Below are 57,069 nucleotides of genomic sequence, written 5' to 3' on the forward strand. Positions count from 1 at the left end.
GTGCCGACAGGATCCCGTCGGTATCGCGTGTGCTCGGCAGCAGGTTCACGAGCACCTTCGCGCCGTCGATGCACGCGTCGAACGCGTCGTCGCCCGCGAAGGTCTCGACACCGTCGAGCCGTTTCGGGCTGCGGCTGTAGCCGCGCACCGGCAGGCCGAGCGCCGCGAGCGCCTGCGCGACCTGCGCGCCGAGCACGCCGAGACCGAGTACCGCGACGGTGAAACTCGCGCGCGGATGCGGTTCGAGCGGCTGCCAGCGGCGCTCGCGCTGCAGCGCGTCGTATTCGTCGAAGCGGCGCAGGTAGCGCAGCACCGCGTGCGTCACGTATTCGATCATCTGCCGCGCCATGCCCGAATCCTCGAGGCGCACCAGCGGCACGTCGCGCGGCAGCGTGCCGGGATGCGCGCGGTCGAGCGCGAGCAGCGCGTCGACGCCCGCGCCCAGATTGAAGATCGCGCGCAGGCCGTCGCGCGGCGCGAACAGCTCGCGCGGCGCGCGCCATACGAGCGCGTAGTCGGCCGCGCCCGTGTCGCCCGGCTGCCAGGCGCGCAGCTCGGCCTCGGGCAGCGCCCGTGCGATCGCGCCGCGCCATGCGTCGGCTTCCTGATGCGGCGAGTAGAACAGGATCTTCATGCGCCTACTTCGCGAACAGCTGGCCGATGTCGGCGAACGCCTTGAATTCCAGCGCGTTGCCGCATGGATCGAGGAAGAACATCGTCGCCTGCTCGCCGACCTCGCCCTTGAAGCGGATGTGCGGCTCGATCACGAAGCGCGTATGCGCGGCCTTGAGCTTGTCGGCGAGCGCATGCCATTCATCCATCGACAGCACGACGCCGAAATGGCGGACGGGCACGTCGTCGCCGTCGACCGGGTTTACCGCGCTCTTGCCGGTTTCGTCCGGCGCGAGGTGCGCGACGAGCTGGTGCCCGAAGAAATCGAAGTCGACCCAGTGTTCCGAGCTGCGGCCCTCGGGGCAGCCGAGCAGGCCGCCGTAGAACGCGCGCGCGCCGGCGAGGCTCGACACGGGAAAGGCGAGATGGAACGGGCGCAGCGCGCCGGCGGGCGTAGCGGACATCGGGCGTCTCCTGTCGATCGGAACCGGCGCGGCGGCGCCCGGTTCGATCCGATGCAAGGCAAGCGGGAAGCCCACATTCTACGGTTTCGCGGCGCGTTGCGCCGCCGCGAGGCGGCCAGCCCATACCGCGCGGCCCGAGCCGGCGGCCGTCCCGCGCAAAAGCAAAGCACAAAATATTGGTTCGGCCGCCGTGCGCGGCACGCCACAATTGAATCTCGTCTCCAAGCAAAGCAAGCGAGGGCAATCATGCGCGCATGCAGCAAATCGGCGTGGCCGCCGCGGCTCGTGACCGTTCCGGGCCTGCACGGCAGCGAAGGCGCCCACTGGCAGACCTGGCTGGAGCGGCAGTTCTCGCGTTCGCTGCGGGTCGAACAGGCCGACTGGGATGCCCCCGATCTCGCGCGCTGGGCGCAGTCCGTGCGCGCGCTGCTCGAGCGCGAGCGCGGCCCGTTCGTGCTGGCCGCGCACAGCTTCGGCTGCCTCGCGGCCGCGCATGCGCTCGCGCAATGGCCGCTGGCGGCCGACGTCGCGGGCGTGCTGCTTGTCGCACCGGCCAGTCCGAAGAAATTCACGTTCGCCGGGCCGTTCGACGCGCGCCGGCTCGCGGTGCCGTCGATCGTGATCGGCAGCGAGACCGATCCGTGGATGCCGCTCGCCGATGCGCGCACGCTCGCGCAGCGGCTCGGCAGCGCATTCGTCAATCTCGGCGACGCCGGGCACATCAACACCGCGGCCGGCTTCGGGCCGTGGCCGCGCGCGAAGCATTTCATCGACACGCTGGTGCACTGCGCGGCGCCGCTGCGCTTTCGCGACGCGGACGACGGCTTCGACGCCGCGCTCGTCGACCGCGCGCTCGCGCACGCGATCTGACACTCACGCGCACGCGCTGCGCGGCGCGGGCCGTGCAGCGTCGTGCTGCGGGACTTACGACGCGGAAACGGGCCGCACCGCGGCCGGATCCGAGTAGCTCGGCCGGCCGTTCTCGACGTGGCCCGCGAAGCGGCGCGAGAACGTGCCGTTCGCGCCGTCGCTCACCGTCACGTCATACCAGTGATGGCTCGACGCGAGCGCCCATTGCTCGACGTGTTCGTCGCCGCCGTGCAGCGTCACCTGGCGCGCGGGCGTGCCGTATGCGTTGTCGGCCAGCGTGAGCGTCACGTGGCCGGCGCCATGGTTGCGCAGCTTCAGGTACAGGTTGCCGTTCGCGATGTCGTAGCCGGCCTTCACTTCCGGCTGCGCATGGTTGCGGCGGCGCGCCGTTGCGGCCGACACGTTGCCCGCGAACATCCGCACGAAGCCGTTCGGGCCGTACACCGAGAACGCATACGCGCCGTTCGTCTCCGTCAGGTCGAAGTCCGCGTGCAGCACGCGGCGCGCGCCGACCGTGTAGCGCCACGGGCCGTCGGTGCGGTTCGTCGCGTACACCTGGAAGTGCGCGCCCTGGTTGCCGCGGTTCGCGAACTCGATGCGCAGCGTGTTGCCGCCGTAGATGCTCGCGTTCACGTGCAGTTCGTACGGCAGCGCGCGGGCCGGCCGCACGCCGGGCTCCTGCGGATCGATCGGCGACGGCATCGCGGGCACGGTCGGCGCGGGTTGCGACGTGCATTGCTGGTCGGCGATCGAGCGGTACTGGCTCGTGTCGGGCAGCGTCGGAAACGACGCGTCGGACGAGCGGAAGTCGAACGCGGCGGTGAGGTCGCCACAGACGGTCCGGCGCCACGGCGTGATGTTCGGCTCGTCGACACCGAAGCGTTCGCCGATGAAGCGGATCACCGAGGTATGGTCGAACACCTGCGAGCACACGAAGCCGCCTTTCGACCACGGCGACACGACCGTCATCGGCACGCGCGGCCCGAGGCCGTACGGCAGGCCGTCGGCCGTGTAGCTGCCACCGCGGCCGGGATTCACGACCGTGTGCAGTTCGCCGTCGGTGGTCACGGTCGATGCGCCCTGCGCGGCCGACGTCGGCGGCTGCGGCGGCACGACGTGATCGAAGAAGCCGTCGTTCTCGTCGTACATGATGAACAGCACGGTCTTCGCCCACACGTCCGGATTCGCCGTGAGCGCGTCGAGGATCTGCGACGTGTAGTTCGCGCCGTATGCCGGCGTGTATTTCGGATGTTCGGAGAACACGGCGGGCGGCAGCAGCCACGACACCTGCGGCAGCCGGTCGTTGATCACGTCGTCCTTCAGGTTGTCGAGCGTGCGTACCGTCTGCGCGCGCTGGTACAGCGACGAGCCCGGCTTCGCGTTGATGAAGTTCGTGAAGTTCTGCAGGATGTTCGTGCCGTAGTTGCCGTTGTACGGATCGGCCCACGTGAGCCCCTGCTGGTAGATCTGCCACGACACGCCGCGCGCCTCGAGCCGTTCGGGGAAGGTCGTCCACGACAGCAGCTGGTACGCGGGCGGCAGGTCGCCGTCGACGTAGTCGGCGTTGTCGAGCAGCGGGCCGCCGAACTTGCCGGTCGGGTCGACCGTGCCCGTCATCAGGTACGAGCGGTTCGGGTGCGTCGGCCCCGGCAGCGAGCAGAAGTAGTTGTCGCATACGGTGAACGCATCGGCGAGCGCGTAGTGGAACGGGATGTCCTCGCGCACGTGATAGCCCATCGTCATGTCGGTCTTGTTCGCGGGCCACTGGTCGTAGCGGCCGCCGTCGATCGCCGCGTGGGTCTTCGCCCACGAGTGATCGAGCGCGCCGAGGCACTGCGCGCTGGTCGTCTTCGTGTCGAGCCGGAACGGCAGCACGGGCTTCGCCGGGTCTTCCTTCGACGGCTGGTACCACACCGGCTTGCCGTTCGGCAGCGGAATCGGGAAGCGGTCGTTGTAGCCGCGCACACCGCGCAGGTGTCCGAAGTAATGGTCGAACGAACGGTTCTCCTGCATGAACACGACGATGTGCTCGACATCGCGGATCGTGCCGGTGCCGCGCGCGGCCGGAATCGCGAGCGCGCGGCGGATCGATTCGGGGAACGCGTTGAGCGCGACGGCGGCGCCCGCGGATTGTGCGACGGTATGCAGGAAACGGCGGCGGCTCGATGACGTCATGTTATTTCACCTCGGTTCTGCGATCGGGGGGCAGGGACAGGAACGGCGGAATCAATGCGCCGACGATGCGGCGACGCCGGACGCGCCCGGGTTCATCGCGGGCTTCGTGTCGTCGTCATCGTCGGGCGGGTAGTGGACGACGGGCGGCGCGAGCGGTGCGGCATCGGACGCGGCGGCGCTCGCGCCCGCGGCGCTGTTGAACGCGCTCGCGGAGCCGGACGATGCGCCGGCCTGTTGGGAGGCGTCGGCCGCGTGCGCGTCGTGCGGCGCGTCGTCGCTGCAGGCGGCGACGAGGGTGGCGGCACATAGAACGACGACGAGGGCAGCGCGACGCATGACTTCTCTCCTGGCAGGCGGATCGGGAAACGTTTTCGAGTATGCCGGTAGGATGCGACGATTCGGTGAATCGTTTGCGACCGGAGCATGATCGCGAAATGCTTTCGCAAACCTGACCGAACGCTTTCGCGGAAAGTCGCATCCACGGATGGCGGAATTTTCCAGCGGATGCAGATGCTGCACGCATTAGCATGCGCGCGGCGCGACGACCGGGGGCTCGCGGTGATGCACGAAGGTGCGCGGATCACGACCGTCGAAGGGCTCGCGCGCGGCGGCGTGTCGAGCCCGGTGCAGCATCATTCATCGAACACGATGCATTTCAGTACGGCTATTCCACGTCCGGCCAGCCCTGCTGCGCGGCCGCGCTGCGCGACGCGTTCGCGGCGGGTGCCGCGAGCGCTGCCACCGGCGACGTGCGGCATCGTCCCGTGCAACTGTCGGACGACAAGATTCGCGAGCGCATGAGCGGCAACCTGTGTCGCTGCGGCGCGTCCCCGAACATCGCCGCCGCCGTGCGCGCCGCGCACGCAACCACCACGTTTGCACGGGGGGCAACGCGGTGGAAGCGATCACATGCGAACGCGCAACGGATGTCGCACGGTGGCCGTGCGGGCGACGCAGCCGCCGCTCGGCGCGCGCTGGCCCGCGAGGTGGGACGACGGCGTGCTTGCGTCGCGGTATGGACCGCGCGGCGTCCGCGTGTTCCGCGCGACGGCTCGCTATCGGGCAAACAGCGGCCAGGTCGCGCCCGCGATCAGCGCGGCCGCGAGCCAGACCACGCTCCACGAACTGACGGCGAGCAGCGGCGGAATCGCGAGCGGCGTCGCGAACAGCCCGAGATAGACGATCGTGTTCGCCATCCCGAGCGCGGTGCCTGCGTGGTTCGCGCCCGCGAGCGTCGCGAGTTCGGTATACGCGACGCCGTGCCAGGCCGACACGCAGATGCCGGCGAACACGAGGATCGCGACGATCGCGGCGAGCGGTACGTGTGGGCTGCCGGCGGTCGCGGCCGCGAGCAGCGCGAACGATCCGGCCGCGACGCAGACCGACCCGCGCAGGTACGCGCGCCGGTTGCCGTGCCGGTCGGTATGGCGGCCGCTCCACACGCGCATCACCATTGCGCCGAGCTGCAGCGCCACCATCGCCGCGCTGATGCCGGCGAGGCCGAGCCGGCCGAAATCGTGCAAGAACACGGTCGCGAACGTGAGCACCGCGAACTGCGGCGCACACAGCGCGCCGATGCCGAGCACGATGCGCCACACGCGGCCGCTCGCAAGCGGACTGCGCACGGGCGCGACCGGCTGCTGCTGCGCGACAGGGCGGTGCGTGCCGGCCGGCACGTCGGGCGGTTCGTGCAGCCAGCGCCACGTCAGTGCGGCCGATCCGGCGCACAGCAGCATCAACGCGCCGTACACCGCGGCGAAGCCCGCATGCGACGCGAGCGACGGCAGCAGCGCCGCGCCGACGCCGCCGCCGAGCGGCACGGCCGTCTGGCGGATGCTCATCGCGAGCCCGCGTTCGCGTTCGCCGAACCAGCGCATCACCGCGCGTCCGCTCGATCCGTTCACGCTGCCGCCGAGCAGGCCGACGCAGCACATCGCCGCGACGACGCGCATGAGCGGCGGCACCGCGTGCGCGGTCGGGACGATCGTGGCCACCATCAGCGCGAGCATCGCGGCCGTCGCGACGAGGCCGGTGAGCAGCACGCGGCGATCGCCGAAACGGTCGGCGGCGATTCCCCACGGCAACTCCGAGAGCGCGACGCCGAAGCCGAGCGCGCCGAGCACGAGGCCGAGCGCGCCGTTGTCGAGGTGATAGGCCGAGCGCATCCACACGGCGGTGGTCGGAATGCCGGCCGCGGCCGCGGAAAAGCTCATGTTCGCGGCGACGCCGGCCGCGAGCACGCGCCAGCGGTGGGCCGGGCCGCGCGCGGCGTGCGCGGGCGAGGGCGGGGAAGCAAGGCAGGAGGTATCCATGGCGACGGGGCCCGTTCTGGAAATTGACATCGTCAGTGTGGCGATCTACATTCATCCCGAAAATCGGAAAGTTTTTGATGAATCGTTCGATAAAACGGGATGATTGAGATGTCCGGACAAGACAATGCCCACGGCGCGGTGGCGCTCGCACCCGACGCCGCACTGGCCCGGCCGAACTTCGACGTCGCGGCGTTGCGCAGCCTGGTGGCGGGCGTGGATCTCGGCAGCTTCGCGAAGGCCGCCGATCGCGTCGCGCGTTCGTCGTCGGCGGTGAGCGCGCAGATCCGCAAGCTCGAGGAACAGGCCGGCACGCCGTTGTTCGTGAAGGCCGGGCGCGGGCTCGCCCTGACCGACGCCGGCGACGCGATGCTGCGCTATGCGCGGCGGATGATCGAGTTGAACGATGAAGCGGCCGCGGCGGTGCGCGGCGTGAATCTCGACGGCTGGGTGCGGGTCGGCCTGCAGGAGGACTTCGGCGAAGCGATCTTGCCCGACGTGCTCGGGCGTTTCGCGCGGGCGCATCCGAAGGTGAGGATCGAAGCGCGCGTCGCGCGCAATGCCGAGTTACTCGAGCGGCTGGACGCCAACCAGCTCGATCTCGCGCTCGTGTGGGGCGACCCGGCGTCGGCGACGCTGGTGTCGCGCGCGGGCATCGACAGCGACGCGATCGCGCAGGTGCCGATGCAGTGGATCGCGGCGGTCGGCGCGAGCGGCTTCGGGATGCCGGACGGCGACGGGCCGGCGGAGGCCGATGACGACGGCGGCGCGCGTCTTCGTGCGATGCGCGCGTCGGGCGAGCCGCTGCCGCTCGTCGTGTTCGACCGGCCGTGCCGCTTCTTCGGCGCGGCGACCGATGCGCTCGATCGCGCGGACGTGCCGTGGCGCGTCGCGTTCACGACGCCGAGCCTGGCCGGGCTGTGGGCCGCGGCGGCGGCCGGCCTCGGGCTGACGGTGCGCTCGCACTACGGGCTGCCCGCGTCGGTGCGCGTGCTCGACGCGGCGTCGTCCGGGCTGCCGGCGCTGCCGAGCCTGCCGCTGATGCTGCTGCGGCGTACGTCGTCGGCGACGCCGACCGTCGAGCGGCTCGCGCGGATCGTCACGCAGGCGGTGCGGGACGCGACGGCGGGGGAGGGGGCGGCGCTGGCGGCGTGACTCGGCGTCCCGCAAGGCGAACTGCCGGTTCGCGCCGTGCACGGGGCCGCAGTGCATGATCTGCCGCACCATCGTCGCGACCCGTTCGATCGCTTGCTCGTCGCGCAAGCTCGGCATGAACCGCAGAAACGCGTGACGGCCGACGCCCGGCTTGCACGCTACGGCCTGTCTCAGGTTCCGACTGCTTGAAACACGCCGGACGCAGAACGCGCTGGTTGCCGAGTCGAGCCGAGTCGAGCAGCGAGCCGTTGCCTATGCAACGGCCATGTCCGGCTCGATCTCGTCGAGTGCCGCAAGCGTCGCTGCCAGCCGCTCCCGCAACCCCTCGCTCGCCGGCACGAACGGCAACCTCAACCCGTCTTCGCACCACCCTTGCGCGGCCAGCACCGCCTTCACCGGTGCCGGATTCGGCTCCGCGAACAGTGCCGCGACGAGCGGTTGCAGCGCGACCGACAGCCGCCGCGCGTCGGCGAGCCGGCCGTCGCGCAGCAGCGCATGAATGCGCACGTGCCATTCGGGCAGCACATGCGCGCTGCTGGCGATCGCGCCGTGCGCACCGGCACACAGCGCGGCGAAGTTCTGGTTGTCGTCGCCGGAGAGGATCGCGAGCGGCGTGTCGTGCACGAGCCGGCTCATCCGGTCGAGCGTCCCGCCGCACTCCTTGATGCCCGCGACGCGCGGATCGCGCGCGAGCGCCTGCAGCGTTTCCAGTTCGACGTTCACGCCGGTGCGGTACGGGATGTTGTAGACGAGCACCGGCAGGTCGGCCGCATCGACGATCGCTTCGACGTGGCGGCGGATTCCGTCCTGCGTCGGCCGAACGTAGACGGGCGGCGTGACGAGTAGCCCGTCGGGGCGCAGCGCGGCGAGTTCGCGTGCGCGGGCGGCTGCGAAGTGCGTCGCGCTCGCGGTGAGCCCGACGACGATCGGCAGGCCGGGTACGGCATCGCGCAGCGTCGCGAACACGGCGTCCTGTTCGCGCGCGTCGAGCAGCACGCCTTCACCGGTCGTCGCGCCCGCGACGAAACCCGCGATGCCCGCCGTCGCATAGTGACGCGCGAGCCGCGCGAGCGCGCCGTGGTCGACCTCGCCGTCGTGGAACGGCGTGATGAGCGGCAGCCAGATACCTTCGAAACGTGCTTGCATGAAAAACCTCATGGTGGAAACGGAGTGGAAAGGAACCGTTCCGCCGGCGGTGCGCCGGAGCGAGGCGTGCAAGCAAGAAGATGAAAACGGCCTGCGCGCATCCCGTCCGGCATTCGCCTGACGGGACGCGACGTCCCCGTCAGTCGAGGAGTCGTTTTTTCAGTTTCAGCCCGGCCGCGCGCGCACCCGCCGCGATGGCGGCAAGGATCGAGGGCGAGCGCAGGGCAGCGGACATGGATGAACCGTGAAAAGGGCTGAGCGGCGATCTTAACATCGGATCCGGCGCGTACGCGAGCGACGCGCGCCGTTTAGCAGGATTCGAGATTTGCTTTGCACGACAGATTGGAAAGCGCGCGGCGTCCGGCCGCTAGAATGCCCGCTTACGTTTGGATGACAGCGCGTACGCGTGCCGTCACGCACATTCACCACCACTGGAAACGGGGCATATCACGATGGCAAGCATCAACGGGATCGGCCGCTGGCTGCACACGGGCGCCGCGGCGGCGCTGGTCGTGGCGGCAACGGCCGCGCACGCGGACACGTCGATCCTGAACGTGTCGTACGACGTGACGCGCGAGCTGTACAAGGACATCAACACGAGCTTCGCGGCCGCGTACAAGCAGCAGACAGGCGAAACCGTGACGATCAAGCAGTCGCACGGCGCGTCGAGCGCGCAGGCGCTGTCGGTGCTGCAGGGGCTGCAGGCCGACGTCGTGACGATGAACCAGCCGAACGACATCGACCTGCTCGCCGAGCGCGGCCAGCTGCTGCCGAAGGACTGGCGCGCGCGCTTCCCGGACAACAGCTCGCCGTACTCGACGACGATGGTGTTCCTCGTGCGCAAGGGCAATCCGAAGGCGATCAAGGACTGGAGCGATCTCGCGAAGCCGGGCGTGCAGGTGATCATCGCGAACCCGAAGACGTCGGGCAACGGCCGCTACGCGTACCTCGCCGCGTGGGGCTACCAGAAGCAGAAGGGCGCGACCGATCAGCAGGCGCTCGACTTCGAGAAGGCGGTGTTCCGCAACGTGCCGGTGCTGGACTCGGGCGGCCGCGGCGCGACGACGACCTTCACGCAGCGCGGCATCGGCGACGTGCTCGTCACGTTCGAGAACGAGGTCGCGCTGATGGACACGGGCGCGTCGGGGGCGGAATTCGACGCCGTGTACCCGTCGGCGAGCATCCTCGCGGAGCCGCCCGTCGCCGTCGTCGACAAGGTCGTCGACAAGAAGGGCACGCGCAAGGTCGCGCAGGCGTATCTCGACTACCTGTACACGCCGCAGGCGCAGGAGATCATCGCGCGGCACCATCTGCGCCCGCGCGACGCGGCCGTGCTGAAGAAGCATGCGGCCGAGTTCAAGCCGCTGAAGACGTTCAGCGTCGAGCAGGTTTTCGGCAGCTGGGCGAACGCGCAGAAGACCCACTTCGCCGACGGCGGCACGTTCGACCGCGTGATCGTCGACCGCAAGTAAGCACGCCGCACGCCGCGCGCGTGCGGTCAAGCTGACCGCGAAACCGGCCGCTCATGCGGCCGTTTTTTTGCGGGTCACGCGGAAAGCCCGCTCCGCATTCCCGGCCGCCGCCTTCGCGTGCTACGCTCATCGCCTCCCTGCTTCAGGCCTCGCGCGATGAACGTCGATCCGTCCTCTCCAGCTTCCCGCGGCCGTGGCCGCAAGCTCTGGTCGGGCACTCGCCCCGTGATTGCTTACGGGATGCCGCCGCTCGGCTGGCGCGACCTCTATCACCGTGCGCTGACGGTGAGCTGGCCCGTATTCTTCCTGTCGCTCGCGGTGCTGTTCCTGCTGCTCAACGGCGGCTTCGCGACGCTTTACCTGCTCGGCGACGCGCCGATCGCGAACCAGTCGCCGGCCGGGTTCGTCGGCGCATTCTTCTTCAGCGTCGAGACGCTCGCCACGGTCGGCTACGGCGACATGCATCCGCAGACCGTCTATGCGCATCTTGTCTCAACCTTCGAAATCTTCATCGGGATGTCGGGCATCGCGCTGGCGACCGGCCTCGTGTTCGCGCGGTTCTCGCGGCCGCAGGCGAAGATCCTGTTCGCGCGTTACGCGATCGTGCGCCCGCTGAACGGCAAGATGACGCTGATGGTGCGTGCCGCGAATGCGCGCCAGAACGTGATCGCCGAAGCGCAGGCGAAACTGCGGCTGATGCGCGTCGAAGGCACGCACGAGGGTTATACGCTGCGCAAGATCCACGACCTGCCGCTCGTGCGCAGCGAGCATCCGATCTTCCTGCTCGGCTGGAACCTGATGCACGTGATCGACGAAACGAGCCCGCTGTTCGGCGAGACCGCCGAGTCGCTCGCCGCGCGCGACGCGTCGCTGTTGATCACGATCGAAGGTTCCGACGAGACGACCGCGCAAGTCATGCAGGCGCGCTACTCATGGGCGCATGCGGAGATCCGCTGGCGTCATCGCTATGTCGACCTGATGCACGACGAAGGCGGCATCACGCACATCGATTACACGCATTTTCACGAAGTCGTGCCGGTCGATGCCGATACCGACGAGCGTGGCTCTCCGGGCGTGGTGGTCGGGGGCGACGCGGCGACGCAGGCGCCCGGGTCGGCTGCATGACGTCGGCGACCGGCGCGGACGGTCGCCGGCATTCGGTCGCGGCTGTCGCGACCGAATGCCGTGCCGTTCATGCGTCACGCATGCAGCAGACGCGCCGCTTCCCGCTGTTCGACCACGACCGCGCGGCGATGGCCGTCGCGATCCTCGGCGCGCGCGACATAGTCGCCGAGCACGCCTTCGTGCGGAAGCAGGTGCGCGTCGAACGCGGTCTTCAGCGTGCTGGCGAGCAACAGGTCGGCCGCGGTGAAATGACCGCCGACGAGCCAGCGATTGTGGGCGAGCGTTTGCGCGAGTGCACGCTGCACGCGCGTGATGTTGCCCCAGCCGAAGGCGACCGGATTACCCGACGCGCCGGTGAATTTCTCGGCCATCGCGGGTTCGAGGCAGGTGGACGTGAAGAACATCCACTGCAGGAAGCGGCCACGCAGCGGATCGTCCGGCGCGATGCCGAGCCCGGCGCCCGGGCAGCGATCGGCGAGATAGAGCAGCACGGCACCGGATTCGGCGAATGGTTCGCTGCCGTCGTCGAGCGCGGGCAGCTTGGCCATCGGATTGACCTGGACGAACGCGTCGCTGCCCTGTTCGTGCGAACGCAGGTCGATGGGCACGAGCTCGTAGACGGCGCCGATTTCCTCCAGCATCCACAGCGCCCGGAATGCCCGGGTCTTCGGCCAGTAGTAGAGCTTCATCGCGCCTCCGCGTATCGGTGTGCGTGTCGTTCGGTGGATGCTCAAGCGTACCCGAGCGGGAGAGGTTCGGACAGGGGCGGAAGGTGGAAGCTGGAATCCGGTAACGAATTCCGCGCAAAGCCAGGTGCTGCCGAAGTTCATGAAATAACTAGTTATTAATGAACTAGTCGTGAATCGACGGATGAATGCCCGGCCGACGCGGCCGCGACCACGCGGGTCCGACGGCAGCGTCGGCGGCTGGTCGCGCGAGCCCGGACGATGGTCGTCGACGGGACGCGAAACACGAAAGTCGGCCACCCAGCGGGTCGAACGAGTAGATTGAATTCAAGGCCAGGCGATCGCATTCGGCGAGTCAGGCGCTGCGTGATGCGCAGCGTGCCGGTTCGATCGCATACGGATATCATCAACGAATGGCGAACGACGATCGCACCACGATCATTCCCCGGCGCACGCCGCAATCGGCCGCGATGCGCACGGAGCTCCAGCGGACGATGGCGATCACGACGCGGCTCAACCGTCTGACGTTCGACGATGCGAACGAAGTCCGGGCATTGTTCGGGGAACTGATCGGCAAGCCGATGGACGACGGCTTCCTGCTGATCCCGCCGTTCTACGCGACGGGCGGCGCCGATACGCGGATCGGCCGCAATGTATTCGTCAACCAGAACTGCACGTTCTACGACCTCGGCGGCCTCGACATCGGCGACGACGTGATGATCGGCCCGAACGTCAGCCTCATCACGTCGGGCCATCCGCTCGAGCCATCCCGCCGACGCGACGCCGTCGTCGCCCGGCCGATCGCGATCGGGCGCAACGTGTGGATCGGCGCGGGCGCGACGATCATCGGCGGCGTGACGGTTGGCGAGAATTCGGTTGTCGGCGCGGGTTCCGTCGTGACGCGCGACGTTCCACCGAATACGCTGGTCGGCGGAAACCCGGCGCGGATCATCCGTTCGATTGCCGAGTGAGGGCGCTTGCGGGCGCCGCCCGCTGCGGAGCGAATGTGGACAACCGGCCGCGCGGTTCACTCGAAATGCTGTGGATTCGAACGGTGAGCGTACCGCCGGAGGCCGAATTTGCGGGGTTTTCCGGCATTTGACGCCGATCGCCGGCAGGGCCGTGAACCGACGTTGCCGATGCGCCGACGGCAAATCTTCGCGCCGGGGCGGTTGTGGATATCCGGGCCCCGGAACCACTCGGCACGCTGTGCATTTCACCGGTGAGTGCGACCTCGTGCGGCCCGATGCGCGAGGCGGGGTGTGGACAACCGGGTTCCCGACGACGAAAAAAGCTGTGCGCTGGAACGGTGAGCGCCGTCGCCCGATTGCACGTGAGACTTGCCTGGTGCGGACTTTTAGGGCGTCGCGCGAAATCCGGAACGCCGCGCATTCTAACGGCGTGCGCGGATCGTCGACAGGTCCGCACCCGCATCATGGTGTGGATATCCTGCCGCAGGCCTCACTCGAATCGCTGTGTATTTCAATGGTGAGCGTCGGCTCGTGCGCCGGTTTCTGATCGTCGATTGCGGTTTCGAGGGTCGCGCATTCTAACCGCACTCGCGATCGCGCGTTTCATTCGAGTGTGTGCCGCGATGTGGATATCCGGTCGCCGGAACCAGTCGACGTGCTGTGTATTTCAGCGGTGAGGGCGGGCGCGTGCTGTTCGGCCGCGTCGGTGTGAGGCCGGATCTAGCGGCCTCGGCGGGGTTGCGGGCGCTGCTGTTCATGCCTGAATCGGCGACTGCGTGCGGCGACTGCGTGCGATAGCGTGCCGACGCTCACCGTTGAATTTCACAGCGTTTAGAGTGGTCGTGGGTCGGGCTGTCCGCACCCGGGGCGGCGTCCTCGTTCGATCGCCGTGCCACCGCTCACCGTCGGAATTCACAGCGTTTCGAGTCGTCGTGGATCGCGCTGTTCACACCGGAATCGGCGCTCTCGTTTGATCGACGATTGCCGCTCACCGTCGAATTTCACAGCGTTTCGAGTCATCGCGGGTTGGGTTGTCCACACCTGAATCGACATCCTCGTTCGATCGCGTGCCGGTGCTCACCATCGAAATTCACAGGGTTTTTAGTGTCTGGCGGTGGCGATGTCCACACGCGGACCTGCGCCTCGTTCGGCCGCGCGACGGCATGTATCGATGAACCCCAAAGCCTTGTCAGGGCTCGCGCACGGACGCCCCATCCGCGCCGAAGCCGGCCGCGGTACCCGACACGCGCTCGCCGCGCCCACGCTTGTATTGCCGCGACGACCGGACCGCGCTCCGGAGCAACGCACGGGCGGACAGCGGTGTGGATATCGCACCGCCGAACCGAGTCGCAAATTTGTGCATCCGACAGGTGAGAGCAAGCGTCGCCGCGGCCGGACAGGGATCGGGCGGTGTGGATATCTCCCGCCGACATCGACTCGCCTTGCTGTGGATTTCAACGGTGAGCGCCGGCATCCGCTCGAACCGCGGGCCGATCGAGGTGTGGACATCCGGCCTCCGACGCGACTCGAAACCCTGTGCAATCGACCGGTGAGCGCGCCCGCCCGTTTCGCCCGCAGTCCCCGGCATTGTGGACATCCCGCATCTGCGACCAATCGGAACGCTGTGCATCCGATGGGTGAGGACGCGCCTGTTTTGCCGCGCGAACCCTTGCCGCACGGCCCGCGAGCGCCCACCGCCGCGCCCGCGGACGGCCTCCCGCCTATCCCCGCGTTTTCGAGGCAACCACATCGCCCACGCCGAGATGCCTGCAGAAGCCGTCCGCCGCCCCGCGCGAAAACTCTCTCAATTCCCGGCCAAAAACTGCGCAGTTTTTCTCGCTCCGGCGCCGTTCGAGCAAGATGAGAAAAAACTTTCTCGCCCTCCCGCGAAAAAATAGAGCCATCCAGTTGGCCCCGGCCGGCGTCGCCCGACGCCCCCGATGCGCAGCCCAGAACACACAATCAGGAGACATCCCCCATGACCGCCCGACTGCCCGTTGACGGCACGCCCGCGCTATCCGACTACCGCCTGACCGACAACCTGACCGCCACGCGCGGCCGGATCTTCCTGACCGGCACGCAGGCGCTGGTACGCCTGCTGCTGATGCAGCGCGCGTCCGATACCGCGCAGGGCCTGAACACGGCCGGCTTCGTCAGCGGCTACCGCGGCTCGCCGCTCGGGATGGTCGACCAGCAGCTATGGAAGGCGAAGAAACTGCTCGACGGCAGCGGCGTGCGCTTCCTGCCCGCGATCAACGAGGAACTCGGCGGCACCGCGGTGCTCGGCACGCAGCGCGTCGAGGCCGACCCGGAGCGCACCGTCGATGGCGTGTATGCGATGTGGTACGGCAAGGGCCCCGGCGTCGACCGCGCCGGCGACGCGCTGAAGCACGGCAACGCATATGGCTCGTCGCCCCACGGCGGCGTGCTGGTGGTGGCGGGCGATGACCATGGCTGCGTGTCGTCGTCGATGCCGCACCAGAGCGACTTCGCGATGATCGCGTGGCATATGCCGGTCGTGAACCCGTCGAACATCGCGGACATGCTCGAGTTCGGGCTGTACGGCTGGGCGCTGTCGCGCTTCTCGGGCGCGTGGGTCGGCTTCAAGGCGATCTCGGAGACCGTCGAGTCGGGCTCGACCGTCGATCTCGACGCGCTGCAGACGCAATGGCCGGCGCCGGCGGGCTTTACGCCGCCGTCGGGCGGTCTGCACAACCGCTGGCCCGACCTGCCGAGCCTCACGATCGAGGCGCGCCTCGCGGCGAAGCTCGACGCGGCGCGCCATTTCGCGCGCACCAACAGCATCGACAAGTGGATCGCGCCGAGCGCGCACGCGAACGTCGGCATCGTCACGTGCGGCAAGGCGCACCTCGACCTGATGGAAGCGCTGCGCCGGCTCGACCTCACCGTCGCCGACCTGGAAGCGGCCGGCGTGCGGATCTACAAGGTCGGCTTGTCGTATCCGCTCGAGATGACGCGGATCGAAACCTTCGTCGACGGCCTGTCGGAAGTGCTCGTCATCGAAGAGAAGGGCCCGGTGATCGAGCAGCAGATCAAGGACTACCTGTACAACCGCGCGGACGGTGCGCGCCCGCGCGTGCTCGGCAAGCACGATGCCGAAGGCGCGTGCCTGCTGTCCGAGCTCGGCGAGCTGCGCCCGTCGCGCATTCTGCCGGTGTTCGCCACCTGGCTCGCGCGCCACAAGCCGGCGCTCGATCGCCGCGAGCGCGTCGTCGATCTCGTCGCGCCGCAGATCCTGTCGAACGAGGCGGACGCGGTGAAGCGCACGCCGTACTTCTGCTCCGGCTGCCCGCACAACACGTCGACGAAGGTGCCCGAAGGATCGATCGCGCAGGCCGGCATCGGCTGCCACTTCATGGCGTCGTGGATGGAGCGCGACACGACGGGCCTGATCCAGATGGGCGGCGAGGGCGTCGACTGGGCCGCGCACGCGATGTTCACCAACACGAAGCACGTGTTCCAGAACCTCGGCGACGGCACCTACTTCCACTCGGGCATCCTCGCGATTCGCCAGGCCGTCGCCGCGAAAGCGAACATCACGTACAAGATCCTCTACAACGATGCGGTCGCGATGACGGGCGGCCAGCCGGTCGACGGCAGCATCTCGGTGCCGCAGATCGCACGGCAGGTCGAGGCGGAAGGCGTGTCGCGCTTCGTCGTGGTGTCCGACGAACCGGAGAAATACGACGGCCATCATGGCCTGTTCCCGAAGGGCACGACGTTCCATCACCGCAGCGAACTCGACGCGGTGCAGCGCGAGCTGCGCGAGACGCCGGGCGTCACCGTGCTGATCTACGACCAGACCTGCGCGGCCGAGAAGCGCCGCCGCCGCAAGAAGGGCGAGTTCCCCGACCCGGACAAGCGCCTGTTCATCAACGACGCAGTATGCGAAGGCTGCGGCGACTGCGGCGTGCAGTCGAACTGCCTGTCGGTCGAGCCGCTCGAGACGCCGCTCGGCCGCAAGCGCCGCATCGATCAGTCGTCGTGCAACAAGGATTACTCGTGCGTGAACGGTTTCTGCCCGAGCTTCGTGACGGTCGAAGGCGCGGCGTTGAAGAAGGCCGCGGGCGCGGCGTTCGACGAGGCGGCGCTCGCCGTGCGCGTCGACGCGCTGCCGGTGCCCGCGACGCATCTCGACGCGGCGCCGTACGACATGCTCGTCACGGGCGTGGGCGGCACCGGCGTCGTGACGGTCGGCGCGCTGATCAGCATGGCCGCGCACCTCGAAGGCAAGAGCGCGTCGGTGCTCGACTTCATGGGCTTCGCGCAGAAGGGCGGTTCGGTGCTGTCGTTCGTGCGGATCGCGTCGAGCGACCGGTGGCTCAACCAGGTGCGCATCGACACGCAGCAGGCCGACGTGCTGCTCGCGTGCGACATGGTCGTCGGCGCGAGCGCCGAGGCGCTGCAGACGGTGCGCCATGAGCGCACGCGGATCGTCGTCAACACGCACCGGATTCCGAACGCGTCGTTCGTGCAGAACCCCGACGCGAACCTGCACGCGGATGCGCTGCTCGAAAAAATGCACCATGCGGCCGGTGAAGGCTACCTGTCGAGCTGCGACGCTCAGGCGCTCGCCGCGAAATTCCTCGGCGATTCGATCGGCGCGAACATCCTGATGCTCGGCTACGCATGGCAGCTCGGCCTCGTGCCGGTGTCGCTCGCCGCGATGATGCGCGCGATCGAGCTGAACAACGTCGCGGTGCCGATGAACAAGCTCGCGTTCGCGATCGGCCGAATGGCGGCCGGCGATGCGGCGGGCCTCGATGCGTTGTGGAACGCGCGTCACGCGGTGGCCGCGCACGCCGCGCCGGAAACGCTTGCCGAACTGATCGCCGATCGCGAAGCGCGTCTCGAGGCATATGGCGGCGCGCGTTACGTCGAGCGGTACCGTGCGCTCGTGAACGCGGCGGCCGCGAAGGGCGACGACGCGCTGACACGCGCGGTCGCCACGACGTTCTACCGGCTGCTCGCGGTGAAGGACGAATACGAGGTTGCGCGGCTTTTCACGGACGACGCGTTCCGCACGGCGCTCGAGGCGCAGTTCGAAGGCGTGCCGGGGCAGGCGTATCGCGTGAAGTTCAACCTGGCGCCGCCGACGGTCGCGAAGGCCGGGCGTGACGGCAGCGTGCCGAAGAAGCGCGTGTTCGGCCAGTGGATGTGGCCGGTGTTCGGCATGCTGGCGCGTGTGCGCAGCCTGCGCGGCACGTGGCTCGATCCGTTCGGCCGCACGGTCGAGCGCAGGATGGAGCGCGCGCTCGCGGACGACTACGAGACGACGCTCACGCGCGCGCTCGCTGCGACGACCACCGGCAATGCGGCGCAGGTCGCGCAACTGGCCGACCTGCACGCCCGCGTGCGCGGCTTCGGTCACGTGAAGGTGCGCAACCTGGCCGGCGTGAAGCGCGCGGAGCGCGAGCTCGCGCTGCAGCTCGGCATCGACGCGGCGACGAGCGCGGCCGTGCAGCACGCGCTCGACGAGATGAAGGGCGCGGGGATGCTGAAGGGGATTCCGGTCGTCGTCGCGAAGTAACGCGAGCACGGGCGGATGGGAAAACGGCGACGCTTCGGCGTCGCCGTTTTTTATGGGCGATTGCTTACGAGCATCGACCAGCCCGTCAGAGAATGCCTTTCTTGCGCGTCGACAGCGCCGTTTCCGACAGATCGATCTCGCGGATGAGCTTCGTCAGCGTCTCGTCGGAAATCTTGCTTTCGCTGCGCAGCCGGTACAACACCGAACGTTCCGCGCGCACCGCCGCGATCCGCATCTGCAGTTCCATCGTTTCGGTCTGCTTGGCTTCCGCGCGCGGCGTCGGGCCATCCTCGGCGAGCGCGGCGAGGCGGCGGCGATACTGGTCCATCACGCGCGCGGAGATGTCCGCGCAGCGCGCGGCGCCCGATTCGTCGAGATCGGCCGAGATCGCGTCGTGCGACGAGTCGATCGCGCGAATCGCGGCCTGCGCGGCGGCCGCGCGCGCGGTGCGCTCCTCGTCGGCGAGCGGGTTGCGCGTCGAGCGCACGCCGCGCAGCAGCAACGGCAGGCCGATCACCGCCACGACCAGCGAACCGAGGATCACCGCCGACGCGACGAAGATCGCGGTGTCGCGCCCGGGCAGCGGCGCGCCGTCGGCGAGCGCGACGGGGATCGACAGCACGCCCGCGAGCGTGACCGCGCCGCGCACGCCGCCGACCGTCATCACCGCGATCGTGCGCACGCCGGCCATCGTGCCCGCGAGGCCGTGGCGCGCGGCGCGGCGGCTCGCGATCCAGCGCAGCAGCCAGACCCACAGGAAGCGGATCGCGTACAGCGCGAGCATCATCGCGCATACGTTGAAGATCATCCGGCCGACGAGCGCGTCGCTCGTGTGATGCGCGTCGACGAGCGCGCGGCCGATGATGTGCGGCAGCTGCAGCCCGAGCATGATGAACACCATGCCGTTGAACACGAACTCGATCATCGCCCACGTGCTTTCGGCCCGCACGCGCGACGCGACCGTGCTTTTGCGGGAGAAGCTCGTGTAGTTCATCATCATCCCGGCCGACACGGCCGCGAGCACGCCCGACAGCTCGAGGTGCTCGGCGAACAGATAGGCGGCGAACGGCACGAGCAGCGTCATCACGATGCCGGGGGCCGGGTCGCCTTCCTGCTCGGCGTTCAGGAAGCGCGTCGACAGCGCGCTGAACACCCACGACACGACCGCGCCCGTCGCGAGCCCGCCGGCGGCGACGATCACGAACGAGATCGACGCATCGCGCAGCGAGAACACGCCGGTGAGCGCAGCCGCGACCGCGAACTTCAGCGCGACCAGGCCCGACGCGTCGTTCATCAGCGCCTCGCCTTCGAGGATGTGCATCAGCTGCGGCGGAATCCGCCCCTTGCCGGCGATGCCTGACAGCGCGACCGCGTCGGTGGGCGACAGCACGGCCGCGAGCGCGAACGCGATCGGCAGCGGCAACTCGGGTATCAGCCAGTGCGCGAAGTACCCGACTGCGAGTACCGTCATGAACACGAGCCCGAATGCGAGCATCAGGATCGCGCGGCGCTGCAGGTACAGCTCGCGTTTCGGAATCCGCCAGCCGTCCGCGAACAGCAGCGGCGGAATGAACAGCAGCATGAAGATTTCGGGATCGAACGTGACGTGCAGGTTCAGCTTTGGCCACGCGAGCATCGCGCCGAACGCGATCTGCATCAGCGGCAGCGGCAATTGCAGCGGCAGGATGCGCGTGACCGCGCCGGACAGCGCGACGGTCAGCAGCAGGATCAGGACTGTGAAGACGATTTCCATCGATACGGCAAGTGTGGAGAATGAAACGACCGTACGGAGTTTAGCGTGACGGCATGACGGGTGCGTTCGAGCGCGCCGGTGCGGGTGCACGCAAACGGTGCATCCGGCCTGCGCCACGCTGGTGCGGCGGCGCCGCACGTAGGCGTGGCGCGTGGTTCAAGGCCTTGCACGGAGCTTGCTTGATGCTTGCGTACCGTCCGGCACCGGCCGGACAATCGAGGATTCCACCATGACATTGCGCGCGCCGTTTCAAGCACTCGCCGCGTTCGGCTGCAACACCAGGAGGGCGCCATGACGATCGTGCAACAGGAGCGTCCGGCCACCGCTTCGCCGTATCGTTTCGAGCGGGAGATGAGCTCCGGCCTCGAACGCCTCGCGACGCAGCATCGCGACCTGACGCTCACGACCGTGTTCCAGCCGATCTTCAGCCTGTCGCACCAGCGTGCGGTGGGCTACGAGGCGCTATTGCGCGCCCATGACGCGCTCGACCGGGCGGTGTCGCCGCTCGACGTGTTCGGCGAGGCCGCGCGCCAGGGCGAACTGCTGCAGCTCGACCGGCTCGCGCAGGCGCTGCATCTCGAGAACTTCGCGCTGCTCGGTGCCGAGCGCGAATGGCTGTTCCTCAACGTGCATCCCGGCGTGCTCACCGACCCGTTCCAGGCGGCCGCGCTGCTCGCGAACCTGAAGCGGGTCGGCATGCCGCCGCGCCGCGTCGTGCTCGAAGTGCTCGAACAGCGCGCGGAGGACATCGAGCGGCTCGCCGAAGCCGTGCGCGAATTCCGCGCGCAGGGCTTCCTGATCGCGCTCGACGATTTCGGCGCCGGCCATTCGAACCTCGAGCGGATCTGGCAGTTGAACCCCGACATCGTGAAACTCGACCGGATCATGCTGTCGCACGCGGCGCACCGCACGGGGCTCACCGCGATCCTGCACGGGCTCGTCACGCTGCTGCACGAGGCCGGCAAGCTCGTGCTCGTCGAGGGGATCGAGACCGAGCACGACGCGCAGATCGCGCTGTCGTGCGAGGCGGATTTCGTGCAGGGCTATTACTTCGGCCGCCCGGCGCCCGGGCTGCCCGACAGCGCGACGGCGACCGGCTGCATCGGCGAGCTGACCGAGCGCTTTCGGCAACAAACCGAAGCGCGCGAGCGGCGCGATACGCAGCGGCTCGCGCCGTACCTGCGCGCGTTCGAGCGTGCGGCCGAGCGGGTGGCGGCCGGCGAGCCGCTCGACGAGGTGTGCTGGAACTTCCTCGCCCTCGACGCCGCCGCGCGCTGCTTCCTGCTCGACGCGCGGGGCCGCCAGGCGGGCCGCAACGTCGTGCTGCGCGCGGACCGCGCGCTCGCCGAGGCGCGTTTCTCGCCGCTGTCCGACGCGCAGGGTGCGAACTGGCTGCGCAGGCCGTATTTCCGCACGGCGATCGCCGAGCCCGGACGCGTGCAGGTCACGCGCCCGTACCTGTCGATCAACGAGGCGCAGCCATGCGTGACGCTGTCGGTGGCCGTGCGCATCGGCGATGCGCAGCACGTGCTGTGCGGCGATATCGACTGGATCGACGAGGAAGCGGACGGCGCATAGCCACGGCGTCGTGCTGGCGCGGTTCACGCCGCTCGGCTAGGATGCGCGAATTGTCCTGACGATTCGCGAGCCGCCGATGAGCCGAACCGCCGCTTCCTCCGTCCTCCTCGAAGTGATCGCCACCACCGTCGGCGACGCGAAGGCCGCCGCCCGCGCGGGCGCCGACCGCCTCGAACTCGTGACCGCCATCAGCGAAGGCGGGCTGACGCCGAGCATCGGCCTGATCGAGGCCGTCGTGGCCGCCGTGGCGATTCCGGTGAACGTGATCGTGCGGCCGCACAGCCGATCGTTCGTCTACGACACCGACGACCTGCGCGTGATCGAACGCGATGTGCGCGCGGCTGTCGCGGCCGGTGCGAACGGCGTCGTGTTCGGCGCGCTCGATGCGCGCGGCGACGTCGATCTCGATGCGCTCGCGCGCGTCGCGGCAGCCGTGGACGGACGCGACCTGACGTTTCATCGTGCATTCGACGTGTCGCGCGACCTCAATGCCGCGTTCGACGCGCTGCTGCGCGTGCCGGCCGTCACGTCGGTGCTGACCTCGGGCGGCCATCCGTCGGTGCTGGATGCGGTCGCGACGATCACGCGGCTGGTGCGGCAGGCGGCGGGTTCGACCTGCACGGTGCTGGCCGGCTCGGGGCTCACGATCGACGCCGTGGGTGATTTCATCCGCGCCACCGGCGTGCGCGCGGTGCATTTCGGCTCGGGCGTGCGGCCGCGCGGCGAGGTGCTGGCGCCCGTCGACGAACAGCGCGTCGAGCGCGTGCGCGCGGCGCTCGACGGCGCGGCGGCGCATGTGTGACGGGCGGTGCTGAAAGCCGCGCGCTGACGATCGGGTGAAAAAAAGCCGGGGCATGCCCCGGCTTTTTCGTCTGCAAGCCAGACGCGCCGCAGTCGCTTACGCGTTCTCCGCCAGCGCGTCGGCCTGGCTTGCGCGGATGCCGAGGCGCTCGAACAGCGCGCGGTCGCGCTGCGTCTGCGGATTGCTCGTGGTCAGCAGCTGGTCGCCGTAGAACATCGAGTTCGCGCCCGCGAGGAAGCACATCGCCTGCATCGCGTCGTCGAGCTGTTCGCGGCCGGCCGACAGGCGCACCACGGCCTTGGGCATCGTGATGCGCGCAACCGCGATCGTGCGCACGAATTCGAACGGGTCGAGCGGCGCGGTGCCTTCGAGCGGCGTGCCTTCGATCGCGACGAGGTTGTTGATCGGCACCGACTCCGGATACGGGTTCAGGTTCGCGAGCTGCGAAATCAGGCCCGCGCGTTCGCGGCGCGATTCGCCCATCCCGATGATGCCGCCGCAGCACACGTTGATGCCCGCATCGCGCACGCGGTCGAGCGTGTCGAGACGGTCCTGGTACGTGCGCGTCGAGATCACCTGGCCGTAGAACTCCGGCGACGTGTCGAGGTTGTGGTTGTAGTAGTCGAGGCCCGCGTCGGCGAGTTGCTGCGCCTGCTCGTCCTCGAGCATGCCGAGCGTCATGCAGGTCTCGAGGCCCAGCTCCTTCACGCCGCGCACCATCTCGGTCAGCGCCGGCATGTGGCGCTCCTTGGGGTTGCGCCATGCGGCGCCCATGCAGAAGCGGCTCGCGCCGTTCGCCTTCGCCGCGCGCGCGGCGTCGAGCACCGTGTCGACGTCCATCAGCTTCTCGGCCTTCAGGCCCGTTTCGTGATGCGACGACTGCGAGCAATAGCCGCAATCCTCCTCGCAGCCGCCCGTCTTGATCGACAGCAGCGTCGACAGTTGCACCGCGTTCGCGTCGAAGTGCTCGCGATGCACCTGCTGCGCGCGGAACATCAGGTCGTTGAACGGCAGCTCGAACAGCGCGACGACGTCGGCGACGCGCCAGCGCTGCGATGCCGGGGCGGCCACGGGGATCGCGTCGGGTTGCACGGCGGCGGTCTGGGCTTGGGTCATGGTGGTTTTCCTGTCGTGGATGCGGGGATCGGGAGATCAGTGCCGCGCGTGGCGCAGCGTGTCGATGAGCGTGGCGATGTCGAGCATCGCCGCCGCGGATTCGGGGGCGGCCGGGCGCAGGTGCGCGATGCGGCCGAGGAGCGGCGCGCGATGCTCGCGCGCGAGCCAGTCGCGGATCGTCGCGACGTTCTCGTCGGCATACGACATGGCCGGGTCGACGTGGTTCGCCACCCAGCCGGCGAGCGTGAGACCGCGCTGGCGAATCGCGTCGGCCGTCAGCAGCGCGTGGCTGATGCAGCCGAGCCGCACGCCGACGACCAGCACGACGGGCAGGGCGAGCGCAACCGCGAGATCGGCCGTGTCCTGCGTGTCGTTCAGCGGCACGCGGAAGCCGCCGACGCCTTCGACGACGACGACGTCCGCGCGCGTCAGCGCTTCGCGGTGGCTCGCGACGATCGTGTCGATGTCGAGCGTCACGCCTTCCTGCGCGGCGACGATGTGCGGTGCGGCCGGCGCTTTCAGCAGGAACGGCGTGCGCAGCTCGGGCGGCAGCACGACGTTCGCGGCCGCGTCGAGCTGGTCGGCGTCCTCGTTGCGCCAGACGCCGTCGCGTTCGTACGCGCCGGCGGCGACGGGCTTCAGCGCGGCCGCGCGCAGCCCGTGCCGCGCGAAGCCGTGCAGCATCGCGGCCGACACGAAGGTCTTGCCGATCTCGGTGTCGGTGCCGGTGACGAAGAGGGAAAGCGGGGCCGTCATGCTGCAGCCTCCTCGGGGGGCAGCGAACGCGCGTGAGCGTCGGGGTGGTCCGGTCCTTCGCTGGCTTCGATCAGCGCGGTTTCGAGCCGCGCGAGATCGTCGAACGAATGCGCGGCCGACAGCGAGATGCGCAGCCGCGACGTGCCGGCGGGCACCGTCGGCGGCCGGATCGCGGGCACCCACAGGCCGTGCGCGTCGAGCGAGCGCATCGCCGCGAGCGTCGCGTCGTTGCTGCCGATCACGAGCGGCTGCACGGCCGTGTGCGAGTCGACCGGCTGCCACCGCGTCATGCGCAGCAGCGCGCGCGTGCGCTCGATCAGCGCTGCGAGGTGCGCGCGTCGCGCATCGCCTTCGTCGCCGGCGATGACCTTCAGGCTCGCCGAGACGGCATGCGCGACGGCCGGCGGCGCGGCCGTCGTGAAGATGTAGCTGCGCGCGCGCTGGATCATCCATTCGATCACGGTCTCGTGCGCGATGACGAATGCACCCGCGACGCCGGCGGCCTTGCCCAGCGTGCCGACGTACACAAGGTTCGGCGAGCGTAGCGCGGCGGCCGCGAGCGCGCCGCGGCCCTGCGGGCCGAGCACGCCGAAGCCGTGCGCGTCGTCGACGACGAGCCACGCGCCGTGGCGTTCGGCCAGCGCGACGAGTTCGGCGAGCGGCGCGATGTCGCCGTCCATGCTGAACACGGTGTCGCTGACGATCAGTTTCGTTTCGGCCTCCGACGCATCGAGCAGCGCGGCGAGCGCGGCCATGTCCGCATGCGGATAGACCTGCACGGTCGCGCGCGACAGCCGGATCCCGTCGATCAGCGACGCGTGATTCAGCGCGTCCGAGAAGATCGTCGCGTGCTTGCCCGCAAGCGCCGTCATCGCGGCGAGGTTCGCCATGTAGCCGGTGCTGAAGTACAGCGCGCGCGGTGCATCGGAGAAGCCGCCCGCGAAGCCGGCGAGTTCGTCCTCGAGCGTCGCGTGCGCGCGCGAATGGCCGCCGAGCAGATGCGAGCCGCCGCTGCCGGAGCCGTAGCGCTGCGCGCCTTCGGCGAACGCGGCGACGAGCGCGGGATGCGCGGCGAGGCCGAGGTAATCGTTGCTCGCGAAGCCGACGATGTCGCGGCCGTCGACGCGCATGTGCGCGTCGCACGCGGTGTCGGCGGTGCGGCGCACGCGTCGCAGGCCCTGCGCATCGAGTTCGGCGAGGCTGCGCTGCAGCGTGTCGAGCAGGGGCATGGTCGTTTCCCGTGAGGATTGCTTCATCGCGCCACCTCCGCGAGCGTCGCGTCGAGCGTGTCGCGCGTGCGTTGCGCGAGCCACGCGATGTCGTCGTCGCTCATCACGTACGGCGGCATCAGGTACACGGTCGTGCCGATCGGGCGCAGCAGCAGCTCGCGTTCCAGCGCGCGTTCGAAGAAGCGCCGCGAGAAGCCGCGTGCCGCGTCGCCGTCGAGCGCGACGTCGAAGGCGAACAGCGTGCCGCGCTCGCGCAGGTGACGCACCTGCGGGTGCGCGTCGAGCGGCGCGAGCGCCGCGCGCATCGCGGCCGACTTGCGCGCGTTGCTCGCGAGCACGTCGTCGCGCGCGAACAGGTCGAGCGTCGCGACCGCCGCGCGGCACGCGAGCGGGTTGCCGGTGTACGAATGCGAATGCAGGAAGCCGCGCGTCGTGTCGTCGTCGTAGAAGGCCGCGAACACGTCGTCGCGCGTCAGCACGAGCGACAGCGGCAGGTACCCGCCGCTGATGCCCTTCGACAGGCACAGGAAATCGGGCCACACGCCTGCCTGCTCGCATGCGAAGAAGGTGCCGGTGCGGCCGCAGCCGACCGCGATCTCGTCGGCGATCAGGTGCACGCCGAATTCGTCGCACAGCGCACGCAGCCCGCGCACGTACGACGGATCGTGCATCGCCATGCCGGCCGCGCATTGCACGAGCGGCTCGACGATCAACGCGGCGATCCGGTCGGCGCGTTCGGTGAACAGGCGCCGCACGTCGTCGAGCGCGCGGCCCGCGACGTCGGCGGCCGTCTCGCCCGGCTGCGCGCCGCGAGCGTCGGGCGACGCAACCACGTGCGCGTGGCGGATCAGCGGGTCGTACGCATCCTTGAACAGCGCGACGTCGGTCACGCCGAGCGCGCCGATGGTCTCGCCGTGATAGCTGTTTGCAACGCACACGAATTCGCGCTTGTCCGCGCGGCCGCGGTTGCGCCACGCATGGAAGCTCATCTTCAGCGCGATCTCGACCGCCGACGCGCCGTCCGACGCGAAGAACGCATGGCCGAGCGTGCGCGCGGTAAGCGCGTGCAGCCGCTCGGCGAGCTCGATCGCCGGCTCGTGCGTGCAGCCGGCGAGCATCGCGTGCTCGAGCGTGTCGAGCTGGTCCTTCAGCGCCGCGTTGATGTCCGGGTTCGCATGGCCGAACAGGTTCACCCACCACGAGCTGATCGCGTCGAAGTAGCGGCGCCCGTCGCGGTCGTACAGCCACAGGCCCGCGCCGCGCGCGACGGGAATGAGCGGCATGCGCTCGTGGTGCTTCATCTGGGTGCAGGGATGCCAGACCGCGCGCAGGCTGCGCGCGACCCAGTCGTCGGTGGCTGGCGTACTCAAGGCAACTCCGGGGGTAAAACGGCGGCGGGCATCGAACGGGATGCCGCGCGGCGACAGACGGAAAACGCGGTGAGATTAGCGTGTTCCGCCGCACGTTGCACTACCGGTTACAAACACCGCAAAGCCTTGCTGGACGGGAGTTCGGCGCAGATACGGGGTGCTCGGGACGGTACGCGCCAGATGCCCAGAAATGACCGCAGATGACGACGTTCGAGTGACACCCCCCGACAGAAAAAAATCGTGGCGCTGGCGGTTGCCGACGGGCGAAAAATCGGGGCGCGAATAAAAAGGGGCGGAAGCGCGATGCGATGTGCGCGGTCGCAGGCGAATGGCGTGCGGACTCGGGCGCGACCGCGGTTCAGGAAAGATCGGCAAACGACCTCGGAGGGCGTGGCGGGCGGGGCGCTCTTCGGCGGCTCATGCGGCCGCGTGAACGGGCGTGCGAACGCCGCCACGGGCCGCGCGAGCGTTCACGAAACGGAGAAGGGAGAAGGGCAGACGCAGGCCGCGCCCGCCCCGGAGCGCCGCGGCTCGCGCGTCAGCGCGAAGCGAGTGCGCGCGAGTTGGCGTTGCCGTCGTCGGCCGTCTGCGTCGCGTTCGCGTTCCACACGACGCGGTCGTTGACCGCATACAGCCGGCATGCGCCCGCACCCTGCTTCGAGCAGTTGTCGAGCGCGAGCGCCATCGGATCGTCACCGCCTTCGGCCCACGACCATGCGCCCTCGGCGGACACCGCGAAGGCACGGCTCGGATGCTGGTTCAGGAAGCGGCGATAGCCTTCGCGGCCGGCCTCGTCGAGGAACGGCACCGCGTCGATCGCATCGATCGACGCATAGCCGGTCGCCTTCGGTTCGTGCGGGTTGGCGACCGCGTAGCGCACCGAGGTCGGCAGGTTCAGTTCCGCGAGGAACGCATTGACGGCCGGCCACCACACGGGCACGCCGTCGCGATCGACGATCAGGCGGTGCGCGTCGTCCTTGTAGCGGCCGAAATCGATGAACTGCGCCTGCGTGCCGTGCGACACGTACGCGTCGTGCATCTGCGCGACGAGCGCGGGGGTCCACACCGAATCATTGTCGCCGTACAGCCACAGCGAACGTACGGCCGTATGCGCGCCGTACTGGTCGAACGCATCGACGAGATTGCGCTGCCAGCCGTCGCAAAGATCCTGGCGCAGCCCGCCGGAGAAGTTGATGATGCCGCGCACGCCGGGCGCCGCTTCGGTGCCGTACGCGACCGACACGAGGCCGCCGTGCGACGTGCCCGCGACGACGATGCGCGACGCATCGATGTACGACTGACGCGACATGTAGCGGACCGTCGCGTCGACGTCGGCGGCTTGCGTGAGCCCGTTCTTGCCGACGTTGCAGCCTTCCTGCTGGTACGAGCCGCCCGACCCGGCGAAGCCCTGGCGGTTCGGCGCGATCACCGCATAGCCGCGGCGCACGAATTCGCGCGCGAACGCGAGCGGCCGGCTGCGCGGCTGCTGATGAAGGTCACCGGTGTTCTTGCCGTGGTTGAAGACGACGAGCGGGAAGGGGCCGGGGCCGTTCGGCTTGAACAGCGTGGCCTCGAGCATCACGGAACCCGAGGCATCGGCCGGAATGCTGACGATTTGTTCGTTGAGGTTCGCGGTGACTTGCGGGAGGCCCGAATCGCCGTAATCGAAGCGCTCGGCGTGGGCGAGCGAGCCGCTTGCCGTGGCCGCGCCGACGTTCGGCAGCGCACCGGCCTGAGCGGCCGACAGCGCACAGGCCGCCATCCATCCCACCAATACCTTGCTGAACGCCATTCGTAAGCCCTGCCATGCAACATGACCAATCTGAGGGCCATCCTAGCCCGACAAATTCAGGTTGTGCAATGCGGGAATTACCCGGCGTCTGACACAGCAACTATTTGTCAGCGTTCACTTACTTCACCGTCGACATAGCGCCAGAACCCGTGCTCGTCGCGGGTGAACCGGCTCGTCTCGTGGAGCCGGTAAGCACGCCCGCCGACCTTGTAGCGGGCCACGAATTCAACCTCCGCGTGCCGTTCGTCGAGCGGCGCATGGCGCTTGATCGCGAGGCCGAGCCAGCGCGGCGCGTCCGGCGCATCCGGGTCCGCATCGAGATCGGCCGGGCAGGTGCGCGCGTCCCAGGTCGCGCGCAGGTAGTCGGTCGCGCCGAGCACGTACGCGCTGTACCGCGAGCGCATCAACTCGAGCGCGGTCGGCGCGGCTTCGCCGCCGTCGATGAAGCGGCCGCAGCAGGCCGCATAGCGCGGTGCCGGGGCTTTGCCGGCAGGCGCGGGGGACGCGCCGCCGCACGGGCACGCGTCAGGTCGGTTCAAAATCATGCGAATCGTGAATTAACGACGCCGGGTTGTGATGTCGGCTCACCAGCTGAGCTCGACGCCGTCGTATTGGAAGAAACGGCCGTTGGACCGCGACACGTCCGCGCCGGCTTCCGCGATCACGCGGCGCATGCCGGTCACGCTGGTTTCCGGATCGATCGCGGCCTGCGCGCCGCCCATGTCGGTGCGCACCCAGCCGGGATGGAGCGAAATGCATGCGGCGTGGCGCGTCTGCAGCGACGCGATGCGCAGCACGTCGTTCAGCGCGGCCTTGCTCGCGCGGTACAGCCAGCCGGTCGTGCCGGTCGCCTCGGCGATGCTGCCCATCCGGCTCGAGACGACGGCGAGCACGCCGCGCGCGTCCTCGACGAGCGGCAGCAGGATCGGCAGCAACTGCATCGGCCCGCGCACGTTCGTATGCATCACCGCGTCGAAATCCTCGGCGCCGATCGTTTCGACGCCTTCGGTGCGCGGCCCGTACACGCCCGACACGAGCACCGCGGCGTCGAGCCGTTCGCCGTCGAGCTTCCAGCCGAGCGCCGCGATCTGTTCGGGCCGCGCGATGTCGAGCGCGTGCGCGTGCGCGCCGAGTTCGCGCAGCGCGGCGAGCGACGCGTCGTCGCGCGCGGTCGCAATCACGTTCCAGCCGTCGCGCCGGTATTGCCGGACGAATTCGCGTCCGAGGCCGCGCGATGCGCCGACGATCAATACGGTTTTCATGTTCGCCGCTCCTTCTCAGTGCACCGCCGTCGCGGCAGTGTCGGTGTCAGATCAGTGCGATGCCCGTCACGGCCGGGCGCGCGATGCTTCTTCGGCCTGGCGCCGCGCGGCGCGTGCGCGCCGCGCCGGCGGACGTTACTTCGCGTCGCCGCACGGCTTCAGCGTGTCGGCGACCGCCTGCGCGACGTCGTCGAGCCGCGCGGCATCCGCCGCGACCATGTCGTTGTCGGGCGCGTGCTGGCCACGCGCGGTCAGCGCCGCGACGCAGCGCTTGTAGGTCGCATCGAGCGCGTCGAAGTTCGACACGGACATCCCGAGGTTGCGCATCCGCCCGTCGTGCACGCCATACACGAGCCCGTGCACGGTGAGCGACTGGCCGCGCGCCCACGCGTCGTTGACGATCGTCGTGCGGCACACGTTGACGACCTGCTCGATCGAGTTCAGCTCGATCAGGCGGCGATAGCGCGCCTCCCCGACCGGCCATTCGTCGAGCAGCGCCGCGTGGCGCTCGCGCACGTCCTGCACGTGATGCAGCCAGTTGTCCGCGAGGCCGACGCGGCGGTTGTGGAGTGCCGCGTTCACGCCCGAGCAGCCGTAGTGGCCGACGACCATGATGTGCTTCACGCGCAGGATGTCGACCGCGAACTGGATGACCGACAGGCAGTTCAGGTCGCTATGGACGACGACGTTCGCGATGTTGCGATGCACGAACACTTCGCCCGGCGGCAGGCCGATGATCTGGTTCGCGGGCACGCGCGAATCCGAGCAGCCGATCCACAGATATTCCGGCGCCTGCTGATCGGCGAGACGCGCGAAGAAGTCGGGATCTTCGGCGAGCTGGCGCTTGACCCAGGCGTCGTTGTTGTCGAACAGATGTGAAAGCGGATTGTCTTGGGTATTCATCGGTGTGGATTCCGTTGGCGGAAAGCGGGTCGATAACGGGTTCGATTCGATCGGATCCGGTCGCGTGTCAGGCGGCGCGCTGCGCGTCGCCTGCATCGTCACCGGCGTCATCGGCGTCATCGGCGCCCGGCGTCGCGTCGAAGCGCGCGGGGTAGCGCACGCTGAAGCGCAGCGACGCGTCGTACGGGAAAAAATCGGGCAACTCGCCCTGCAGCAGCTTGTCCTTGCTGGACTGCCACAGCGCAGGGTCGAAAAAGTCCGCGTGATGCTTCATGAAGACCGTCCGCACGCGCGGGTCGCCGAGCAGGAACGGTCCGTAGGTTTCCGGAAAGATGTCGTGCGGGCCGACGGTATACCACGGCTCGCCGGACAGTTCGTCTTCCTCGTTGCGCGGCGGCGGCACGCGCCGCACGTTGCAGTCGGTCAGGTACTCGATCTCGTCGTAGTCGTAGAACACGACGCGGCCGTGGCGCGTGACGCCGAAGTTCTTGTACAGCATGTCGCCCGGGAAGATGTTGGCCTTCATCAGCTCTTTCACCGCGTTGCCGTATTCCTTCACGCCGTGCTCGATGTCCGCGTCGGTGCCGTTCTGCAGGTACAGGTTGAGCGGCGTCATCCGGCGCTCGATGTACAGGTGCTTGATCACGAGATTGTCGTCCTCGTATTCGAGCAGCGACGGCACCTCCTTCTCCAGCTCGCGCACGAGCGCATGGTCGAGCCGCGACAGCGGCAGCGCGACGCTCGAATACTCGAGCGTGTCGGCCATCCGCCCGAGACGGTCGTGGCGCTTCACGAGCTGGTACTTCTCCATGATCTGCGCGCGCGTCGTTTCCTTCGGCGGCGGGAAGTGATCCTTGATGATCTTGAATACGTACGGGAACGACGGCAGCGTGAACACGAGCATCACGAGGCCCTTGATGCCGGGCGCGATGATGAAGCGGTCGCTCGAATGCGACAGATGGTGCAGCAGGTCGCGGTAGAACAGGTTCTTGCCCTGCTTCTGCAAGCCGACCGACGTGTAGATCTCGGCCTTCGGCTTGCCCGGCATGATCGTGCAGAGGAAGTCCACGTACGCGGACGGCACGCCCATGTCGACGAGGAAATACGAATGCGAGAAGCTGAAGATGATCTGCAGCTGCTCGCGGCGCAGCAGCACGGTGTCGAGCGCGAGCAGGCCCGGGCGCACGTGGCGGATCGGCACCGCGAACGGCAGCACGCGATCGGCGTTGATGATGCGGCCGACGATGTACGCGCTCTTGTTGCGGAAGAAGAGCGACGACAGCACGTGGATCTGGAAATTCGGCGCGGCGTCGAACTCGCCGAATTCGTCGGTGATCGACTGCATCACGCAGCCGATGTCGCGCGTGAGATCCTCGAACGGCGGCTCGAGCTGGAAGTTCGTGACGATACGCTCGAGCGTGGCCGCGAGCCCGTCGGTGCCCGGGTAGTACGCGCGATAGGTCGGCTTCGCGGCCGGCTCGTCGTTCTCGAGGTATTCGGTCGAGATCGCGGGCCGCACGAAGATGAAATCGTTGCTGAAATACGAGCGGTGCAGGATCTTGCAGCACACCGAATTGAAGAACGTCTCCGCGCACTCGGGCTGGCGGTGCGACGTGAGCAGGCCGATGTAGTGCAGCTTGATCTGCTGCCACACCTCGTCGTCGATGTTCTCCGCGTCGTATTCGTCCTCCAGCACCTCGACGCATTCCTGCACGCGATCGTCGTACGACGTGATCCGCTCGCGCGCCAGCCGCTGCAGGCCGTGCCAGTCGGTGCGCTCGTATAGCGTCTTCGCCTCGACGGCGGCTTCCCGGAAGATCCGGTAGTGGCGGTCGAAGTATTCGAGCATCGTCTGTGCGACGTCGAAACCGATCTGCGACGACAGCAGTTTGGGGAAGTGATTCATCGCGTGCAGGCTCGTTCGAGAGGGGCTGTAAGCACTCGCCATTTTAGCGCCCAAGTCGGCGTTTCAATGACTTTCGGGGCTGGCGCCCAAGCGCCGTCAAAGCGCGGGTTGTGCGCCGTTACATGCCGTTCGGTGCATCTTCGCGTAAAGATACGGGTACGGAATTGATTCTGGCACGAACTTTTTTTGCCCGTCCGGCGCCGGCGCGGGCGCGCGTTTCGCGCGACGGCGATAGAATCGACGCGATCCCCGCGCGGCCTGCAGCCCGCGCGCGCCTGCCCCGCATTCGCACTTGCCTGCCCTGATAACGACGAGACGCCCCACCGATGAACGCACTGGAACACCAACTCGACTATCCCTTCGCCGACACGCTGCCCGCCGCGGGCGACACGTTCGAGGTCGCGCCCGGCGTGCGCTGGCTGCGCATGCCGCTGCCGTTTTCGCTGGATCACATCAACCTCTGGCTGCTGCGCGACGAGATCGACGGACAGGCCGGCTGGACGATCGTCGACTGCGGGATCTCGTCGGACGCGATCCGTACGCACTGGGAACAGATTTTCGACACGCATCTCGACGGGCTGCCGGTGCTGCGCGTGCTCGTCACGCATTGCCATCCCGATCACTTCGGCCTCGCGAACTGGCTCTGCGAAGGCGGCGACAAGGGCCGCTGGAACGTGCGGCTGTGGATGACGCTCGGCGAATACATGTTCGGCTGCCTGATGGCGGCCGGCAACGGTTCGAACGCCGGCGGCGCGGCCGCGGCCGATCATTTCGCGCGCCACGGCCTGACCGACCCGGTCGCGCTCGAGAAGCTGCGCAGCCGCCGCAGCTACTACTCGGACCTCGTGCCGGCCGTGCCGCCGCGCTACCGGCGCCTGCGCGAAGGCGACGCGGTGAAGATCGGCGCGCGCACGTGGCGGGTCGTCACCGGCTACGGTCATTCGCCTGAACATTGCGCGCTCCACAGCGAAGCGGACGGCGTGCTGATTTCCGGCGACATGGTGCTGCCGCGCATCTCGACCAACGTGTCCGTGTTCGATCTCGAACCGGAAGCGAACCCGCTCGCGCTGTACCTGGAATCGCTCGGCCGCTACGAGACGATGGCGCCCGACACGCTCGTGCTGCCGTCGCACGGCAAGCCGTTCCGCGGCGTGCGCACGCGCATCGCGCAACTGCGCGCGCACCACGACGCGCGGCTCGACGAAGTGCGCGTCGCGTGCGCGGAGAAGCCGGCGAGCGCGGCCGACATCGTGCCGATCATGTTCCGCCGCCGCGAGCTCGACATCCACCAGATGACGTTCGCGCTCGGCGAGGCGCTCGCCCACCTGAACCTGCTGTGGCTCGCGGGCGAACTCGTGCGCGAGCAGGGTGACGACGGCGTGCTGCGTTTCCGTACCGCGCGCTGAGCGCGCATCGTCACCGTCACGCGACGGGTTCGTAACGCCACCCGTCGCGCTGCCATTGCATCGTGTGCGTCGGTGCGAGCGCCGCGAGAAACGCGGCGTCGTGCGACGCGACCACGATCGCGCCGGGGAAGCCGGCCAGCGCGGCTTCGATCGCGCGCACCGATTCCAGATCGAGGTGATTGGTCGGCTCGTCGAGCAGCAGCAGCTGCGCGGGCGTGCCGCGCCACAGCGCGCATGCGAGCGCGGCCTTCAGCCGTTCGCCGCCGCTCAGGCGGTGCACCGGCTGCGTCGCACGCGCGGCATCGAGCTGCAGCAGCGCGAGCCGGCTGCGCAGTTCGCCTTCGGAGAGCGGCGTATCGAGGAGTCCCAACTGCTCGACGATCGAGCGTTCAGGATCGAGCAGCGCGAGCCGCTGGTCGAGATACGCAGCGCTCACGTGCGTCGTGCACGTACCGGCGCGCGGAGCGAGTTCGCCGGCGAGCATGCGCAGCAGCGTCGATTTTCCGCAGCCGTTCGGGCCCGTCAGCGCGATGCGCACGGGGCCTCTGGCCGACCAGGTGATCGCGTCCGTGCGGCCCGCGGTGCGCCACGGCAATTGCGCGCGCTCGAGCGCGAACAGATGGCGGCGCGCGCTCACCTCGGTGCCCGGCAGCGATACGAGCACCGGCGCGTCGGCTTCGACGCGCGCGGCTGCTTCCTGCACGCGCGCATCGAGCGTCGCCTTGAATTCGCTCTGGTGACGGCGGACCGCCCCCATGATGCTGCGTGCCGCTCCCTTGCGGCTCTGTTTTGCCATCGACGACAGGTTGGCCGTCTTCGCATCGCGCAGCGAGCCGGCCGCATGACGCTGGATCGTGTCGTGTTCCTGTTCGAGCCGACGCCGCGCGCGTCCGCGCTCGTTGCGCGCATGCTCGAGCGCCGCCTGCGCGGCATCGTGCTCCGCATCGCGCTGCGCGCGGTACAGCGCGTAGTTGCCGCCATACGTGCGCACGCCGTGCGGCGTCAGTTCGACGATGCGCTGCACGTGCGCGAGCAACGCGCGGTCATGGCTGACGACGACGACTCCGCCGCGCCAGCCGTCGAGCGCCGCGCGCAGCCACGCACGGCCCGGCGCATCGAGGTGGTTGGTCGGTTCGTCGAGCACCAGCAGCCCGGCTTCCGACAGCAGGGCGCCGATCAGCGCGACGCGCGCGAGCTGGCCACCGCTCAGGGCGTGCGCCGGTGTGTCGGCGCGCACGTCGTGCAGGCCGGCTGCGTCGAGCGCCGCGCGCAGCCGCTCGGCGAGGTCCCAGCGATCGCCGATCAGGTCGAAGTCGTGCGCGTGCGCGCGGCCGTCGGCGAGGCGCGCCAGGGCCGCGAGCGGCGCATCCAGCGCGGCGATTTCCGCGACGGTCCGCGTGCCGGCCGGCGCGTCGTCGTGCTGCTGCGCGACGTAGACGACCGGCGTCTGCCGGTCGATCGTGCCCGCGCTCGGCGCGCGCCGGCCCGCGATCAGTTGCGCGAGCAGGCTCTTGCCGGCGCCGTTGCGGCCGACGATGCCCGTCGGCGTGCGATCGATGGACAGGTCGAGCGAGTCGAACAGCGTGACGCCGTCGTCGAAGCGGATGGAAACGTGATGAAGCGCGACGAGCGCGCCGGACGTGGCAGCAGCCATAAGCACCTCCGAAAATGCGTGAAACCCTTCGCGCGGCGTGCGTGGCACGGCGGCGAAAACATTTTTGGGAAGGCTTAGTTGTTCACTTCGGCTGGCGTCCGGTATGAGGAACGAGCGCGCAGTGTAGCAAGCGCGGCGCGCGGGCCGCAAGCGACGGGTGAGCATGCCGTCGCTTGCGTGCCACGCGCGGTTACTGCACCGTGACCGCAGCGAAGTTCTGGCGGCCGAACGGGCTGACGCGATAGCCGCTCACGTTCGCGCGCGTGAGCGCGGCCGCGGTCGGGTAGCCGAGCGGAATCCACAGCGCCTGGTCGTGGATGATCTTCTGCGCGGATTCGTACAGCTTTGCGCGCTTGGCCTGATCGGCGGTCGACTTGCCGTCGGCGATCAGCTTGTCGAGCTGCGCGTCGCAAAAGCGTGCGAAGTTGATGCCCGACTTCACCGCGTTGCAACTGAACAGCGGCGACAGGTAGTTGTCCGGATCGCCGTTGTCGCCGGCCCAGCCCATGAACAGCATGTCATGCTGGCCGAGCTTCGCCTGCTTGATCAGCTCGCCCCATTCGATCACCTTGACTTCGGCCTTCACACCGATCTTCGCGAGGTCGGCCTGCAGCAGTTCCGCGCCGGCCTTCGGGTTCGGGTTCAGCACGCTGCCCGTCGGGCGCGTCCAGATCGTCGTCGAAAAGCCGTTCGGGAAACCGGCCTGCGCGAGCAGCTGCTTCGCCTTCGCGGGATCGTACGCATACGGCGCGATGTCCTTCGCGTAGCTCCACGTGTTCGGCGGATACGGGTTGTTCGCGGCCGTCGCGGTGTTGTCGAACACCACCTTCAGATAGGTCGCGCGATCGAACGCAAGGTTCAGCGCCTCGCGCACCTTGTCGTTGTCGAGCGGCTTCTTCTGCGTGTTCAGCGCGACGAACGCGGTCATGAACGCGGGCGTCTGCACGACCTTCAGCGCGCTTTCGCCCTTCGCCGCGAGCACGTCCTGCGGCTTCGGCGACAGCGCGATCTGGCATTCGCCGGCCTTCACCTTCTGCATGCGCACCGACGCGTCGGGCGTGATCGCGTAGATCAGCCGGTCGACCTTCGGCTTCGTGCCCCAGTAGGCCGGGTTCACGTCGTAGCGGATCAGCGCATCCTTCGTGTAGCTCTTGAGCACGAACGGGCCGGTGCCGACCGGCTTCGCATTCAGGTCGGCCTGCTTGCCGGCCTTCAGCAGCTGGTCCGCGTATTCGGCCGAGTAGATCGACGCGAAGCCCATCGTCAGGATCGGCACGAACGTCGCATTCGGCTCGTTCAGCACGAACTTCACCGTGCTGTCGTCGACCTTCGTGACCGACTTCACGAGTTTCACGAGGCCCATCGACTGCGCGTGCGGGAAGCCGCTCGCGCCGGCCACCTTGTGCCACGGATTCGTATCGTCGAGCATCCGCGAGAACGTGAACACGACGTCGTCCGCGTTCAGCGAGCGGCCCGGCTTGAAGTAGTCGGTGGTCTGGAACGCGACGTTGGGACGCAGGTGGAACGTGTACGTCAGGCCGTCGGCGCTCGCTTCCCATTTGTCGGCGAGCGCGGGTACGACCTTCTTCGCGGCTTCGTCGTACGACACGAGCGTGTTGAAGATCACGTCGGCCGATGCGTTGGTCGTGACGAGCGAGTTGTACTGCACGACGTCGAAGCCGTCCGGGCTCGACTCCGTGCAGACGGTGAGCGGCTTGGCGGCGGCGAGGCCGGGGGCGGCGAGGGCGGCGGCGAGCGTGGCCGCGGCGAACAGCTTGACCTGCATAGGATCTCCCACGTGACTTGTGATTTTTTGCCGGGTGTCGGAATGCGGGCGCGGCCCGGAAGCGGGCAGGGCCGGCGCGGCTGGCGGATAGCATACCGTCAAAGCGTGCCGCGCGTGAAAAAAGCGCCGGAACGCGGTGAGTTGAGCGAAAAACGGCTGCGTTGGCGACGGAATGCGTGTTGGGGCGGCGCAGCGGCGGGGGCGGCGGGGCAGGTGCGGCGGCGAACGGCGGGCGGGCGAGACTGTTGCGCGGAGACTGCGAATCGAAGCGGGTCGGCGCGAATCTGTTGGAGCGGCGGAGGCGAGGGAGGCGGAGGAAGCGGAGGAAGCGGCGCGCGCTGCGTTGGCACCGAACCGTGGCGCTGCACCGGTCCTGCATGAACGGCGCGCCAGACGCGCCGGACGCCCGATGCCCCCGATGCGCTCAGTGCGCGCCGGCCTTCGGCTTGCGCGGCGCCTTTTCGAACAGACGGTCGTAGAGCCAGCGCGGCAGCACGTGCAGCACCTTCGCAACGACGCCCATCTGCCATGGAATCACGCGGAACGCGTGCTGCCGAGCGATCGCGCGTGCGGCGCGGGCCGCGAAGCGGTCGGCGTCCATCAGGAACGGCATCCGGTACGGGTTGTGCGCGGTCATCGGCGTGCGGATGTAGCCGGGCGCGATCGTCACGACGCCGACGCCGGCCGGGCGCAGCTCGACGCGCAGCGCCTCGAGATACTTGATCGCGGCCGATTTGGACGCGCTGTACGCGCCGGAACCGGGCAGGCCGCGCACGCCGGCGACGCTCGCGACGCCCACCAGCGTGCCGTGGCGCGCGGCCGTCATCGGGCCGACGAACGGCTCGAACGTCGCGACCATCCCGTAGTAATTGATGTCCATGACGTTGCGGAACGTGGCGAGATCGCCTTGTCCGGTGACGGCGCCCTGGCTGATGCCCGCGTTCGCGATCACGACGTCGGGGCAGCCGTGCGCGGCGATGAACGACGCGGCGGCCGTGGCGAGCGCATCGGCGTCGCGCACGTCGGCGGAATAGACGGAGACGGACAGCTTGGGAAAGCGTCGCGCGAACGCGTCGAGGGCATCGGTGCGGCGCGCGACGAGTGCGAGCGTGGCGCCCTGGCGGGCGTATTCCTCGGCCATCGCGAGGCCGAGGCCGCTCGACGCGCCGGTGATGAAGACCTTCAGCGGAGTAGTCATGCCGGCGCGCGGGCGGGGATCAGAGTTTCTTGTCCTGAACCTGCTTCACGAGATAATCGAGCACCTGCGCGGTACCCGGGATGCTGTTCGTGTAAGCCGGGCCCGTCTTGTACTTGCCCTGGACGATGACCGTCGGCACGCCGTCGATCGCGTAGTTCTTCAGCAGCTCGGCCGACTGCTTCACCTGGCCCTGCACGCTGAACGAGTTGTACGCGTCCATGAACTGCTTCTTGTCGACGCCTTGCGTCGCCAGGAAGTCGGCTTGCGCCTGCGGCGTGAGCAGGTAGTTCTTCTGCTTGTGGATCGCGTTGAAGATCGCCGGCGTGACCTTCTCCGAGATGCCGAGCGCCGACACCGCGTAGAACAGCTTCGAGTGCGGGACGAAATCGTCGCGGAAGGCGACCGGCACGCGCTTGAAGTCGATGTTGTTGCCCTGCTTCTTCACCCAGGCCTCGATCGTCGGCTCGAATTCGTAGCAGTGCGGGCAGCCGTACCAGAAGAACTCGATGACCTCGACCTTGCCGGCCGGCGCGGACACCGGCTGCGGCGACTTCATCACCTCGAAGTCCTTGCCGGACACCGGTGCGGCAGGCGTTGCCTGGGCGAAGCCTGCAGCGGCGAGGCCCAGGGACAGAAGAAGCGTGCTAAGCAGTTTTTTCATGTTGTAGACGTCGAATCAGTTGCTCGGGTTACGAAACGTAACGGGTTCTGCGTGGGCGCGGCCGGTTGCTTACTGCTTCGTGAAACGGATCACCGCCGTGTCGACACCTGCATCGGACAGGCGCTGACGGGCCGAGTTCATATCCTCGAATTTCGAGAACGGGCCGACGCGCACGCGGAAATAGGTCACGCCGCTGACATCGCGCTTCGACACCTTCGACTCGAAGCCCTGGAAGCCCAGGCGCGCGCGTTGCTGCTCGGCGTCGCCTTCCGTCTTGTACGCGCCGACCTGCAGGAAGTAGCCGGTGTTCGCGTCGTTCGCGGTCGGCGGCTTCGCTGCCGCGGCGGCCGTGGCCGACGAGGTCGGCTTCGGCGTGTTCGCGGCCAGTTGCTGTTGCTGCTGCTTTTGCGCGGCGGCTTGCTGCGCCTGCTTCTGCGCGGCGAAGCGCGCGAGATCGTCCTCGCCGCCTTGCTGCTGTTGTGGGTGTTGCTGCGCCTGCTGCGTCTTCTTCGGCGGCGGCGTGTTGTCGGCCGGCTTCGGCGCGACGGCGACGCCGTTGCCCGAAGACGCATTGTTCGACGCGGTGGTGTTGCTCGAGCCGGTCGTGCCGTTCGTGTCGCCCGACGGCGGCACTTCGACGATCTGCGGCTCGGGCAGCAGGCCGCCCTGGGTCTGGTTCGCGGCCTGGCCGGGTGCGGTATTGGGCGGCGCGGACTGCGCGGCCTGCGGCACCGGCTGGCCGGGCGTCTTGCCCTGCAGCGCGCGGTTCGGGTCGAACTGCTGCGGCTGGCTCGCGCCGTTGTCGGCGGGCGGCGGCGCGACCTTCGACACGAACGGCGACGGCGAACGCGTGATGTAGAGCGCCACCACCACCGCGATCGCGAGGCCGACGATCAGGCCCAGCACGATTCCAAGAAATGTCCCTCCGGCTTGTTTCGATTGCTTCGAAGTTCGGCGTGGTTGTGCCATTGCTTGAGTCACCTGCAAAAAGAATCGTGAAAAGGTCGCGGCGGGCGCTGCCGCGGCCATTCGCTGCCCGGTTCGGGCCGCTTGCATCGTTACATCTTGGCGGGCGCAGACACGCCGAGTACCGCCAGACCATTCTCGAGCACCTGCCGGGTCGCGGCGAGGAGCGCGGCGCGCGCGTTGCGCGGCGCTTCGTCGTCGACCAGCACGCGCTCCGCATTGTAGAACGAGTGGAATTCACCAGCGAGATCGCGCAGGTAGAACGCGACCGCGTGCGGCGCCAGTTCGTTCGCCGCGTGCGTGAGCATGTCCGGATACTCGGCGAGCTTCTGCATCAGCGACACGGCCTGCGGGCTCGTGAGCTGCGACAGGTCGGCGCCCGGCAGTTGCGCCGCCTCGACGTTGTAGCGCGACTTCAGTTCGTTGAGCACCGAGCAGATCCGCGCATGCGCGTACTGGACGTAATAGACCGGGTTCTCGTCGTTCTGTTTCAGCGCGAGGTCGATGTCGAACACGAATTCGGTGTCGGCCTTGCGGGAGATCAGGAAGAAACGGACCGCGTCGCGACCGCGCGTGATGGTCGCCTCGTCGATCAGGTCGGGTGCCGCTTCCTGGCCCGGCGCCGCGCCGCCTGACCATTCGATCAGGTCACGGACCGTCACGTAGCTGCCCGCGCGCTTCGACAGCTTCACTTCCTGGCCGTCGCGCATCACGGTGACCATCTTGTGCAGCACGTAGTCGGGGTAGCCCTTCGGGATGCCGACGTGCAGGCCTTGCAGGCCCGCGCGCACGCGCGCGATCGTGCCGTGGTGGTCCGAGCCCTGGATGTTGATCACCTTCGTGAAGCCGCGCTCCCATTTCGTCACGTGGTACGCGACGTCCGGCACGAAGTACGTGTACGTGCCGTCCGACTTGCGCATCACGCGGTCCTTGTCGTCGCCTTCGTCGGTCGTGCGCAGCCACAGCGCGCCGTCCTGCTCGTAGGTCATGCCGGCCTTGACCAGCGCGTCGACCGTCTTCTCGACCCGGCCTTCGCTGTACAGCGACGACTCGAGGTAGTACTGGTCGAATTTCACGCCGAACGCCTGCAGGTCCATGTCCTGCTCGTGACGCAGGTACGCGACCGCGAACTTGCGGATCGCGTCGAGATCGTCGATGTCGCCGGCGCCGGTGACCGGCTCGCCGTCCTTCGCGGCCACCGTCTCGCGGTTCAGGTAGTCGCGTGCGATGTCGGCGATGTATTCGCCGTTGTACGCGGCTTCCGGCCAGCCCGCGTCGCCCGGCTTCAGGCCGCGCGCGCGCGCCTGCGTCGAGATCGCGAGGTTGCCGATCTGCACGCCGGCGTCGTTGTAGTAGAACTCGCGGTGTACCGCGTAGCCCTGGCTCGCGATCACGTTCGCGAGCACGTCGCCGAGCGCTGCCTGGCGGCCGTGGCCGACGTGCAGCGGGCCGGTCGGGTTGGCCGACACGAACTCGAGCAGCACCTGCTTGCCCTTTTCGCGATCCGACGTGCCGAACGCGCGGCCCTGGTCGAACACGGCGGCGATCACCGCCTGTTTCGCGGCGGCCGTCAGGCGCAGGTTGATGAAGCCGGGGCCGGCGATTTCGGCTGCGTCGACGAGCCCTTGCGCGGCCGGCTGGGCCGTGAGGGCGGCGACGATCTTCTCGGCGAGCTGGCGCGGGTTCGTGCCGAGCGGCTTGGCGAGCTGCATGGCGACGTTGCACGCGACGTCGCCGTGCGCGGCGACCTTCGGGCGCTCCAGCGTGATGGCCGGGGTGACGAATGCCGCGTCGGCGCCTTTCAGCGCGTGTGCGACCTGCGTGACGCTATCCGCGAGCAGGGCTTCGAGGGTCTGTTTGTGTGCTGGCAGCATGCTGGTAGAAGGCTTCGTTGGTGGCGGCCGGAAACGCCGGCCGGCCGGCGCGCTTTTTAAGCGCGCGTTTCAGGGATCGCAGAATTTTAACAGGTGCTAATATGCCGCTCAGGCGCCCCGCGTCCGCGAGGCCGGACGCCGGTCTGCCGGCGTCCCCCCAACTGCGCCGCGCAGGCACAACAAGATGAAAAGGGAATTGTCATGATTACGTTCAAGAGCAAGGCGGCACAGGATCTCGACGTGCTGAAGGATTTCGCCGTGTACGTGCTGGGCCTCGTCGGCAAGCAGCTGGGCGAACGCGGTGTCATTACGCACGACGAACTGGACCACGCGATTGCGAAGCTGGAAGGCGCGGTCGCGCAGGCGAAGCAAGAGCGCGCCGAGCACGCCGGCCATTTCCACGAGGACGAAGACGACCACGCGCACCACGAAGTGCCGCCGAGCCTGGCGCAGCGCGTGGCACCGTTCCTCACGATGCTGCGCGAAGCGAAGGCCGGCCAGGCCGACGTGCACTGGGGCTTCTGAGCTTCGTTGCCCGGCGACGCCGACCGCAAGATGGGTCCGGCAAGAAAAAGCCCGCTCGATGCGGGCTTTTTATTTGTCTGATCAAAATGCGGCGAGGCCGCCCCGGTCGCGCATCGATCAGAGCTGCGGCGCGAGCGCCCGGCGCGCATCGTCGAGCGACAGCGCCATGCGTCGCGCGTAGTCCTCGAGCTGATCCTGACCGATTTTCCCGACCGAGAAATACGTGCTGTCGGGATGCGCGAGGTAGAAACCCGACACGCTGGCCGCCGGCAGCATCGCCAGCGAATCGGTCACGCTCATGCCGATCTCGTTCGCCTGCAGCGCGTCGAACATGTCGCGCTTCACGAGGTGGTCGGGGCAGGCCGGGTAGCCGGGCGCCGGGCGGATGCCCGCGTACTTTTCGGCGATCAGCGCATCGTTGTCGAGCGTCTCGCCGCTCGCGTAGCCCCACAGCTCGCGGCGCACGCGCGCGTGCATCGCTTCGGCGAACGCTTCCGCGAAGCGGTCCGCGAGCGCCTTCAGCATGATCGCGCTGTAGTCGTCGTGGTCGGCTTCGAACTGCTTTTCCTTCACGTCGACGCCGAGCCCGGCCGTCACCGCGAACATCCCGATGTAGTCGGCGACACCCGATTCCTTCGGCGCGATGAAGTCGGCGAGCGAGCGGTTCGGGCGCATCACGCCGTCGACCACCGGACGCACGCTCTGCTGGCGCAGGTTGCGCCACGTCATCAGCACTTCCGAGCGCGAGTCGTCGGTGTAGATCTCGATGTCGTCGTCGTTGACCGTGTTCGCGGGCAGCAGCGAGATCACGCCGTTCGCGGTCAGCCAGCGGCCCTGGATCAGGCGCGCGAGCATCGACTTCGCGTCGGAGAACACGCGCCGCGCCGATTCGCCCACGATCTCGTCGTTCAGGATCGCCGGGTACGGGCCCGCGAGATCCCAGGTCTGGAAGAACGGGCCCCAGTCGATGTAGTTCGCGAGCTCGTTCAGGTCGTAGTTCTTGAACACGCGCCGGCCGATGAATTTCGGCTTCACGGGCTGGTAGCCTGCCCAGTCGACCTTCGTCTTGTTCGCGCGCGCCTCGGCGAGCGTGACCATCGGCTGCGCCTTGCGGTTCGCGTGCTGGTCGCGGATCCGTTCGTAATCGGATTTCAGCTCGTCGAGGTACTTCGCCGCGCCTTCGTCCGACAGCAGATTCGACGCGACCGACACCGAGCGCGAGGCGTCCGGTACGTAGACGACCGGGCCTTCGTAGTGCGGCGCGATCTTCACGGCCGTGTGCACGCGCGAGGTCGTCGCGCCGCCGATCAAGAGCGGAATCTTCTTCACGCGGAAGTAGTCGTCGCGCTGCATTTCGGACGCGACGTACGCCATTTCCTCGAGGCTCGGCGTGATGAGGCCCGACAGCCCGATGATGTCCGCGCCCTCGACCTTCGCCTTCGCGAGGATCTCGTTGCACGGGACCATCACGCCCATGTTGACCACTTCGAAGTTGTTGCACTGGAGCACGACCGACACGATGTTCTTGCCGATGTCGTGCACATCGCCCTTCACGGTCGCGATGACGATCTTGCCCTTCGCGCGCACGTCGCCGCCCGCTTCCGCGAGCAGGCGCTTTTCTTCCTCGATGAACGGGATCAGGTGCGCGACGGCCTGCTTCATCACGCGCGCCGACTTCACGACCTGCGGCAGGAACATCTTGCCCTGGCCGAACAGGTCGCCGACGATGTTCATCCCGTCCATCAGCGGGCCTTCGATCACGTTGATCGGGCGACCGCCGGCCGCGTCGATCTTCGCGCGCACTTCCTCGGTATCCTCGACGATGAAGGTCGTGATGCCGTGCACGAGCGCATGCGAGAGCCGTTTCTCGACCGGCTGGTTGCGCCACTCGAGGTTCTCTTCCTTCTTCGCGCCGCCGGTCTTGAACTTGTCGGCGATCTCGAGCAGGCGATCGGTGGAATCCGCGCGGCGGTTCAGGATCACGTCCTCGACGCGCTCGCGCAGCTCCGGGTCGAGATCGGCGTACACGCCGAGCTGGCCCGCGTTCACGATGCCCATGTCCATGCCCGCCTGGATCGCGTGGTACAGGAACACGGTGTGGATCGCCTCGCGCACCGGGTCGTTGCCGCGGAACGAGAACGACACGTTCGACACGCCGCCGCTCACCTTCGCGTACGGCAGGTTCTGCTTGATCCAGCGGGTCGCCTCGATGAAGTCGACCGCGTAGTTGTTGTGCTCCTCGATGCCGGTCGCGACCGCGAAGATGTTCGGGTCGAAGATGATGTCTTCCGGCGGGAAGCCGACTTCGTTCACGAGGAAGTCGTACGAGCGCTTGCAGATCTCGGTCTTGCGTTCGAACGTATCGGCCTGGCCCTTCTCGTCGAACGCCATCACGACCGCGGCCGCGCCGTAGCGGCGGATCAGGTTCGCGTGGTGACGGAACGCTTCCTCGCCTTCCTTCAGCGAGATCGAGTTCACGATCGCCTTGCCCTGCACGCACTTGAGGCCCGCTTCGATGACTTCCCACTTCGACGAGTCGATCATGATCGGCACGCGCGCGATGTCCGGCTCGGATGCGATCAGGTTCAGGAAGCGCACCATCGCCGCCTTCGAATCGAGCATCGCCTCGTCCATGTTGATGTCGATCACCTGCGCGCCGTTCTCGACCTGCTGGCGCGCGACGGCGAGCGCCTCGTCGAACTGGCCGTTGAGGATCATCCGCGCGAATGCCTTCGAGCCGGTGACGTTGGTGCGTTCACCGACGTTGATGAAGAGTGTCCCGGACGTGACGTTGAACGGCTCGAGGCCGGCAAGGCGCATCATGTGATCGGTCATGGCGGTGCGAATTCGTGTGATGTAGGGCGGGCGTTGGGGCGGTCGGTCAGGCGGCGTCGCTGTACTGGCTCGGCCAGCGGCGCGGTTTCACGTCGGCGAGCGCCTTCGCGATCTCGGCGATGTGCTCGGGCGTCGTGCCGCAGCAGCCGCCCGCGAGGTTCACGAGCCCGGCCTGCGCGAATTCCTTCAGGAGGCCCGACGTCACGTCCGGCGTTTCGTCGAAGCCGGTGTCGCTCATCGGGTTCGGCAGGCCCGCGTTCGGGTAGCACGACACGTAGGTGTCGCACAGCTTCGCGAGCTCGGCGATGTACGGGCGCATCAGCGCCGCGCCGAGCGCGCAGTTCAGGCCGAACGTGAGCGGCTTCGCGTGACGCAGCGAATTCCAGAATGCCTCGACCGTCTGGCCCGACAGGATGCGGCCCGACGCGTCGGTCACGGTGCCCGAGATCATGATCGGCAGGCGCTCGCCGGTGTTCTCGAACAGTTCGTCGAGCGCGAAGAGCGCGGCCTTTGCGTTCAGCGTGTCGAAGATCGTCTCGACGAGGAACAGGTCGACGCCGCCGTCGAGCAGCGCCTTCGCCTGCTGGTAATACGCGTCGCGCAGCTCGTCGAACGTGACGTTGCGCGCGCCCGGGTCGTTGACGTCCGGCGAGATGCTCGCCGTCTTCGGCGTCGGCCCGATCGCGCCGGCAACGAAGCGCGGCTTGTCGGGCGTGGCGTAGCGGGCGGCGGATTCGCGCGCGAGCCGCGCCGATTCGACATTCATCTCGACGACGAGGTCTTCCATCCCGTAGTCGGCCTGCGCGACCGTCGTCGCGCCGAACGTGTTGGTTTCGACGATGTCCGCGCCGGCCGCGAAATACTGGTCGTGGATCTCGCTGATGATCTGCGGCTGCGTGAGCGACAGCAGTTCGTTGTTGCCCTTGATGTCGCGCGGGAAATCCTTGAAACGCTCGCCGCGATACGCGGCCTCGTCGAGCTTGTAGCGCTGGATCATCGTGCCCATTGCGCCGTCGAGGATCAGGATGCGCGATTTCAGCAGCGCGGGCAGGTCGGCGCCGCGCGTGTAGGGCGCGTCGAGCGGGGCGGAAGCGGCGAGAGGGGTCGCGGACATGGCGGAAGAGCGGCGAAGACGGGAAAACCGTCATTGTAGCCGGTGCGCCAGGGCGCCGCCCGGCCCGCCCCAAATGAAAACCCCCGCCCGGCGAACCGGACGGGGGCTTGGATCGGAGTGCTCGCGGCGCCGCCCGAAAGCGGCGAATGGCCCGGCGATGCGCCGGGCCGCGGGTCGTCAGTGCAGGACGACGGGCATCATCATCAGACTGTCGAACTGTCCGAGGAATTCGTCCACTTCGTCGAGCGACGGTTCATCCTCGATCAGTTGCTTCACGTGTGCGCGGAATCGCTCGGCGAGCTCGCCGTCGATGAAGATCTCGCGCTGCGCGTTCTTGTCGACGATTTCGTATCCGCCGGCATTCATCAGATGGTGGCCGGCCTGCGGCGCAAATTCGACGACGCAGTAGTTGGGGCTGTTGTAGATCATTTGCATGGCGGCACTCCTCTTCGCAGTGGCATCTGGCCTTGTTGTCCCGTAGGTGGGGTAGACCTTGCCGGTTTCAAGGGGCTTGCGCTGCACACCCCGTTCTCCCGTTTGCGTGGGGTGTATCGGGTTAGAAGTCGATATCTATCAAACGTTTCTTATTGTGATCCGGAATACCGAAATAGTTGTTAAAGAGTGTCATCGGCCATTTTGGCGAGAGCTTTAATCGGTCGAAATTGCCGATTGGTCGATCGTTACGGCGCGGGCTGCGACGCTGCCGGCGGCGCAGCCGCTGGCGCGGGCGCCTGCTCCGCGGGCGGCGCTGCGGGCTGTGCCGGCTCCATGGCCGGTGCGGCGGAGGCCGGCATGCTGGCGGGCGCGTTCGTTGCGTCTTCGTTCGGTGCGCCTCGCGTCGCGCCATCGGCGGGCGCACCGGGCGGGGCGAGCCGGCCGTGCCACAGCAGCTCGATCTGCGAGCCGTTCGGCTCCGATTGTACGAGCCGCGCGGGCAGCCAGTCGAGCGACGGCGCGAGCCACATGTCGATGCGGCGCGTGTCGCCGTCGCGGCGCGGCAGCCGCATGAAGTGGCGTGCGCGGACGATGCCGGCCTGCGTCTGCACGTCCTCGTCGCCGATCACCGTGATCGGCCAGGTCTCGCCGTTGTTGTTGTCGATCACGAAGAACTGCTGCGTGACACCCGGCTGGTAGGCGGACGGATTGCCGCGCACGAGCCCCGACAGCTGCATCAGCATGCTGAAGCGATCCTGCACGCCGTCTGGCAGCGGCGCGTTGTTCGGCGTGCGCGTGAAGACCACCTGGCGGATTTCGCGGTTGAAGATCGCGATGTCCTCGGGCCGCTTGCCGCGTTTCTCGACATAGCGGTCGGGCGCGACGCCGAATGCGTCGATGCGGCCTTCGCTGCGGTAGGTGAACGGGCCGACGAACGGCACGGGCATGGACACCGACAGGTCGTAGGTGCGGCCGTCGGTGCGCCAGTGGATCGTGCCGATCATGTTCTGCATCCCGTTGTAGAACGTGTCGTACTGCAGGTCGCCGGGCGGCGGCGCCGCGAATTTCACGCCGCTCGTCGCGGGGCCCGGCGTCGCGGCAGTGCCGGCATCGCCGGCCGATGCCGGGTGCGTGCCGGATGCGCCTGCCGCGCCGCTCGCGGCTGAGGCGGCTGAGGCGGCTGAGGCGGCGGCCGGCGGCTCGCCTTGCTCGGCCGTCTGCGTCGACGTGAGGACCGGCTCGGGCGACGGTGCAGGCTTCGGTGCGAGCTTCGGTGCTGATTTCGGTGCGGCGGGGGCCGGCTTCGCCTGCGCTGGCTCGGCCGGTCGTTCTGCCGGCTTCGGCGCGGGCTGGCGCTCGATCGGCCGCGGCTTGAGCAGCTCGATCTGCACCGGTATCTCGGCGGGCGCGGGCGGCGTGAACGCGTCGCGGCTGCGCGCCAGCCACACCGCCGCGAGCGCGTGCAGCACCAGCACGACGACGAGCGCGACGCCCACGCGCAGCCAGTGGCGGGGCAGGGCGTGACGAGGACGGGTGTCGGCAGGCGGCATCGGCGAAACGGAACAGGGTTGGGGCGGTCGCGGCGCGCATCGCGCGTCACAGCCATCGGACCGCCGGGTGCGCCGCGCGTTCGCGGGACATCGCGCGGGTGTCACACGCCCCGCGTGTCAGGCGTCGCGCGCGTCCGGACTATAGCCGAGTTCGTAAGACAGTTTCTGCGCGCATGCACGCAGCGCGGTGTCCATCTCGCCGCCCCACGCGATGTCGAACATGCCTTCCTGGCCGAGCGCGACGATAGCGAGCGCGAGTTCGCCGACCGCGTCGAACACCGGCATGCAGAATGCATGGATCGTTGGCAGCAGCATCCCTTCGACGCGTGCTGCCTGATGCGCGCGCACGTCGGCGAGCACCGCCTCGACCTCGTCGAGCGTGCGCGGGCCGCCGTGATGCGGCGAGCGGCGCGTGTCGGCGAGCTCGCGTTCGAGCATCGCCGCGGTCTTGCTGCGCGGCAGGTACGCGGCGAACAGCAGGCCCGTCGCGGAGCCGAGCAGCGGCATCACGTCGCCGAGCTTCAGCGACGCCTTCGCGGGATGGCTCGATTCCATCCAGTGCACGATCGTCGGCCCCTGGTTGCCCCACACCGCGATGCCGACCGTCTGGTCGACGCGGTCGCGCAACTCGGTCAGCGCGATCCGCGCGAGCTTCACGCCGTCGACGCGCGCGAGCCGCGCGAGCCCCATCTGCAGCGCGAAGCCGCCGAGTTCGTAGCGGCCCGACACGGGATCCTGCGACACGACGCCGAGCCGCGAGAAGCTGACCAGATAGCGGTGCGCCTTCGCCGGGCTCATGCCCGCGCGCTGCGCGAGATCGCGCAGCATCATCGCGCGCGGCTCGCTCGTCAGCACGTCGAGCAGGCGGAAGCCGACCTCGATCGACTGGATGCCGGAGCGGACCTTCTCGCCGCCTTCGCCATGCTCGCCGGAGCCGGTGTCGTCGGTGTCGGAATCGGCGAGATCGTCGTCGGGAAGCGGGCTGGCGGGCATGGGCAACGGGGCGCGGCAAGGCGGCAAGGGTCGGGACGAAAACGGCGTGAACGATGGTGGCGCGCCGCGCGGATTCACCATCGTAAAATAGATTCCCTCCATCGTCACTACAACGGCAGATACCCCATGAAACTTGCATCGCTGAAGGACGGCACGCGCGACGGCCAGCTGATCGTCGTGTCGCGCGACCTGCACACCGCGGCGATCGCCGATGCGATCGCACCGACGCTGCAGCGCGTCCTCGACGACTGGGCGTTCTACGCGCCGCAGCTGCGCGACCTGTACGACGCGCTGAACCACGGCCGTGCGCGCAACGCGTTCGCGTTCGACCCGGCGAACTGCATGGCGCCGCTGCCGCGCGCGTTCCAGTGGGCCGACGGCTCCGCGTACGTGAACCACGTCGAGCTCGTGCGCCGCGCGCGCGGCGCCGAGATGCCGCCGGAGTTCTGGACCGATCCGTTGATGTACCAGGGCGGCAGCGACGATTTCCTCGGCGCGCGCGACGACATCGTGTGCCCGTCCGAGGCGTGGGGCATCGACTTCGAGGCCGAGGTCGCGGTGATCACCGGCGACGTGCCGATGAGCGCATCGCCCGACGACGCGCTGAAGGCCGTGCGGCTGGTCACGCTCGTGAACGACGTGTCGCTGCGCAACCTGATTCCGGCCGAACTCGCGAAGGGCTTCGGTTTCTTTCAGAGCAAGCCGGCCACCGCATTCGCACCGGTCGCTGTGACGCCCGACGAACTCGGCGACGAATGGCGCGAAGGCCGCGTGCACCGGCCGATGATCGTTCACTGGAACGGCAGGAAGGTCGGCCAGCCCGACGCGGGCACCGACATGGTGTTCCACTTCGGCCAGCTGATCGCGCATGCGGCGAAGACGCGCAACCTGCGTGCCGGCTCGATCGTCGGCTCGGGCACGGTGTCGAACAAGGACGCGAAGCGTGGCTACTGCTGCATCGCCGAGAAGCGCTGCCTCGAGACGATCGAGCACGGCGCGCCGCAGACCGAATTCATGCGCTACGGCGACACCGTGCGCATCGAAATGTTCGACGCGGCCGGCAAGTCGATCTTCGGTGCGATCGAGCAGGCGGTCGCCCCGCCCGACGGCGCGGCCTGACGTCCGCGCGAAACCCGGTCCCGGCCCGCGCGCCGGGTTTCGCCTGATGTTTGCCCGCGCGGGCTTGGCTACACTCGATTCAGGCGTTTCAAGCATTTCACGAACCCGGGAGCTGCGCATGGCCGATCTCGCCGCATACGGCGATTACGAAGCATTGAAGGTGACGCGCCGCGATCATGGCGTGCTCGACATCGTGATGAGCGGCGAGGGCGCCAACCGCAGCGGCCTCGCGACCGCGAACGAGCGCATGCATCGCGAGCTCGCCGACATCTGGCGCGACGTCGACCGCGATCCCGACACGCGCGTCGCGGTGATCCGCGGCGAGGGCAAGGGTTTTTCGGCGGGCGGCGATCTCGCGCTCGTCGAGGCGATGGCGAACGACTTCGACGTGCGCGCCCGCGTGTGGCGCGAGGCGCGCGACCTCGTCTACAACGTGATCAACTGCAGCAAGCCGATCGTGTCCGCGATGCACGGCCCGGCCGTCGGCGCGGGGCTCGTCGCCGGGCTGCTCGCCGACATCTCGATCGCCGCGAAGGATGCGCGCATCATCGACGGCCATACGCGGCTCGGCGTCGCGGCCGGCGATCACGCGGCGATCGTGTGGCCGCTGTTGTGCGGGATGGCGAAGGCGAAGTACTACCTGCTGCTGTGCGAACCGGTGAACGGCGAGGAGGCCGAGCGGATCGGCCTCGTGTCGCTCGCGGTCGAGCCGGCGGACCTGCTGCCGAAGGCGTACGAGGTCGCGGAGCGGCTCGCGCACGGATCCCAGTCGGCGATCCGCTGGACCAAGTACGCGCTGAACAACTGGCTGCGCAGCGCCGGGCCGACCTTCGATACGTCGCTCGCGCTCGAATTCATGGGCTTTTCGGGGCCCGACGTTCAGGAGGGCATCCGCTCGCTGCGCGAGCGGCGCCCGCCAGACTTCCCCGGCGACGCACCGTTCTGACGCGCGTTATGATCGGACCAAGGGCGGCCGCACGACTCGTGCCGACCGCATCGCCCACCCAGCCAACCAGGATGCCCGTATGACGACCGATGCCCCCGGCTCCAATCCTTTTGCCGGCTTTGCCGGTTTCAAGCCTGCCGACATGCTCGACCGGATGTGGGACATGATGCGGATGTCGCCGTTCGGCGGGATGGCGTCGTTTCCCGGCGCCGCGTCGGGGCTGCCGCCGTCGCTGTCGAGCATGTCCGACATGATGGCGCCGCTCACGAGCGTCGAGGAGCTCGACAAGCGAATCACCGATCTGCGCGCGGTCGAGCAGTGGCTCAAGCTCAATCTCGGCATGCTGCAGTCCGCGATCCAGGCGCTCGAGGTGCAGCGCGCGACGCTCGCGACGCTGCGTGCGTTCGGCGCGTTCGCGCAAAGCTCGATGTCGGCGGCCGAGGAAGCGGCGGTCGCGGCCGCGCAAGCGGCGTCCGCGCCGCGCGCCGATGCGCCGCAAGCGCCGGATGCCGCTGGCGCGGCTGACGCACCGCCGGCAGGCGACGCCGCGCAGCAGGCGTTCGATCCGGCCGGCTGGTGGAACCTGCTGCAGGCGCAGTTCAACCAGCTCGCGAGCCTCGCAATGACGCAGCCGGGCGCGCAGCCCGCGGAGCCGGGCGCCGCGCCGTCCGGGCAGACCGCATCGACGGCGCGGGCGGAGCAGCCCGCACCGGCCGCGGCCGCGGCCGCCGCGCCGCGCAAGCCGGCCGCGAAGCGTGCGAAGCCGGCAGGATCGGCCGCGGCGCGCGCGGCGGCCGCCTCGTCGCCCGAAACGCGTCCGCCGAAGCGCTCGACGTGACGCGAACCGGATAGCAGGTCGATCATGCGGCTCGCGCTCGTGCTGATGGGGGGCGGCGCACGTGCCGCCTACCAGGTCGGCGTGCTGAAGGCGCTGGCCGAGATTGCGCGCGAGGCCGATCCGAACCGGCACACGGTACCGTTCACGGTTGTCTGCGGCTCATCGGCCGGCGCGATCAATGCGACGTCGATCGCGAGCCACGCGGACGACTTTTCGCACGGCGTGCGGCGTCTGCTCGAATTCTGGGAGCCGCTGCGCGCGGACTACGTGTATCGCACCGACTGGCTCGGCATCGCGGCGGCGGGCGCACGCTGGCTCGCGACGATGTCATTCGGCTGGGCGGCGCGCCGCTCGCCGCGCGGGCTGCTCGATAACGCTCCGCTCGCGCACCTGCTGCAGCGCGAGCTGAGCTTTCACCGGATCGAGCAGATGCTCGAGAGCAGGCTGCTGCACGCGCTCTCGGTGACGGCGCTCAGCTATTCGAGCGGCCGGCACCTGACGTTCTACCAGGCCGCCGAACCGATCCAGGCATGGCGGCGCGCGCAGCGCACCGCGCGGCTCGTCGATCTGTCGGCATCGCACCTGCTCGCGTCGTCGGCCATTCCGTTCGTGTTTCCGGCCGTGCCGCTCGTGCTCGACGGCCAGATCGAATATTTCGGTGACGGCTCGATCCGGCAGGTCGCGCCGCTGTCGCCGGCGATCCACTTCGGCGCGCACCGGATCGTCGTCGTCGGCGCGGCCGATCCGCGACCGGAGATTCCGGCCGCGAACGGCTCGGGACGGGTGCGCGGCTACCCGACGCTCGCGCAGATCGGCCAGCAGGTGCTCGCGAGCGTGTTTCTCGACTCGATCGGCTCGGACATCGAGCGGATCGAGCACATCAACCGGATGATCGAGCACCTGCCGCACCAGGTCGAAGTGGACAGCGGCTGGCGGCACGTCGACGTGCTCGCGATCGCGCCGTCCGAGCGCATCGAGCTGATCGCCGCGAAACACCTGAAGCAGATGCCGGCGACGATGCGCGGGCTGCTCGGCGCAATCGGCGGCAGCCAGCCGGCCGGTGCGTCGTTCGCGAGCTACCTGCTGTTCGAGGAAGCCTTCACGCGCGAGCTGATCGAGCTCGGCTATCGCGACGGGCGCGCGCAGCGCGACACGCTGGCGAACTGGATCGCGGGAGCCGACGGCGGCAGCGCGCCGGCATCCGGCATGCCGCCGGAGAGCGGTCGCGCGATCGGCGAAATACGGGTCTGACGCGAGCAGAGCGGGGCCGAAACGGATGAAACTTACATATCGGTTGCGTTTTCGCGACGCCTGCCCGCGACTGATCGCCGCACCCCAGGTGGCGGCGCGCGACCGGTTCCGCGTCTCGGAACCGTCATGCCCGCGTGCTATCATGGCCGCCGCCGTATACACCATATCGAGCAGCCCGCCGGTCCGGCGGTCGCACGGGACCCGTTCGGGAACCGCGTGGCGCCGGGCGGGCTCGCCACCGAGCCGGCCTGCGCCGGCCCCCACATCAGGCACGCGCGGCCGGTTCCGTTCGAGCGGAGCGGTGTCGCGGCGTGCTTCAAGGCGGCGACGCGGCCGCCCGGCTGCCGGAGGCGGAAACTGCGTCCCGGGGGCTGGATACACGCGTAAAATTACAGTCTTGGCTGCGAAAGGCGCGCTTGCGCGCCGACGCGGCAACAGTCACGTTTAGAGAAGTCGCATTGCGCAGAACAGGGGTGGGACCATCATGAACACCATGCTTTATCCGGAACTTTACAGGTCGCTCGAAGCTGTCCGCTGGGACATGGAGAAGGACATTCCGTGGGACAAGTTCGACGCTTCGCTGCTCACCGACGAGCAGGCGAAGACGATCAAGATGAACGCGATCACCGAATGGTCGGCGCTGCCCGCGACGGAAATGTTCCTGCGCGACAACCAGCACGACAGCGACTTTTCCGCGTTCATGAGCGTGTGGTTCTTCGAGGAGCAGAAGCATTCGCTCGTGCTGATGGAATACCTGCGCCGCTTCCGGCCGGAAATGGTGCCGACCGAAGAGGAACTGCACGCGGTGCGCTTCGAGTTCGATCCGGCGCCGCCGCTCGAGACGCTGATGCTGCATTTCTGCGGCGAGATCCGCCTGAACCACTGGTATCGCTGCGCGGCCGACTGGCACACCGAGCCGGTCATCAAGCACATCTACGAAACGATTTCGCGCGATGAAGCGCGCCATGGCGGCGCCTACCTGCGCTACATGAAGAAGGCGCTGAACAATTGCGGCGACGTCGCGCGCGCGGCGTTCGCGAAGATCGGCGTGCTGATGGCGTCGGCGCGTCGCACCGAGAAACCGCTGCACCCGACCAACCTGCACGTGAACCAGGCGCTGTTCCCGCGCGACACCGTGCAGTCGCGCCTGCCCGATCCGGAATGGCTCGAGCGCTGGCTCGACGAGCAGATCCGCTTCGACGGCGAGTGGGAAAAGAAGGTCGTCGAACGGATCCTGCACAACCTGTCGATCCTGTTCGAGCGCACGTTCGCGACGGCCCAGGAGCTGAACCGCTACCGCAAGGAAGTCACCGGACGCCTGCAGTCCGAAAGTGGCCCGTCGTCGGCCGCGCAACCGGCTTGAGGCTGCGCGGCATCGCAGCCGGCGTGAAGCGCCGCCGGTCGCGATCGCCGCAGTGTAGTCCCGCATGAAGCCCGCCCGGCCATCCGGCGGGCTTTTTATCTGGCGCCGCCGTGTTCCGTCGCGACGTGCACCGCGCGCCGCTCACGCCATCCGAAATTCATCATGTCCGCTACCTTCGAACGCAAGCTGATCACCCGCGACGCCCTGGTTGCCCTGCGCGCTTCGCTGCCTTCGCCCGTCGTGTTCACGAACGGCGTGTTCGACATCCTGCACCGTGGCCACGTCACGTATCTCGCCGATGCGAAGGCGCTCGGCGCATGCCTGATCGTCGGCGTGAACAGCGATGCGTCGGTGCGCATGCTCGGCAAGGGCGACGACCGTCCGATCAACCGCGAGGAAGACCGGATGGCGTTGCTCGCGGCGCTGGAAAGCGTCGACTGGGTCGTGAAATTCGAGGAAAAGACGCCGGTGTCGCTGATCGAGGCCGTCCGTCCGGACATTCTCGTGAAGGGCGGCGACTACGACATGGACGTGCTACCGGAATCGGCCATCGTGCGCAGCTGGGGCGGGCGTGCGCTCGCGATTCCGTTCGAGCACGACCGCTCGACCACCGCGCTGCTGAAGAAGGTGCGCGCGCAGCAGTCCTGATGCGGGTGCCGCGCCGTCAGGGCGCGGAAGCCGCGAGCGGCTCGGCCGTCACGGCCGGCGGGCCGATCGGACCGCCGATCACGGGCTGATCGCTCGCCTGCGCGAGCGGCATCGCATGCAACGCATCGGGCCGAACTTGCCGGGACAGCACGCCCGGTTCGCGCGGGCCTGCCGCCGGCAGCGGCCCGAACACGCCGCGCACGGCGACGAACGCAAGCAGGTTCGCGAGAATGAGAACAGCGATCAGCCAGCGCAGCATCGTCGACACTCCTCGTCGTTGTTCAGTCGTTCAACCGTTCGGTCGGGCCGGCCGCGCGGCACGCGCGGTGGTTGCCGCCGGCGATCGCACGCGTCGGCCGGGGCGCATGCATGTGCGGCCGGCTGTCTGCATGGGCGCCCGTACCGGCGCCCGCTTTCCATCCTCACCGTGACGAAGCCCGCAGCCGGGCCTGCATCAACGCGGCCGGCGCGATGCCGACCGGTTTCCGTCAATTCTGCGCCGCCGCTTCCGCGGCGATCAACGCAAGCCCCGACAGGATCAGCGCGTCGTGCCGCGTATGCGGCAGCGTCAGCGCGCGCGCGACATCGTCCGCCGCGCCGCCTGCCAGCACGAGCCGCACGGGTGCCTGCCACGCATCGGCGAGATCGCGCCATGCGCGCTCGATCAGCCCCGCCTGCGCGTACAGGCAGCCCGCCGACAGCGAGCGCGGCGTATCGACCTGGAACGGCTCGGCCTGCGCGCCCGCGAGCAGCCCGCTCGCGATGTCGGTGGTCAGCGTCGGCAACTGCGCGGTGTGCGTGCCGAGCGCGCGCATCATCAGGGCCCAGCCCGGCGCGATCAGCCCGCCGGCGAAGCGGCCGTCCGCGCGCAGCGCTTCGAGCGTCGTCGCCGTGCCGAACGTCG

General features: G+C 68.6%; 47 protein-coding genes and 2 pseudogenes (2 of these 49 running past the window's edge). 19 read left to right on the top strand and 30 right to left on the bottom strand.

The genetic code is table 11. The features are described from left to right. Together LGM71_RS28230 and LGM71_RS28235 are read right to left on the bottom strand one after the other, a co-directional pair. Positions 1-634, bottom strand: the 5' portion of a protein-coding gene (locus LGM71_RS28230; RefSeq protein WP_226117656.1) for a 2-hydroxyacid dehydrogenase. It extends 308 nt beyond the left edge of the window; the window shows 634 of its 942 coding nt (coding positions 1-634); the start codon lies at positions 632-634; its stop codon lies beyond the left edge, outside the window. Positions 635-638: 4 nt separating this feature from the next. Next, complete coding sequence (locus LGM71_RS28235; RefSeq protein WP_044846155.1) at positions 639-1,076, bottom strand: VOC family protein; 438 nt, start codon at positions 1,074-1,076, stop codon at positions 639-641. Between the two features lie 246 nt (positions 1,077-1,322). Here LGM71_RS28235 and LGM71_RS28240 point away from each other — a divergent pair, with 246 nt between their 5' ends. After that, positions 1,323-1,946, top strand: a complete 624-nt coding sequence (locus tag LGM71_RS28240; RefSeq protein WP_059599990.1) for an RBBP9/YdeN family alpha/beta hydrolase — start codon at positions 1,323-1,325, stop codon at positions 1,944-1,946. A 54-nt stretch (positions 1,947-2,000) separates the two neighbouring features. Here the strand turns inward: LGM71_RS28240 and LGM71_RS28245 are convergent, their stop codons facing one another. Next, the gene (locus LGM71_RS28245) at positions 2,001-4,121 is read right to left on the bottom strand and encodes a phosphocholine-specific phospholipase C (RefSeq protein WP_124626451.1); all 2,121 of its coding nucleotides are present in this window, start codon (positions 4,119-4,121) and stop codon (positions 2,001-2,003) included. A gap of 51 nt (positions 4,122-4,172) precedes the next feature. Then, positions 4,173-4,457 (bottom strand): hypothetical protein, encoded by a 285-nt coding sequence (locus LGM71_RS28250; RefSeq protein ID WP_124901975.1) that lies wholly within the window; start codon positions 4,455-4,457, stop codon positions 4,173-4,175. 216 nt (positions 4,458-4,673) lie between these two features. On the opposite strand from LGM71_RS28250, the pseudogene LGM71_RS28255 reads away from it, so the two are divergent. Next, a pseudogene (locus tag LGM71_RS28255) lies at positions 4,674-4,987 on the top strand (2Fe-2S iron-sulfur cluster-binding protein); the annotation flags it as partial. A 189-nt stretch (positions 4,988-5,176) separates the two neighbouring features. On the opposite strand, the gene LGM71_RS28260 reads toward LGM71_RS28255, so the two are convergent. Then, positions 5,177-6,433: an MFS transporter gene (locus tag LGM71_RS28260; RefSeq protein ID WP_226117657.1), complete on the bottom strand. Its 1,257-nt coding sequence runs from the start codon at positions 6,431-6,433 to the stop codon at positions 5,177-5,179. A gap of 108 nt (positions 6,434-6,541) precedes the next feature. Between LGM71_RS28260 and LGM71_RS28265 the strand changes: the two genes are divergently transcribed. Together LGM71_RS28265 and LGM71_RS33345 are read left to right on the top strand one after the other, a co-directional pair. Beyond that, positions 6,542-7,585 carry a LysR substrate-binding domain-containing protein gene (locus tag LGM71_RS28265; RefSeq protein WP_124901977.1) on the top strand — a complete coding sequence of 348 codons (1,044 nt, stop codon included), beginning with the start codon at positions 6,542-6,544 and terminating at the stop codon, positions 7,583-7,585. A gap of 18 nt (positions 7,586-7,603) precedes the next feature. Beyond that, a pseudogene (locus LGM71_RS33345) lies at positions 7,604-7,774 on the top strand (PIN domain nuclease); the annotation flags it as partial. A gap of 63 nt (positions 7,775-7,837) precedes the next feature. Here LGM71_RS33345 and dapA read toward each other — a convergent pair. Then, entirely contained in the window at positions 7,838-8,731 is an 894-nt protein-coding gene (gene dapA / locus LGM71_RS28270; protein WP_226117658.1) for a 4-hydroxy-tetrahydrodipicolinate synthase, read from the bottom strand. Here dapA and LGM71_RS33230 point away from each other — a divergent pair. The 3 genes from LGM71_RS33230 (at position 8,730) to LGM71_RS28280 (ending at position 11,328) form a co-directional block, all read left to right on the top strand. Then, positions 8,730-8,852 carry a hypothetical protein gene (locus LGM71_RS33230; protein ID WP_257792078.1) on the top strand — a complete coding sequence of 41 codons (123 nt, stop codon included), beginning with the start codon at positions 8,730-8,732 and terminating at the stop codon, positions 8,850-8,852. The two genes, dapA and LGM71_RS33230, sit on opposite strands and share 2 nt — an antisense overlap. Before the next feature lie 331 nt (positions 8,853-9,183). Further along, the gene (locus LGM71_RS28275) at positions 9,184-10,203 is read left to right on the top strand and encodes a sulfate ABC transporter substrate-binding protein (RefSeq protein ID WP_124626441.1); all 1,020 of its coding nucleotides are present in this window, start codon (positions 9,184-9,186) and stop codon (positions 10,201-10,203) included. 156 nt (positions 10,204-10,359) lie between these two features. Further along, positions 10,360-11,328, top strand: a complete 969-nt coding sequence (locus LGM71_RS28280) for an ion channel (RefSeq protein WP_226117659.1) — start codon at positions 10,360-10,362, stop codon at positions 11,326-11,328. Between the two features lie 74 nt (positions 11,329-11,402). Here LGM71_RS28280 and LGM71_RS28285 read toward each other — a convergent pair whose 3' ends face one another. Continuing rightward, positions 11,403-12,017 carry a glutathione S-transferase family protein gene (locus LGM71_RS28285; protein WP_226117660.1) on the bottom strand — a complete coding sequence of 205 codons (615 nt, stop codon included), beginning with the start codon at positions 12,015-12,017 and terminating at the stop codon, positions 11,403-11,405. Between the two features lie 410 nt (positions 12,018-12,427). Between LGM71_RS28285 and LGM71_RS28290 the strand changes: the two genes are divergently transcribed. Both LGM71_RS28290 and LGM71_RS28295 read left to right on the top strand, forming a co-directional pair. Next, entirely contained in the window at positions 12,428-12,985 is a 558-nt protein-coding gene (locus tag LGM71_RS28290) for a sugar O-acetyltransferase (RefSeq protein ID WP_226117662.1), read from the top strand. Positions 12,986-14,963: 1,978 nt separating this feature from the next. Further along, positions 14,964-18,536 carry an indolepyruvate ferredoxin oxidoreductase family protein gene (locus LGM71_RS28295; protein WP_226117663.1) on the top strand — a complete coding sequence of 1,191 codons (3,573 nt, stop codon included), beginning with the start codon at positions 14,964-14,966 and terminating at the stop codon, positions 18,534-18,536. Between the two features lie 85 nt (positions 18,537-18,621). Here the strand turns inward: LGM71_RS28295 and LGM71_RS28300 are convergent, their stop codons facing one another. Continuing rightward, the gene (locus LGM71_RS28300; RefSeq protein ID WP_124626435.1) at positions 18,622-20,289 is read right to left on the bottom strand and encodes a Na+/H+ antiporter; all 1,668 of its coding nucleotides are present in this window, start codon (positions 20,287-20,289) and stop codon (positions 18,622-18,624) included. 291 nt (positions 20,290-20,580) lie between these two features. Between LGM71_RS28300 and LGM71_RS28305 the strand changes: the two genes are divergently transcribed. Both LGM71_RS28305 and LGM71_RS28310 read left to right on the top strand, forming a co-directional pair. After that, positions 20,581-21,867 carry an EAL domain-containing protein gene (locus LGM71_RS28305; RefSeq protein ID WP_059600002.1) on the top strand — a complete coding sequence of 429 codons (1,287 nt, stop codon included), beginning with the start codon at positions 20,581-20,583 and terminating at the stop codon, positions 21,865-21,867. Between the two features lie 76 nt (positions 21,868-21,943). After that, positions 21,944-22,669 (top strand): copper homeostasis protein CutC, encoded by a 726-nt coding sequence (locus LGM71_RS28310; protein ID WP_226117665.1) that lies wholly within the window; start codon positions 21,944-21,946, stop codon positions 22,667-22,669. A 96-nt stretch (positions 22,670-22,765) separates the two neighbouring features. Here LGM71_RS28310 and bioB read toward each other — a convergent pair whose 3' ends face one another. The 9 genes from bioB to aceK all read right to left on the bottom strand — a co-directional run bounded on the left by bioB (position 22,766) and on the right by aceK (position 33,003). Further along, positions 22,766-23,785: a biotin synthase BioB gene (gene bioB, locus LGM71_RS28315; protein WP_124901982.1), complete on the bottom strand. Its 1,020-nt coding sequence runs from the start codon at positions 23,783-23,785 to the stop codon at positions 22,766-22,768. A 36-nt stretch (positions 23,786-23,821) separates the two neighbouring features. Beyond that, positions 23,822-24,541, bottom strand: a complete 720-nt coding sequence (gene bioD / locus LGM71_RS28320; RefSeq protein ID WP_059600005.1) for a dethiobiotin synthase — start codon at positions 24,539-24,541, stop codon at positions 23,822-23,824. Then, entirely contained in the window at positions 24,538-25,770 is a 1,233-nt protein-coding gene (gene bioF, locus LGM71_RS28325; RefSeq protein ID WP_226117667.1) for an 8-amino-7-oxononanoate synthase, read from the bottom strand. The genes bioD and bioF overlap by 4 nt, the downstream gene beginning before the upstream one ends. 23 nt (positions 25,771-25,793) lie before the next feature. After that, positions 25,794-27,140 (bottom strand): adenosylmethionine--8-amino-7-oxononanoate transaminase, encoded by a 1,347-nt coding sequence (gene bioA / locus LGM71_RS28330; protein WP_124901984.1) that lies wholly within the window; start codon positions 27,138-27,140, stop codon positions 25,794-25,796. Between the two features lie 538 nt (positions 27,141-27,678). Beyond that, complete coding sequence (locus LGM71_RS28335; protein WP_226117669.1) at positions 27,679-28,932, bottom strand: dienelactone hydrolase family protein; 1,254 nt, start codon at positions 28,930-28,932, stop codon at positions 27,679-27,681. 107 nt (positions 28,933-29,039) lie between these two features. Continuing rightward, entirely contained in the window at positions 29,040-29,477 is a 438-nt protein-coding gene (locus LGM71_RS28340; protein ID WP_059691402.1) for a YchJ family protein, read from the bottom strand. Between the two features lie 39 nt (positions 29,478-29,516). Then, positions 29,517-30,194: an SDR family oxidoreductase gene (locus LGM71_RS28345; protein ID WP_059600010.1), complete on the bottom strand. Its 678-nt coding sequence runs from the start codon at positions 30,192-30,194 to the stop codon at positions 29,517-29,519. 135 nt (positions 30,195-30,329) lie between these two features. Beyond that, complete coding sequence (gene can / locus LGM71_RS28350) at positions 30,330-31,097, bottom strand: carbonate dehydratase (protein ID WP_124626421.1); 768 nt, start codon at positions 31,095-31,097, stop codon at positions 30,330-30,332. A 67-nt stretch (positions 31,098-31,164) separates the two neighbouring features. Beyond that, positions 31,165-33,003, bottom strand: coding sequence for a bifunctional isocitrate dehydrogenase kinase/phosphatase (gene aceK / locus LGM71_RS28355; protein ID WP_226117671.1), 1,839 nt, complete (start codon positions 33,001-33,003; stop codon positions 31,165-31,167). 326 nt (positions 33,004-33,329) lie between these two features. On the opposite strand from aceK, the gene LGM71_RS28360 reads away from it, so the two are divergent. Continuing rightward, the gene (locus tag LGM71_RS28360; RefSeq protein WP_059600012.1) at positions 33,330-34,409 is read left to right on the top strand and encodes an MBL fold metallo-hydrolase; all 1,080 of its coding nucleotides are present in this window, start codon (positions 33,330-33,332) and stop codon (positions 34,407-34,409) included. 16 nt (positions 34,410-34,425) lie between these two features. Here the strand turns inward: LGM71_RS28360 and LGM71_RS28365 are convergent, their stop codons facing one another. The 6 genes from LGM71_RS28365 to argS form a co-directional block, all read right to left on the bottom strand. After that, the gene (locus LGM71_RS28365) at positions 34,426-36,063 is read right to left on the bottom strand and encodes an ABC-F family ATP-binding cassette domain-containing protein (RefSeq protein WP_226117673.1); all 1,638 of its coding nucleotides are present in this window, start codon (positions 36,061-36,063) and stop codon (positions 34,426-34,428) included. 190 nt (positions 36,064-36,253) lie between these two features. Further along, complete coding sequence (locus LGM71_RS28370) at positions 36,254-37,849, bottom strand: ABC transporter substrate-binding protein (protein ID WP_124901989.1); 1,596 nt, start codon at positions 37,847-37,849, stop codon at positions 36,254-36,256. 424 nt (positions 37,850-38,273) lie between these two features. Further along, complete coding sequence (locus LGM71_RS28375) at positions 38,274-39,047, bottom strand: SDR family oxidoreductase (RefSeq protein WP_044846187.1); 774 nt, start codon at positions 39,045-39,047, stop codon at positions 38,274-38,276. A 19-nt stretch (positions 39,048-39,066) separates the two neighbouring features. Next, a complete protein-coding gene (locus LGM71_RS28380) occupies positions 39,067-39,708 on the bottom strand; it encodes a thiol:disulfide interchange protein DsbA/DsbL (protein WP_059523964.1) in 642 nt (213 codons plus the stop codon). Positions 39,709-39,777: 69 nt separating this feature from the next. Further along, the gene (locus LGM71_RS28385) at positions 39,778-40,677 is read right to left on the bottom strand and encodes an SPOR domain-containing protein (protein WP_059600016.1); all 900 of its coding nucleotides are present in this window, start codon (positions 40,675-40,677) and stop codon (positions 39,778-39,780) included. An 89-nt stretch (positions 40,678-40,766) separates the two neighbouring features. Then, positions 40,767-42,548 carry an arginine--tRNA ligase gene (argS, locus tag LGM71_RS28390; protein WP_124901991.1) on the bottom strand — a complete coding sequence of 594 codons (1,782 nt, stop codon included), beginning with the start codon at positions 42,546-42,548 and terminating at the stop codon, positions 40,767-40,769. A gap of 201 nt (positions 42,549-42,749) precedes the next feature. Between argS and LGM71_RS28395 the strand changes: the two genes are divergently transcribed. Next, a complete protein-coding gene (locus LGM71_RS28395) occupies positions 42,750-43,073 on the top strand; it encodes a DUF1840 domain-containing protein (protein ID WP_044846191.1) in 324 nt (107 codons plus the stop codon). A gap of 117 nt (positions 43,074-43,190) precedes the next feature. Here LGM71_RS28395 and metH read toward each other — a convergent pair whose 3' ends face one another. The 5 genes from metH to LGM71_RS28420 all read right to left on the bottom strand — a co-directional run bounded on the left by metH (position 43,191) and on the right by LGM71_RS28420 (position 50,000). After that, positions 43,191-45,908: a methionine synthase gene (gene metH, locus LGM71_RS28400; RefSeq protein ID WP_226117675.1), complete on the bottom strand. Its 2,718-nt coding sequence runs from the start codon at positions 45,906-45,908 to the stop codon at positions 43,191-43,193. A 46-nt stretch (positions 45,909-45,954) separates the two neighbouring features. Continuing rightward, positions 45,955-47,022, bottom strand: coding sequence for a homocysteine S-methyltransferase family protein (locus LGM71_RS28405; protein WP_059600019.1), 1,068 nt, complete (start codon positions 47,020-47,022; stop codon positions 45,955-45,957). 177 nt (positions 47,023-47,199) lie between these two features. Next, on the bottom strand, positions 47,200-47,457 hold the full coding sequence (locus LGM71_RS28410) for a DUF3567 domain-containing protein (RefSeq protein WP_006477667.1): 258 nt from the start codon (positions 47,455-47,457) through the stop codon (positions 47,200-47,202). A 245-nt stretch (positions 47,458-47,702) separates the two neighbouring features. Further along, on the bottom strand, positions 47,703-49,007 hold the full coding sequence (locus LGM71_RS28415) for a DUF3108 domain-containing protein (RefSeq protein ID WP_226117676.1): 1,305 nt from the start codon (positions 49,005-49,007) through the stop codon (positions 47,703-47,705). Between the two features lie 117 nt (positions 49,008-49,124). Then, positions 49,125-50,000, bottom strand: coding sequence for an IclR family transcriptional regulator (locus LGM71_RS28420; RefSeq protein WP_059523979.1), 876 nt, complete (start codon positions 49,998-50,000; stop codon positions 49,125-49,127). Positions 50,001-50,126: 126 nt separating this feature from the next. On the opposite strand from LGM71_RS28420, the gene LGM71_RS28425 reads away from it, so the two are divergent. The 6 genes from LGM71_RS28425 (at position 50,127) to rfaE2 (ending at position 56,165) form a co-directional block, all read left to right on the top strand. Continuing rightward, a complete protein-coding gene (locus LGM71_RS28425; RefSeq protein WP_059681568.1) occupies positions 50,127-51,119 on the top strand; it encodes a fumarylacetoacetate hydrolase family protein in 993 nt (330 codons plus the stop codon). A 118-nt stretch (positions 51,120-51,237) separates the two neighbouring features. After that, positions 51,238-52,065 carry an enoyl-CoA hydratase/isomerase family protein gene (locus LGM71_RS28430; protein ID WP_226117678.1) on the top strand — a complete coding sequence of 276 codons (828 nt, stop codon included), beginning with the start codon at positions 51,238-51,240 and terminating at the stop codon, positions 52,063-52,065. A 79-nt stretch (positions 52,066-52,144) separates the two neighbouring features. Continuing rightward, on the top strand, positions 52,145-52,903 hold the full coding sequence (locus LGM71_RS28435; RefSeq protein ID WP_124901994.1) for a PhaM family polyhydroxyalkanoate granule multifunctional regulatory protein: 759 nt from the start codon (positions 52,145-52,147) through the stop codon (positions 52,901-52,903). 24 nt (positions 52,904-52,927) lie between these two features. Continuing rightward, positions 52,928-54,154 (top strand): patatin-like phospholipase family protein, encoded by a 1,227-nt coding sequence (locus LGM71_RS28440; RefSeq protein WP_124626406.1) that lies wholly within the window; start codon positions 52,928-52,930, stop codon positions 54,152-54,154. Positions 54,155-54,638: 484 nt separating this feature from the next. Next, positions 54,639-55,517, top strand: coding sequence for a ferritin (locus tag LGM71_RS28445; RefSeq protein ID WP_059451551.1), 879 nt, complete (start codon positions 54,639-54,641; stop codon positions 55,515-55,517). A gap of 162 nt (positions 55,518-55,679) precedes the next feature. Further along, positions 55,680-56,165 carry a D-glycero-beta-D-manno-heptose 1-phosphate adenylyltransferase gene (gene rfaE2 / locus LGM71_RS28450; RefSeq protein ID WP_226117680.1) on the top strand — a complete coding sequence of 162 codons (486 nt, stop codon included), beginning with the start codon at positions 55,680-55,682 and terminating at the stop codon, positions 56,163-56,165. Between the two features lie 16 nt (positions 56,166-56,181). Here the strand turns inward: rfaE2 and LGM71_RS28455 are convergent, their stop codons facing one another. Together LGM71_RS28455 and LGM71_RS28460 are read right to left on the bottom strand one after the other, a co-directional pair. Continuing rightward, entirely contained in the window at positions 56,182-56,424 is a 243-nt protein-coding gene (locus LGM71_RS28455) for a hypothetical protein (protein WP_059600026.1), read from the bottom strand. Between the two features lie 229 nt (positions 56,425-56,653). After that, a protein-coding gene (locus LGM71_RS28460) for a type III pantothenate kinase (protein ID WP_226117682.1) crosses the window boundary here: on the bottom strand, positions 56,654-57,069 show its 3' portion. The gene runs 373 nt beyond the window's last position; 416 of the gene's 789 nt are visible here — the last part of the coding sequence; the start codon falls outside the window, past its right edge — the gene reads right to left on this strand; its stop codon occupies positions 56,654-56,656.

This window comes from Burkholderia sp. AU33545, assembly GCF_020419685.1.
Lineage (GTDB): Bacteria > Pseudomonadota > Gammaproteobacteria > Burkholderiales > Burkholderiaceae > Burkholderia > Burkholderia diffusa.

Excerpts from the sequence above, each read along its gene's own strand:
- LGM71_RS28235 (WP_044846155.1), bottom strand. The coding sequence starts at position 1,076 with ATGTCCGCTACGCCCGCCGGCGCGCTGCGCCCGTTCCATCTCGCCTTT.
- LGM71_RS28240 (WP_059599990.1), top strand. The coding sequence starts at position 1,323 with ATGCGCGCATGCAGCAAATCGGCGTGGCCGCCGCGGCTCGTGACCGTT.
- LGM71_RS28245 (WP_124626451.1), bottom strand. The coding sequence starts at position 4,121 with ATGACGTCATCGAGCCGCCGCCGTTTCCTGCATACCGTCGCACAATCC.
- LGM71_RS28250 (WP_124901975.1), bottom strand. The coding sequence starts at position 4,457 with ATGCGTCGCGCTGCCCTCGTCGTCGTTCTATGTGCCGCCACCCTCGTC.
- LGM71_RS28260 (WP_226117657.1), bottom strand. The coding sequence starts at position 6,433 with ATGGATACCTCCTGCCTTGCTTCCCCGCCCTCGCCCGCGCACGCCGCG.
- LGM71_RS28265 (WP_124901977.1), top strand. The coding sequence starts at position 6,542 with ATGTCCGGACAAGACAATGCCCACGGCGCGGTGGCGCTCGCACCCGAC.
- LGM71_RS33230 (WP_257792078.1), top strand. The coding sequence starts at position 8,730 with ATGAAAAACCTCATGGTGGAAACGGAGTGGAAAGGAACCGTTCCGCCG.
- dapA (WP_226117658.1), bottom strand. The coding sequence starts at position 8,731 with ATGCAAGCACGTTTCGAAGGTATCTGGCTGCCGCTCATCACGCCGTTC.
- LGM71_RS28275 (WP_124626441.1), top strand. The coding sequence starts at position 9,184 with ATGGCAAGCATCAACGGGATCGGCCGCTGGCTGCACACGGGCGCCGCG.
- LGM71_RS28280 (WP_226117659.1), top strand. The coding sequence starts at position 10,360 with ATGAACGTCGATCCGTCCTCTCCAGCTTCCCGCGGCCGTGGCCGCAAG.
- LGM71_RS28285 (WP_226117660.1), bottom strand. The coding sequence starts at position 12,017 with ATGAAGCTCTACTACTGGCCGAAGACCCGGGCATTCCGGGCGCTGTGG.
- LGM71_RS28290 (WP_226117662.1), top strand. The coding sequence starts at position 12,428 with ATGGCGAACGACGATCGCACCACGATCATTCCCCGGCGCACGCCGCAA.
- LGM71_RS28295 (WP_226117663.1), top strand. The coding sequence starts at position 14,964 with ATGACCGCCCGACTGCCCGTTGACGGCACGCCCGCGCTATCCGACTAC.
- LGM71_RS28300 (WP_124626435.1), bottom strand. The coding sequence starts at position 20,289 with ATGGAAATCGTCTTCACAGTCCTGATCCTGCTGCTGACCGTCGCGCTG.
- LGM71_RS28305 (WP_059600002.1), top strand. The coding sequence starts at position 20,581 with ATGACGATCGTGCAACAGGAGCGTCCGGCCACCGCTTCGCCGTATCGT.
- LGM71_RS28310 (WP_226117665.1), top strand. The coding sequence starts at position 21,944 with ATGAGCCGAACCGCCGCTTCCTCCGTCCTCCTCGAAGTGATCGCCACC.
- bioB (WP_124901982.1), bottom strand. The coding sequence starts at position 23,785 with ATGACCCAAGCCCAGACCGCCGCCGTGCAACCCGACGCGATCCCCGTG.
- bioD (WP_059600005.1), bottom strand. The coding sequence starts at position 24,541 with ATGACGGCCCCGCTTTCCCTCTTCGTCACCGGCACCGACACCGAGATC.
- bioF (WP_226117667.1), bottom strand. The coding sequence starts at position 25,770 with ATGCCCCTGCTCGACACGCTGCAGCGCAGCCTCGCCGAACTCGATGCG.
- LGM71_RS28335 (WP_226117669.1), bottom strand. The coding sequence starts at position 28,932 with ATGGCGTTCAGCAAGGTATTGGTGGGATGGATGGCGGCCTGTGCGCTG.
- LGM71_RS28340 (WP_059691402.1), bottom strand. The coding sequence starts at position 29,477 with ATGATTTTGAACCGACCTGACGCGTGCCCGTGCGGCGGCGCGTCCCCC.
- LGM71_RS28345 (WP_059600010.1), bottom strand. The coding sequence starts at position 30,194 with ATGAAAACCGTATTGATCGTCGGCGCATCGCGCGGCCTCGGACGCGAA.
- can (WP_124626421.1), bottom strand. The coding sequence starts at position 31,097 with ATGAATACCCAAGACAATCCGCTTTCACATCTGTTCGACAACAACGAC.
- aceK (WP_226117671.1), bottom strand. The coding sequence starts at position 33,003 with ATGAATCACTTCCCCAAACTGCTGTCGTCGCAGATCGGTTTCGACGTC.
- LGM71_RS28360 (WP_059600012.1), top strand. The coding sequence starts at position 33,330 with ATGAACGCACTGGAACACCAACTCGACTATCCCTTCGCCGACACGCTG.
- LGM71_RS28365 (WP_226117673.1), bottom strand. The coding sequence starts at position 36,063 with ATGGCTGCTGCCACGTCCGGCGCGCTCGTCGCGCTTCATCACGTTTCC.
- LGM71_RS28370 (WP_124901989.1), bottom strand. The coding sequence starts at position 37,849 with ATGCAGGTCAAGCTGTTCGCCGCGGCCACGCTCGCCGCCGCCCTCGCC.
- LGM71_RS28375 (WP_044846187.1), bottom strand. The coding sequence starts at position 39,047 with ATGACTACTCCGCTGAAGGTCTTCATCACCGGCGCGTCGAGCGGCCTC.
- LGM71_RS28380 (WP_059523964.1), bottom strand. The coding sequence starts at position 39,708 with ATGAAAAAACTGCTTAGCACGCTTCTTCTGTCCCTGGGCCTCGCCGCT.
- LGM71_RS28385 (WP_059600016.1), bottom strand. The coding sequence starts at position 40,677 with ATGGCACAACCACGCCGAACTTCGAAGCAATCGAAACAAGCCGGAGGG.
- argS (WP_124901991.1), bottom strand. The coding sequence starts at position 42,548 with ATGCTGCCAGCACACAAACAGACCCTCGAAGCCCTGCTCGCGGATAGC.
- LGM71_RS28395 (WP_044846191.1), top strand. The coding sequence starts at position 42,750 with ATGATTACGTTCAAGAGCAAGGCGGCACAGGATCTCGACGTGCTGAAG.
- metH (WP_226117675.1), bottom strand. The coding sequence starts at position 45,908 with ATGACCGATCACATGATGCGCCTTGCCGGCCTCGAGCCGTTCAACGTC.
- LGM71_RS28405 (WP_059600019.1), bottom strand. The coding sequence starts at position 47,022 with ATGTCCGCGACCCCTCTCGCCGCTTCCGCCCCGCTCGACGCGCCCTAC.
- LGM71_RS28410 (WP_006477667.1), bottom strand. The coding sequence starts at position 47,457 with ATGCAAATGATCTACAACAGCCCCAACTACTGCGTCGTCGAATTTGCG.
- LGM71_RS28415 (WP_226117676.1), bottom strand. The coding sequence starts at position 49,007 with ATGCCGCCTGCCGACACCCGTCCTCGTCACGCCCTGCCCCGCCACTGG.
- LGM71_RS28420 (WP_059523979.1), bottom strand. The coding sequence starts at position 50,000 with ATGCCCGCCAGCCCGCTTCCCGACGACGATCTCGCCGATTCCGACACC.
- LGM71_RS28425 (WP_059681568.1), top strand. The coding sequence starts at position 50,127 with ATGAAACTTGCATCGCTGAAGGACGGCACGCGCGACGGCCAGCTGATC.
- LGM71_RS28430 (WP_226117678.1), top strand. The coding sequence starts at position 51,238 with ATGGCCGATCTCGCCGCATACGGCGATTACGAAGCATTGAAGGTGACG.
- LGM71_RS28435 (WP_124901994.1), top strand. The coding sequence starts at position 52,145 with ATGACGACCGATGCCCCCGGCTCCAATCCTTTTGCCGGCTTTGCCGGT.
- LGM71_RS28440 (WP_124626406.1), top strand. The coding sequence starts at position 52,928 with ATGCGGCTCGCGCTCGTGCTGATGGGGGGCGGCGCACGTGCCGCCTAC.
- LGM71_RS28445 (WP_059451551.1), top strand. The coding sequence starts at position 54,639 with ATGAACACCATGCTTTATCCGGAACTTTACAGGTCGCTCGAAGCTGTC.
- rfaE2 (WP_226117680.1), top strand. The coding sequence starts at position 55,680 with ATGTCCGCTACCTTCGAACGCAAGCTGATCACCCGCGACGCCCTGGTT.
- LGM71_RS28455 (WP_059600026.1), bottom strand. The coding sequence starts at position 56,424 with ATGCTGCGCTGGCTGATCGCTGTTCTCATTCTCGCGAACCTGCTTGCG.